This is a genomic window from Lysobacter capsici (genome assembly GCF_018732085.1).
In the GTDB taxonomy this organism is placed as follows: Bacteria; Pseudomonadota; Gammaproteobacteria; order Xanthomonadales; family Xanthomonadaceae; genus Lysobacter; species Lysobacter capsici_A.
In genome coordinates this window covers 5,391,650-5,448,568 of sequence record NZ_CP076103.1, presented here as the reverse complement: position 1 = coordinate 5,448,568, position 56,919 = coordinate 5,391,650, and the positions used below count along the sequence as shown (strand labels likewise).

The window sequence follows — 56,919 nt, the reverse complement described above, 5'->3', positions numbered from 1 at the left end:
TTCACTTTCGCCGCGATGGCGAGGTGACCACCTGCCAGTACAAGGTGATCTTCGACCAGCATTATCTCGCGCGCAGTTTCTACTGGCAGCCGCAGGATTGCGCCGACCTGCTGCGCGAACCGGTCGCGCCGGCACCGCCGCCGTCGGCGCCGAGCGCCGTCGCGCCGCGCCGTTACTCGCTGTCCGCGGACGCGCTGTTTGCGTTCGGCCGGGCCGATCGCGGCGATCTGCAATCGAGCGGTCGCGCCGAAATCGCGCGCATCGCGGCGGAACTGCGCGATGCCAAAGACCTGCGCAAGGTGCGGGTGACCGGGCATACCGACACGATCGGCAGCGAGCAGGCCAACCAGGCGCTGTCGCAAAGACGCGCGCAGACGGTGCGTGCGTTGTTGATCGACGAAGGCGTGCCGGCGCGATTGATCTCGGCCGAAGGGCGGGGCGAGTCGGAGCCGGTGATCGGCAGCTGCGACGCTTCGGCGGAACGAACCGCATTGATCGCCTGCCTGCAGCCCAATCGCCGGGTCGAGATCGTGGCCGAGGTGGAGCAGTGAATCGCCACGGGATCGGGCATCGCCGCGACGCAGGTTTGCTCATCGCTTCCATCCATCACCCAACGACCGAGGTACGGCCATGAAACGCATCACGACGACGGTGGCCATGGCGCTGTGCCTCCTGTCCGGCGCGGCGATCGCCCAGGGACAAGCTCAGGCTCCGCGGCCGGCCGCCACGCCGCAACAGGCTGCTGTGCGCGATATCGATCCCAATACGCTGGCAAATAGCGCGCTGCAGATATTGCAGGCGATCGATCGCGACCAGGCCGGCGTGCTCTGGGACAACTCGTCGAACGTGACCAAGCGTTCGGCCAAGCGCGCCGACTTCGTCGGCCATGTCGGCAAGACCCGCAAGCCGCTGGGGACCGCCGACGCGCGCAACTGGATCGCGGTGCGGCGCGAAGTGGTGGCCGAGGGCGGCCCGCTTCCGGCCGGCCTGTACGCCAGCATCGAATTCGCCAGTCAGTTCCAGGGCCGACGGCAGGCGAAAGAACTGGTCTCCCTGCGTCGGGACGAAGACGGCCTGTGGCGGTTTTCAGGTTACGTCGTCCAGTGACGAAGCCGCCGTCACCGATGCGATCCGCCTTGCTTCGCATCGGCTAAGGCTGAGTGACCGATCTCCCGAAATAACGAAGCCCGGGATTTCCGGGCTTTCGCTCGCGGCTCGCTGGAGCCGGACCGGTCGCCTTGTGGCGACTGGTTTTGCAAGGCCGGCCGAAGCCGGGGAGCTGCCGTGTTCGGCCGCCGGTGAACAAAGCATCGCAACCCACGTCGAGCGCCCACCGCGGGCCGATTAGCGCTTCAGCCATCGCGTGTTTTCTTGCGCGCGCTCACGTATCGGACGCGACGGCTCGCCGATATTGGCGTGAACGACCGATCGCGAGCGTGGCGGTGGATCGTCACCGGTGTTCCGCGCCAGCTGCGCGCCAATCGACTCGCGCGAACAAGCCGCGCATCCAGGCCGCGAGCAGAGTGCGGAACTGCGAAACCGACCTGCGTTTTCGCGCTTTCGGCAACGCCGCTTATCCATAGCGAGTCGCAACTTTCGCTTTGGCAGTCATGCAACATGACTTCCGCGCCCGACACAAAGCCCTTGTCGTCTCGCGCGCGGCGCCATGGCCCGGCGTCGCAGAGCGCGACGACGACGGCCGCCGTCGCGGCACCGAACGACCGACCGGTTCCTTGCACGGACTCGCTACGAGCGCGGGTTAGTGATCGACGCTGCCTCCCCCCAACCTACGACGACTCGAACGAGGATGCTTATGTCACGCATCAGCAAGCTCCCCACTGCGAAACTGCGTTTCACCGCGACGGCCCTGACCCTGCTGACCTGCTGGGCCGGTGCGAGTTACGCAGCCGATCACGACGGCGCGACTGCGATTGCTTCGGCGGACGATGCAGTCCCGCACGATCGCGCCGCGATCGGCTTCGCCAGCGCCGACCTCGCGGGCGACGCATCCGTCAAGGCAGTCCCGCCGTTCAAGCATCCCGGCCTGCTGGTCACCCAGGCCCGCCTCAACACTATCCGCGCGGCCGTGCAGTCCAGCGCGAACAGCGCCATCAAGACCGGTTACAACCGGCTGCTGCAGGACAATCGCGGCTCGCACACTTATGCGCATTCGGCGCTGGCGACGGTGGAAGTGGTGCGCGCCGCCGGCGGTCCGCAGGAAAGCCGCTGGAAGAACGACAGCATGGCCGCGTACTTGAACGCGCTGCGCTGGACCGTCAGCGGCGACACCCGCAACCGCGACAAGGCGATCCAGATCCTCGATGCGTGGTCGTCGAAGTTCACCGGATTCACCCTGGCGCCGGGCACCGATGCGCCGCAGGCGTGGCTGGAAGCGGCCTGGGGCTTGCCGGTGTGGGCGAGCGCGGCGGAGATCATCCGTCACCACAACGGCGGCGAGGCGGGCTGGACGCCGGCCCAGCAGGATCGCTTCAACGGCTACCTCAACAAGCTCTATGCGCAGGCCAACCAGGCGTCGAGCCGGACCAACAACTGGGGCGTGTCCGGCGCGCTGGCGATGATGGCCGCGGGCGTGTACCAGGACGACGCCAATCGCTACAACGCCGGTTTTAACCGGATGAAGCAGATGATTCCGCTGATCGTCTACAGCAGCGGCGAAGTGCAGGAACTGCAGGCGCGCGATTGCCATCACCCGCAATACTCGCTCGCCGGCATCGCGCAAGCCGCCGAAATCGCGACGATCCAGGGCGACACCGGCCTGTGGACGCTGACGATCGGCAGCGAGTCGCAGCCGCGCTTCGCGCGCGGGCTGGAGTACATGGCCAAGTCGATCCTGTACGGCGAAGGCGTGCGCGATTGCCGATCCAACGGCTTGTATTCCGGCTACAGCGATATCGCCGTCAACGGCTATCGCAATCGCGGCGTGGCGATCCCCAACTTCCAGAACGCGACCAAGCGCGGCCGTCCGGACGCAAGCGCGGCGGAGTTCCTGGGCTATTCCACCGCCACTCATGGCCGCGACGACTACTGAGCGCATCGGTCACGCGATGTAGCCGGCGGCTTTGCGGTTTCGATGATCGGCAAGCTCCAGGCCGCTGCAACGGCGGCCTGGAGGCCGCGCGGGCACGGCAGACCGAGCCGCGATGTATCGCGCCGCCTCGGCGCGTCGAGCTTGACCGCACTGCGTACGTACGACGCTTCAATATCGGGAAGAGACAGACGGTCGAGCGCGAGCCCGCGGTCCGCGACTGGGTCGCGCCGCGGTATGGGAGAATGGTTGCGGGAGTCATCGTCGGCGCCATCGCGAACTCCGACCTTCTTGATCCGCATCGGTGGTGAAGCCATATGGCGTGGTTACATGGACGTGGGCACGGTGCATGGTTCGCACTGATTCTGGGGCTGGCGAACGCGGGCGTGGCGCACGCATCGCAGGCCGATGCGACGTCCGAGCGTTGGGGGCGCTTCATGGGCGACGGCATCCATGCGGTCGATCGTGATCGATTGAAGCTTCGGGCCGACGGCCTGCTGGAATCGGCGTCGCGCTATCCGCGCACCTCCTCACAGGGCTGGACCGCCGAGCAGAACGCGCGCGGCCGTTACGAGTACCTGGAGCGACTGATCGACTGCCGCAGCGGTCTGTACGTGGATACCGCGTTGCTGCTGCTCGACCCGGACCACCGGCCGGTCGCGCGGCGCGATCAGACTTATGAGGATCAGCTGCAACAGATCGCCTTGCGCCAGGACGAAGTGGCAAGTCATCGCTGGCCGGACACCAGCGAAATCTGGCGGGCCTGCGCATTGGCGATGGCGCCGCGTGGACGGGACGATTCGGCGCAAGCACCCGAGCCGGGCCCGGAGCCCGCGGTGGCCTACGACTATGCGGCCATCGGCGATGCGCCGCCCGCCGACGCCCGGACGCTGTTCGAACGCTTGCGCGCGCAATACGACCAGGCCGTCGCGTGCTACGCGCCGCCGCTGCCGATACCGAAGACGGCGGCGACGGCATCGCGTCGGAGCGAGCGTCGGTCGCGCTCGGCGCCGGCGGAAGATTCGCTGTCCGCGTTCGACCTGGACTCGCTGCGCCATCGCGGCGACGGCGTCATCGAGGCGACGTCGCGCGCCTCGCGGACCGAAGTGGAACGCTGGCCGCAGGACGTCCCCGAGGACGCGCAGGTCGAGCAGGTGCTGGCGATCGATTGCCGCAACGGCCTCACCGTGCCGATCGAGCAGCGCTTCCGCGCCGCCGCAGGTGGCGCCGAACTGCTGCGTCGATCCGCGCCGGTGCTGGCCACGCTGACCCGACTGGCGCAGCAATCGTCGTACGGGCAAGGCGGTTGGGACGAATGGCTCGGCCCGCGATCGCCTTCGGCGTCGGCGAGCCTGTGCAAACTCGCCGCGCAGCGTTGCGGCGCGATGGCGCAAACGGCCGCGTTCGAAATCGATCCCGCGCGCCTGTCGAGCGAGCCCGGCGCGCCGCTGCTGCTGTCCGCGCGCGCGATCTGGCTCGACTACCGCGCCAGTTTCGTTCCTTCCTGTCCGATCGGAGAGCGCTGATGCGCGGCTCGCTGTTCAAATCCCTGCTGGCGCTGGTCTGCGCCGGATCGTTGTGCGCGCCGCTGTCGGCCGCCGAGGCGACCAAGTCCGCCGAGGGCGCGCTCGAAGTGTTCACCTTGAACAACGAGCTCACCCGCTGGGCCGGCCAGGGCCTGCGCGATGCGCAAGGCCGCGTGGTGGTGCCGGTCGATACCGTCGAGCTGATCCGTCTTCCCGGCGGCGGATGGTTGAGCCGCGCCGGCCTTGGCGGCGAATTGCTCGACGCGCGCGGCAAGCGCATCGCCGGTCCGTTCGAGTACGTCGAGCCGCCCGAGCCCTCGCTGGACGTGATGCTGATCGGCACCGAAGGCTCGCCGCTGCTGAGCGGCAAGGGCGGTCTGGTGCGTGAGGACGGCCGTGTGGTGGCCGAGCCGGCGTATGCCGAACTCGACGCCCTGGAGGGAACCGGCCTGTTCTCGTTCCAGCGCGCGCGCCGCACCGGTGCGATGAATGCGCAGGGACGGATCGTGCTGGAGCCGCTCAACGATTCGGTCAAGGCGGTTGCGTCCTTGCTGGCGGTAACCCGACGCGGCCAGTCGGCGTTGTTCGATCGCAGCGGCAAGGCGCTGACGCAATTCCGCGATGGCGTCGACTACCAGGCGCTGGAGGGCTCGCCGTGGATTCGCGAGTGCATTCGCCCGGTCGGCGAAGACGTCGTCGACGAGCCGCGCTGCCGCGTGCTGGACGAAACCTCGAAGCCCGCCCTTCCCGGCGAGTTCGCCCAGATCGACTATCTGCCCGAGGCGCAGCGCTGGGTTGCGATTCCATATGGCAAAGCGAAGGGCGGCGACGAATCCGCGCCGCGCTACGCGAACCGCACGGTCCTGCTGCTGGACAAGACGGGTCGCCGTGTCGCCGAGTTGCAGGCCCGCTCCATCCGCCAGACCCAGGCCGCTCGCCTGGTCGTCACCGTGGCCACGTCCGATGGCGCCGACGAACGCGAGGGCCTTGCCGACCGCGACGGTCGCTGGCTGGTCAAGCCGGACTACGACCGGATCGAAACCTTGCCGATCGCCTTCGCGGAGCGGGACGGCAACAAGGCGCCGCCGCAATTCTCCACCCTGCGCTGGGTTGAGGGCATCCGCTCCCACGCCGGCGTGGTCGACGCCGACGGACGCGTGATCCTGCCGATGGCCGAGAGGCAGGTGATCGCGCACTATCCGAGCCTGGCGCTGTACATCGTCAAGCTCGGCGACAAGACGGGCGTGATCGACAGCGACGGACGTTGGCGGATCCAGGCCAAGCATAGCGGCACCGCGCCGAACAGCGACCTGCCCGCGCCGTATGTGATGTTTTCGGACACCGATTATTCCGGCCAAGGCGAAGACCGCGATCGCTATACCTTGTACGACCTGCGCAGCGGCAAGCCGGTGTTCGCGCACGAGTATCAATACCTCGACCCGCAAGACAGCTACTGGCCGATGGGCTTGAAGGCGCCTTGGCCGGAGTTCGTGGTCGTCGACGCTCAACGCGGCGGCAAGCACGGCGTAATCGACATGGAGGGAAAAGTAGTAGTGCCGTTCGAGTACTACAACATCGACTCGCCGGATCGTTGGGGACGGGTGACCGTGTACCGCGACGAAAACGATGAGAACGGGCGCCAGGTCGACGGCCTGTCCCCGCAGAAGGCGGCCCGCCTGCGCGAGATGATCTCGCGCCAGATCCGCGAACAGCAGGCACCGGTATCCAGCGTGCATGCGCCTTACGCCGGCCGCTACGTGCCGGCGGACTACACCGACGCCGCGCAGGTCCAGGCCGCGGCGCAGCGCGGCGCGCTGTCGCGGCCGGTGGCGCCGATGATCCTGGTGGACGCTTCGACCGCGATTCTCGACCTGGGCATGATCCGCGACCGCAAGGGGCCGGAGCTCGACTATCTGGAGTACTACTGCGAGCGCGACAACGGTTTCGACATCCTGATGCCGGGCGCGGACGTGTCCGACAAGGCCTGCGTCGATCCCGAGGCGCCGCGCCTGATCCTGCAGGCCGCGAGCGAACAGGCGTGGACCTGCAGCACCTGCAAGGACTACGGCCTGCCCGAGCGTTGGCGCCGCACCGATCCCGCGCCGAATCCGAATCTGCCGTGAACCTCGCCTTCGCCTGTGTGTAGCATCGAATGCGCAGCGCCGACCGATTGGGTCGGCGCTATCCCAGCGCGGTATCCAGCACCATCATCAGCACGAACCCGATCATCAACCCGGCCGTGGCGAAACTCTCATGGCCCTTGCGATGCGATTCGGGAATGATCTCGTGGCTGATCACGAACAGCATCGCGCCCGCCGCGAAGCCCAGCCCCCACGGCAGCAACGCATGCGAATGGCTGGTCACGGCCGCGCCGAGCACCGCGCCGACCGGTTCGATCAACCCGCTCGCCGCGCCGATGAACACCGACCATAACCGGCCGTAGCCCGCGGCCAACAACGCGACCGCCACCACCAGCCCTTCGGGCACGTCCTGGATCGCGATGCCGATCGCCAATGCATTGGCCCGCACCGCGCCCTCGTTGCCGGCATAACCCACGCCGATCGCCAGGCCTTCGGGCAGGTTGTGCAGCGCGATGGCGAACACGAACAGCCAGGTGCGGCGCAGTTTTCCCGGCGACTGTCCTTCGCGTCCCTTGATGAAGTGCTCGTGCGGCACGACGCGATCGATCAGCATGATCGTCGCGCCGCCGAGCAGCACGGCCAGGCCGATCACCAGGCTGGCGCCGCGTTCGCCGCCGCCGAACTGGGCGGTCGCCTGCGCCGCCGCGAGGCCCGGAATGATCAGCGAGAACGCGCAGGCCGCGAGCATCACGCCGGCGCCGAATCCGAACAGGGTGTCCTGGATGCGATCGGACAGGCGCTGCGAAAACAACACCGGCAGCGCGCCCAGCGCGGTGGCCAGCGCCGCGACCGAGCCGCCGACGAAGGCGGCGCGCACCGCCGGCACGCTGTCGATGAAGCGCCAGGCGTCGGCGATCATCGCCATCGCGCCCAGCGCGAGGATCGCCAGCCCGAACCATTGCGCCACGCTCAGCCTGCGGCCGAGCCGCGTCGCGCGCGCGTCGCTCATCGCACCCTCGTCGCCGGAATCAGTTCTGCGCCTGGGCATATCGCCTCGCCACTTCCGGCCAATTCACCACGTTGTAGAACGCGGCGATGTAGTCCGGGCGCCGGTTCTGGTACTTCAGGTAATACGCGTGCTCCCACACGTCCAGGCCGAGGATGGGCACGCCGCCCGAGCCGATCCCAACCATCAACGGGCTGTCCTGGTTGCCGCTGCTCTCCACATTGAGCCGCCCGTCCGCGCCCACCACCAGCCAGGCCCAGCCGCTGCCGAAGCGAGTAAGCGCGGCCTTGGTGAAGGCGTCCTTGAATGCATCGAAACCGCCCAGATCGGATTCGATCGCTTGCACCAAGGCGCCGTCGGGCCGGCCGCCGCCGCCTTGGCCGGCCGGCGCCATCACCGTCCAGAACAGGCTGTGATTGGCGTGGCCGCCGCCGTTGTTGCGCACCGGCGCGCGCAGGTTTTCGGGCAGGTGGTCGATCGTGGTGATCAGCGTTTCCACCGCGATGCCTTCGTGTTCGCTGCCTTGCAGCGCGGCGTTGAGATTGTTGACGTAGGTCTGATGATGCTTGCTTTGGTGGATCTCCATCGTCTTGGCATCGATGTGCGGCTCGAGTGCATCGAAGGCGTAGGGCAGGGCGGGAAGTTCGTAGGTCATGTTCGATTGTCCGAAGGCGGGAGAAAGGACTCAGCGGATCAGTGCAACGCGACATCGCCCAGCGACGACAACGCCGACAGGCCGTCGCGCAATAACGCTTGGGTTTTCGCGCAGGCGCCGTGGCGGGTCTGCCAGTCGAGCAGGGCGAGCCGGGTCCGGCTCATGTGACGCACGGCGCAGCGGCGCGCGTCGTCGGGTACGTGCGGATCGGCGGCGATCCGGGTCAGGGCTTCGTGCGGCAGGCACAAGTGTTCGAGCGTGCCGGCCGGATCGCGGCGCTGGCGATGGGTTTCGGACACGTTGTGATGGGCCACGACCAGGGCGGCGAGGCAGTCGTCAGGGCAGGCGGCGAACGCGGGACTTGCGATCAGCGCGAGCGCTGTCTGCAACGCGTGTCGATACAGGCGTTGCGCATGCGCGAATTGGCGTCGGTCGAAGGCCGCGTTGGCCTGGCGGGTCAGTTCGCGCCATTGCGCGAGGCCGGTTTGCGCATCCGGGTGCGGGATCGATTCAAGGCTGGACAGCGCACGCATGGGCGGCTCCTTGGTTGCAAGGGGCCCTTTGCGTGAGGATCTGCGTGCGTATTCAGGCGCTGGGATGATAGCCACGCGCCGTTCGATCCGTCCAGTCGCATCGACGGCATCGGCCGGCCGATCAGGCGTTCACGACTCGACCTGGATCACGCTTCCATGGCGACGTTCATGGATCGGGCCGGGTGGTGATCGGCGCGTGCTGCGCCATCAGTTCGGCGATCCAGTCCATGAATACCCGCAATTTGCGGCTGACATGCCGGTTGGGCGGGAACGCGACGTACAACGGCATCGGCTCCAGCCGCCAGTCCTGGAACAAAGGGATCAGTTCGCCGAGCGCCGCGTGCGGCATGGCCATGTAATCGGGCAGCCACAGCACGCCCATGCCGGCCAGGCCCGCGGCGAGATAGGCATTGCCGTCGTCGACCGCGAGCACGTAGCGGCCTTGCACGTCGATGCTTTCCACGCCGCGATGCATGGCGTAACGAAAGACCTTGCCGCTGCGCGCCCAATGGAAGCCGACGATGCGGTGATGGCTGTCCTCCAGTTCTTGCGGATGCGAGGGCGTGCCCGCGCGCTGCAGATAACTCGGCGCCGCGTACACGCGCAATTGCAGGTCGCCGACATGCCGCGCCATCAACGACTGATCGGTGAGCGCGCCGCCGCGCACCACGCAGTCGACGTGCTCGCCGATCAGGTCGACGATGCGATCGCTCACGCCCATGTCGAACTGGATGTCGGGGTATTGCGCATGAAACGCGGGCAGGGCCGGCATAAGGATCATGCGTGCGAGCGGGCTCGGCACGTCCACCCGCAATCGGCCCTTGGGCGCGGACGAGGCGCTGGACAGACTGGTCTCGGCATCGTCCATGTCGGCCAGCAGGCGCACCGCGCGCTCGTAGTAAGCGGCGCCGTCGGCGGTGACGGCGAGCTTGCGCGTGGTGCGGTTGAGCAGGCGCACGCGCAGCCGCGCCTCCAACTGCTGGACCAGCTGGGTCACGCTGGTCTTGCTCATGTGCAGGGTCTGCGCCGCCTTGGTGAAGCTGCCGGCTTCGACCACGCGGACAAAGGCCTGCATCGCATCGAAACGGTCCATCTGCGCTCCGGCCGGGTCGGGGATTGTTTGGATTCTACGGACAGTGATGACCGCGTAGGCCTGTTTATCCGCAAAACCCGCTGTCCTAGAGTCCCCGCATCGTCGCAGCGATCGGCCGCGACGCCTCAATGGAGATAACTCAGTGACAAAACGCGACGTGGTCTTTCCCGCCGGACGCCAGGCGCTCTACGAACGCAATCGCTACTCGCCGGCGATCCGCTCCGACGGTTTCCTGTTCGTCTCCGGCCAGGTCGGCAGCCGCGAGGACGGCTCGCCCGAGCCCGAACTGAGCGCGCAGGTGCGGCGCGCGTTCGACAACCTCAACGCGATCCTGCACGCCGCGGGCTGCACGTTCGACGACGTGATCGACGTGACCGTGTTCATCGTCGATCCCGAAACCAACTTCGACACGGTCTGGAGCGTGCTGCCCGATTACTGGGGCAGCGCACCGTATCCGACCCTGACCGGCATCGGCGTGACCTGGCTGTACGGCTTCCAATTCGAGATCAAGGTGATCGCGAAGTTGCCGCAGGCCGGCGCGCAGGTCGGGTGACGAAGAACCAGGCGCTCGTCACAGGCCCAGTTGCCGTTCCAGTTCGCGGCGCCGGGCCTGCAGTCGGGCGAGGTTGCGGTAGGCGCGCACCAGAACGGCCACGGCGACAGCGAGCATCACCGCACCCATCGCGGCCGCGGCCTGCAAGCTCGGGCCGCCCGCGCCGATCGCCATCGCCGATGCACCGGCGAAAAACAACGCGGTGAACACCACCGCCATCCAGCCCGCGACGACCCGATGATTGGCCAGCAGAGGCCTGCGATGCCGCAGCACCCACACCGCATACGCGACCCAACTGGCACCGATGCCGAGCATGACCGCGAACGCGACCCGGGTGCGGCCTGGAAGCGCCGGCTCGGTCGCCAGCAATGCGCCGAGCAACACGCACATGATCAGCGCCGCCAGCAGCAGGGCGACATGGCCATAGCGCGAACGGGTGGACAGCGCACCGGCGGTCAGATGCCGAAGTTCCTCATCCAAGGAGCGTGGCGACGATTGAGCGATCATGGGCGAGATTCCTGCGGGACTATGTAGTGGCGCAACAGCGCTCTTGCGCGGAACAACCGCGATTTGACCGTGCCGACCGGAATGCCGAGCGCGGTGGCGATATCGGCCATGGACAGTTCCTCCAGATAGAACAGCGTCAACACTTCGCGTTCGACGATCGGCAGCGATGCCATGCCGATGGCGAGCGCCCGATCGAGATCTTCGTCGTCACCGATGGCGTCAGTCGCCGCCAGTTCCTCCAGATCGATGCCGGTGTCGACGGGCATCGCATAGCGACTTCGCAGCCGATCCATGAAAGTGCGGTGCGCGATCCCGAACAGCCAGGCGCGGAACTGCGCGGCGTCGCGCAGTTTTCCAAGGCCTTGCAACGCGCGCAGCCAGACCTCCTGGGTGAGGTCGTCGGCGAGTTCGGGATCGTCGGTCAGCTTCAACGCATACCGATGCAGCGAGCCGGACCAGCGCCGGATCAGGTCGTCGAAGGCCGCGCGTTCGCCCAATTGGCAACGCACGACCAGCAACTGGTCGGCGCGCGCTTGATCGGCGCGCGCTGGGTCGGCGCGTTCGCGGTCGGATGCATTTTCGTCCAATGGCGGACTCTCCTTCACTCGTCGCTAAGGTAGTCGGCGAAGGGGGAAAAAGGTTCATGCGGTGTCGCCGAGGCCGCCAGGACGCCTCGGTCGACGGTCGCCGCGTGCTTGCGCCGCCCTGGCCGCGCGCTGGAGAACCGGCGCCGGATCGGCCAAGATTCGGCCACGCGCCGCGCCGGGTTCGGCAACGCCGGCGCGAGCGCGTCGTGCCAGGCTTGAGCGTCTTGCGCCGCGCCGATGTACTGTCGCCCCCAACGGAATCCGCTTTCGATGAACGCTTTCGCACGTCTCCTGTCGGCATGCCTGCTGTCGACGCTCGCGGCGGGCGGCGCCGCCCTCGCGCAGGAGCGCAGCCAGGAATCCGCCGAAGCCGAAATGGTTGCGGCGACGTCGATCGACGACGGCCCCTACTTGAGCTACGACGGCGCGCAGGTGCAGGCGCAGTGGATCTGCGCCGGCAAGGTGATCCGCAAGACGTTCAAGGCGCAGCGATGGCCGGTGCGGATACCGCTGCGCTGTGGCTATCCCGACCCCATCGAGGTCAGGGCGAAAGCGGCCGCCGAATCGACATCGTCGGTCAGCGGCGTCGACCGCATCGTCGCCCTGTCCGACATCCATGGCCAGTTCGATCTGGCCGTGCGGTTGCTGCAAGCCAATCGTGTCATCGACAAGCGGCTTCGCTGGCACTACGGCACCGGCCATCTGGTCGTGGTCGGCGACGTCTTCGATCGCGGTCCTCGCGTCACCGAGACGTTCTGGCTGCTGTATCAGTTGCAGCAGCAGGCGCGCGATGCCGGCGGCGACGTGCATGTATTGCTCGGCAATCACGAAACGATGGTGCTGTACGACGACCTGCGTTACGTCAACCCGAAGTACCTGCGCGGCGCCGAGTTGCTGGGCAAGCCGTATCCGCAGCTGTACGACGCCGACAGCGTGCTGGGCGCGTGGCTGCGCACATTGCCGACGATGCTGAAGATCGACGACCTTTTGTTCGTCCATGGCGGCATCGAGCCGGGCCATTTCGATCTGCATCTGGATCGCGACACGGTCAACGCGCGTTATCGGCAGTCGCTCGGCCTGGCCAAGGCCACGGTGAAACACGACCCGCTGTTCGCGCCGCTGTACGACGGCAAGACCAGTCCGATCTGGTATCGCGGCTACTTCAAGCAAGGCGAGCTCGGCCAGAACGAGGTGCAGACGATTCTCGACCGCCTCGGCGTGAGCCGCATCGTTGTCGGTCATACCTCGATGGAGCACGTCGGCAGTTACTTCGACGGCCGCGTCATAGCCGTCGACAGCAGCATCAAGGAAGGCCGCTCCGGCGAACTGCTGTTCGTCGAGAACGGACGCCTGGAGCGCGGCACGCTGGACGGGACGCGCCTGCCGCTTTGAGCGGATCGCGGGACTTGGGTCGATCGCAGTGCAGGACGTCTACCTGGACGTGGCGGAATTGAGCGGAGGTGACTTCGACGTTTCGGGCGGCTTGCTTTATCGGCGACTTCCCACCCGGCGTTGCCGCTGAATTTTTTTACGGCATCAGGTGGTGGCGATAACTGCTGTTTTTATATGCGCTCTGCCGACTATTGTGTGTGCCAAAAAAAACAAGCCGAAGGCATCGGCGGCCACGGCAGGCCCGGTCTACACTGACTGCACTGGCAGAAGGAGACTCGCCTTGAAATTTCGCCCTCTCGTGGCCTTGCTTCTGCTGGTCTGCTGCGCGCTGACAAGCTGCAGAATCATCGAGCCAACCAATAGCATGCTCAAAGACTTACAGGAGTGGGCGACACCTGAGCCGTACGACAGCGTGTCGCCTGAGCACGAGCAGCGACGCGCCAAAGCGGCGATGGTGGAGTGGGTCGAGCAATATCTTAAACACGAATATCGGGTGGTGGGTCGACGTTTTGTCTTGACCGCGCCCGGGTCTACCGACTTTGCGGCGATCGGCTCCAAGGCGCATCAATATGTCACCCAGACCTTGGGCGCAACGATGCGCGCCGATGGCTGGTTTGACGATGACAGCTACATGATGTTTCTTTGGGCATTCGGCGCTAGCTCGCCGCGCTATATAGATTTTGTGATAACCAATGATTTCTTGCCCGGCACGCGCGAGCGCGGTTTAGTGGTTTATTTTGAACTCGTATCTTCCGCCAAGCGTTGACACAAGCACATCTAAAGGGGCATTGGACATGGCCAGGCAAGAACAGCAATACGCGACAGCGGGCTCCCACAGCTTTAAGCCACGCCACCTGCTGGTTGTCTTTCTACTCTTGGCAGGATGTCTGTTGGGCGGGTGTCAGACGGTAAAGTCACGCGATAGCGTGCTCGACGGTTTGCAAGAGTCGGCGACACCCGCGCCGCGGGACAGCCCGTCTCCGCCACACGAGCAGCGTCGTGCGAAAGCCGCGATGGTGCAATGGCTGGAACAGTATTTAAATGAAAAATACAGGGTTGTCGTCGTTGATCAGCGCTTTGTATTGACTGAGCCTGGGTTTACGGACAGCGCCCGGATAGGGTCAAAGGCAAGCCGGTATGTCGGACAGGTATTGGGCGGTGTGCCGCAGCCGGTCGTTTGGTATGAAGATGAGTATTTTTTTTCTCATCACGATGATGAAAAAGGGTATCAAATTTTTTTGTGGAAGCTTAATGATGGCGCGCCGCGTTATATCTCCATGGTTATGAGTAGCGATTTCTTGCCTGGTACGCGCGAGCGCAGTTTAGTCGGCTATTTTGAACTCGTGCCCTCTGCGAAACATTGATGCAAACGGTCCGAGCAGGAGATAAATATGTCAAAGGAAAGGCAATACACGGCGACTGATTTGTATGGGGCTGACGGCCGTCCGCGGGGTTCGGATATCGACCAGGATCGCCTTTACAACTGCTACTTCCTCGCGCCGATAGGCTCGCTCGGCGAGCGGCAACCCGATCGCATTCGCGATGCCATCGGTTTCAATGCCGAGGCCGGTGAGTTCACGGTTATGTTGTACCGCCCGCCGAGCATGCAGGAGCGTGGCCAGGGACAGACCGATCCGATCCGGGAATCGATCGTTGTGTCGCAAGAGGATATTCGTCGAAATATTCGCAAGGGAGGTGGCGGAACGGCCGACAACAATCGCGAGCATGATGGTGCTCTATGGCCCACCGTCATCGAAGCGGGTTTCGCCGAACTGTATGGCCGCGATACACAAGGGAGGGTCAACCTCAACCGAGGCTACGACCTCATTGGTGATCAGACGCGCGGCGGTTCACTGGCCGATGGCATGTATGCCTTGACTGGGGAATCAGGCCGCAGCCTGCGCATCCTCAATCCCGAAGCCCCGCCAATGCGATCCACCGGTCCCGACCATGTCCACCGCCCCGAGCCGCCGCCGTTTCGGGCGCCCGTGCATGGTGCCAGGTTGGAGTTGGACGCGGTCTATGCAGAAGTGGAACAAGCACTGGCGACGCAGCGGCCAGTGTCGATGGCGACGCAAGGTCGGGACGTTCAAGATGGCCTCGAGGAAAGCCATGCCTATATGGTGGTGGGCGTGTCGCGCGATCCGCGAACCAACGAAGCCCAGGTCACGCTGCGCAATCCCTACGGGAACAACGAGCGCGCAGACGAAGGCAACCACAACATCGGGCCAGGCTGGAACGCAAACAACCCGGAGATCACGGTCAACCTCAATCGACTTGTGCGCGACGGCAGTTTCGCCGAGTTCAACATCGGCCCGGCGGCGCGCGTGCAGACGCAGCAGCAAAGCGCGCCCGAGGCCGGCGCGCCATCGACGCAATCGATGCCAACACAACCCGCTCAAGCCGAGCCACAGCCGCCGGCCTCTTTGCCTCCGGGCGCAACCAGCATCACAGACCGCCATCACCCCGGCCACGAACGTTTCCAGCAAGCGATCGACGCGATCGAGCGCTCACCCAACATCCCCGCCGGCACCTTCTCGGGTGAACGCCTGCAGCAAGCCGCCGCCAATCTGGCTTACGCCAGCCTCGCCGGCGCGCAGCGGCCGCAGGGCGGTCAGAACGAGCGGCTGGATCGGATCGATTTCGTCGTGTTCAACAACGACCGCAGCGGCCTGATCGCCGGTCAGGGTGAACTGGGCAATCCGACCGCGAAACTGGCCCTGCTGCCCGCCGCGCAGGACAACGCCACCAGCCTGTCCCAGGCCTCGCAGCAGGTTCGCGACACGCTGGCCCAGCAGTCACAAGCGCAGAGCGTGGCGCAACAAGCGCCCGCGCAGGCTCAGGACGACCCGGCGATGAAAGGCCCGAGGGTTTAGCCCCGCTGTTCCGTCCGGCCAATCCCGAAATGGCGCTGCATGCTGCAATGCACAATAATGGCGTCATGACCGCCGCCGCCCCCGTCCGCCCGGACACCCCCGCATCCGCCCCTGTCCTGTCGCCACGCCAGGTCGGCCTGATCCTGTTCGCCCTGACCATGGGCGGGTTCGCCATCGGCACCAGCGAATTCGTGGTGATGGGACTGATCACCGACATCGCCCGCGCGATGGGCGTGAACGAGCCGCAGGTGGGCCACGTCATCAGCGCCTACGCGCTCGGCGTGGTGATCGGCGCGCCGACGTTGGCGATCCTCGGCGCGCGCATGTCGCGGCGCAGCCTGCTGCTGGCCTTGATGGGCTTCTACGCGTTCGGCAATCTCGCCAGCGCGCTGGCGCCGGGCTACTACAGCCTGATGCTCGCGCGCTTCGTCGCCGGGCTGCCGCACGGCGCGTATTTCGGCATCGCGGCGTTGGTCGCCGCGCGGATCAGTCCACCGGAACAGCGCGGCGCCGCGGTCGGACGGGTGATGCTGGGTTTGTCGGTCGCGCTGCTCGTCGGCAATCCGCTGGCGACGTGGCTGGGGCAGAGCTTCGGTTGGCGTTGGGCGTTCGCGCTGGTGTCGCTGATCGCCTTGGCGACGGTGGCGATGACGATGCGGGTGTTGCCGCGCGGCATGAACGCGCCGCGTCCGGACGCGATGCGCGAGCTGCGCGATTTCAATCGCAAGCCGGTATGGCTGGCGCTGGGCATCGGCGCGATTGGCTTCGCCGGCATGTTCTGTGTTTTCAGTTATCTGGCGCCGACCTTGGTGCATGTCACCGGCGTGCGCGAGTCGTTCATTCCGTTCGGCCTGATCGCGTTCGGCATCGGCGGCATTCTCGGCACGCTCGGCGGCGGCTGGTTGTTCGATCGCCTGCAGTTCCGCGCGGCGGCGTGGATATTGGTGTGGTCGGCGATGATCCTGCTGCTGTTCCCGCTGGCCGCACGCTCGGTATGGACGGTGCTGCCGGCGGTGCTGGCGGTCGGCACGATGGGCGCGCTGGCGACGGTGTTGCAGGCGCATCTGATGGACGTCGCCCGATCGGCGCAGACATTGGCGGCGGCGTCCAACCACTCCGCGTTCAACATGGCCAATGCGCTCGGGCCGTGGCTGGGCGGCATGGCGATCACCGCCGGTTACGGTTGGACCTCCACCGGCGTGGTCGGCGCGATCACCGCGCTGGCCGGTTTGCTGATCTATGCTTGGGCGCGCGCCGATGCACGTCGTGCGACGCCGTCGACGGTGGCGTGCGAAGCCGATTGACAAGCCATTCGACACGAATCAATCGCACGACGGCAGCGCCGGGGCCAAGGCCACTCCCAACAGGACCATCGAGCATGAATATCCGCGGTTACAGCGACGATGGGCAGTCCGGAGAAGAAAGTCGGCACAAGGAACTGGCGGAGATAAACCTGTTCGCGACGCCGGCCGAACTTCGCCGGATCGCCAGCTTTCTCAACAAGGCCGCCGACACCATGCAGCGCATGGGCGCGAACTACGGCCATGAGCACTTGTCGGACCGGCAGCCGGGTTTCGACGACTCGCCGCATTTCGTGGTGATCGCCAGCGGGCGCGCCGACGATTAGCCGACACGCCGTCGCCTCGAGGCGAGTGAGGTCGATCGTTGCCTTGTCCCGCGCCCTGGCATAGGCTCGGGACCGGCTGGGGACGGTCGTGTGCGCAATGATGCCGGCTCATCGGCGAGCGCCGCGCCCCGCGCGATCATTGGCTACGACGATCTCAAGGAGGGGACCATGCAGCAAGACGAATTGATGGCCTTGATCAGCAAGACCGCGGTGCTGATGGAGCAGTTCGAGCGGCGCTGCGACGAGATCAGCGCCAGCCAGCGCGCGGTGTTCCAGCAATTGCAGCAACTCGCCCAGCAGGTGCCCGGCGTGGTCCGGCAATCGGCCGACGAAAGCCTGCGCAGCTTGCCCGGGGCGGTGATGGGGCGGCTGGAGAGCGGCCTGGATCAGCCGGTCGGCGCCTACGAAAAACGCCTGCAGAGCGCCGGCGGATTGCTGCAGGAAGGCTCGCAGACGCTGGCCGCGCAGCTCAAGCGCATGGAATCGCTGCACAAGCATCTGGTCTGGAAAGTGGTCGGCGCCGCGTTCGGCAGCGTGCTGTTGCTGCTGGTCGGCGGCGGCTGGCTGTTGTGGCAGTACCGCGCCGACATCAACGAAAACCGGGTCGCGGCCGATCTGCTGCGCGCCTACAACCAGGCCGACGTGACCCTGTGCGAGGGCCGGCTGTGCGCCAACGTCGAGCCGCAGGGCAAGAGCTACGGCGACCAGAAGCAATATCGCGTGGTGCAGCCGCGGCGCTGAGCGCGGCGCGGATTGTCCGGGCACGCTGGAGCGCCGGACTCACCTCACCCAGCGCGTATCGACGAATTGCCGCGATGCCTCCGCGCGCAGGGTCGACAACGCGCGCTGATTGTCGCGCGCTACCGCATCGTTGAGCCGCAATTGCCTGGCGAGGCGTTCGAACGCCTGGAAGTCGGCGGCATTGTTGAACAACAAGGTGTCGTCGCGATAGACCATGCGGCCCGATCGCGACTGGGCGAAATCCAGGATCGCGTTGACCGTGCGCATGGTGCTTCGGTAATTGTCGTAGGCGTTGCGCTCGTTGACGTCGAGGCGGCCGCGCATGTTTTCGTAGTCGCGCAGGAAGCCCGACGCCAGCGCCGAATCGCCGCACAACACCCGCACCCTGCGGTTGATTTCCGTCCTGGTCGCTTCCGCGGCGCTGCGCGCCTGCTCGACCAGTTCGCCGTATTGACGCAAGGCCTCGCGGCTTTCGCGAATGCCCTTGGCGCTGGCGAGCTTGGACGAACTGAGCACTTGTTCGAGCTTGAGCGCATCGATCCGCGACTCCAGCGCGCTTTGTTCGCGGTCGCCCTTCTGCAGCACGTCGATGAAGATCTGCTGGATGCCGCGTTGCAGTTCGTCCTGCGAACGCGCCTGTCCGACCACCGGCGCGCCGGTGCCGTTGGTCGACACGCGCACGACCGGCTCGGCATCGTGTTTCGACGAATACCACAGGTAGGCGCCGACGCCGAGCGCGACCAGCAGCACGCCGGCGATGCCGGCCATCGGCAACCACGAGCCGTCGTCGCGCGAACCGCGGCCGTCGCCGTCGCGGCGCGCGCCGAACTGCAGCTGCGCCAGCGCCGGTTCGCCGCAGTTCGGGCACCGGCGTGTACCCGCATCGATCCCGGCCTTGCAGGCCGCGCAAACGGTCGTGGACATCGTGCCTCCCCCAGGCGATCGGTCCGTGGGCGTCGTGCGCCCACGCCGGGATTATCGAGGGGCGCCGGAGGCAACGCCAGCGCGTTCGCGGCGCCCGGGCCCGCACCGGCACGCGGGTTGCCGGCCGCGCTACGCGGGCGCCGCGCGCGACACGATCAGAACATCCGGTCCGGGTCCTTGATGTAGCTGCCGGAAAACTCCAGGCGGATGCCGGCGATCGCCGATTTGAGCTGGGTCAGGTCGACGGTCTCGCTGTCGCCGGCGGAGACTTTCGGCGAGGAGATGATCCAGTCGGTCGACAGCGTCGGCTCGGAGTACGAGGTGCGGAAATCCTCGGCGATCGCGGCGCGCGCGCGGATGCTGCCGGGCTGGTCGTGCGGCATGGCGGCGAGGTCGTAGCGGAAGCTCAGGTCGACCGGCGCGCCCTGGAAGTGGAACAGTTTCGACTGCGCGCCGATCAGGCGGGTGTCGTCGTACACGCCGCTGGTGCGCACGGTGAATTCGACCGCGCCGCTTTTCGGGCGCTTGCCTTCGACCCATTCGATCCAGACGAAGATTTCGCCGACGCGGGCGCGGCTGACCCGGCCCCAGCCCGACAACGGCCCGTTGCTGGCCGTCAACGCGATCGCGACCCGCTCGCCCTTGAGCAGGGCCTCGCGCGCGGCGGGCGCCACGAGGTGCTTGGCCTGCACGAACGGCTGCGGCGGCGGACGGAAGCTGTCGAGCGCGCGGCCCTGCATTTTCTTGAGGTCGGCGATCTCGGCCAGATCGCCGGCGAGATCGGCGATGCCGCGCAGGTTCTCGCGCGGCGCGCGTTCCTCGCTCAAGGCCCAGTAGCGGTAGGCGGCATCGAACTGCTGCAGCGCCACCAGCATCGAGCGCTGCATCTTGCGGTAGTTGCCCCACAGCACCACCATCGCCTGGCCGGACAAGGCCTTCTGCGCGGTCAGCGCATTGACTTCGGCCAGCACCGCATCGTGCTGGCGACGCGCGATTTCGGCCTGCAGTTTCGCCCGCGCCATTTCCTGGATCAGCGGCGGCAGCGCAATCTGCGCGGCAGTCAGCGCGCGGCCGTAGATCACCAGGATCTTGAGTTCCTTCAGATACTCGTTCGCGCCGTCGATCTTCTGATCGATCGCGGGCGCCAGCTGGGTTTCGACCTCCACCCACAACTGGTCCCAATAGGCATTGGCCGAGGGGGCGCCCTTGGCGTCGTCGGACAGCGTGCCGCGGGTGATCGCGGCCATCGAGTCGGCGAAGTTCTTGGCGTTGTCGAACTTGTCGGTCGCCGCGACGATGTCCAGGCACAGGCGCACGATCTTCTCGATCGCCTTGCCGACCTGGACCAGCTTGCTCATGATTTCGGCCAGCTTGGCCGCGGTGCTCGCCACATCGGCCGCGGCCTTGGCTGCGCCGGCCGCGCCCGAGGCGTTGCCGGAAAACATCGAGGCCACGCCGGACACGAACGAGAACACGCTGCCGACGATGGCCATCGCCATCTCGCGCTTCTTGGCTTCTTCCCAGGCGGCCAGGCCGGCCTTGAATCCGGCTTCGGCGCGCTTGACCTGATCGCTCTGCGGTCCGATCGAATTCTGCGCGCGGGTGACGTTGGCAGTGGCGATGCGGAAGTTCTCCGCCAGCTGCTCGGCGACCAGTTTCTGGAACGCGCCCTGGTCGTCCTTTTCGCCCAGCACGAGGCGCGCGGCTTTCTTGCGCGCATCCAGGTCGTAAGCGCGGTCGCTCAAACGGGCGAAGGTGCCGGCGTAGGCCTGCAAGGTGGGAATGTGCTCCTTGGCCAATTCACCGTAGAACGCCGCGCTCAGGTATGGCACCTGGCCCGGGTCGAAACGCACCGGTCGCAGCAGTTCCTGGGCGGCGCGGCAGCCCAGCGCCACGGTCTGCCACGCGGGACGGTCGGGCGAGCGATCCAGCAATTGCTCCAAGCGCGCGAGCAGTTCCACCGCCAGCTCGCCCTTGCCTTCGGCGGCCAGTTGCTGCGCGGCGAACAGCATGCGTTCGAGCAGCGGTGTGCACGCCTCCAGCGGCAGCAGCAACACGAACAGCGGGTGTTCGGTGAACGGCAACGGGTCGTGCAGCCCCATCGTGGTGACCATCAACTGGGTGCGGGTCAACGGATCGGGCAGGGCGTGGGTGGTGCGGATGTCTTGGCGGCCCCGGTTGGGATCGGTCCAGAACATCCAGCGCAGCAAGGTCTTGGTCTTCAATACCGGACTGAAGCCGCACACGTAGAAACCCAGATAGAACTCGACGTCCCAGCCGCGTTTTTCCAGTTGCAGCTTTTCGTTGGTTTCCAGATGACGGGCGATCACGATCACCCGGCTGAAATCGCCGCACAGGATCGGCACCTCGGGCGTGTGGCGGACGTCGACGGTGTCGGCGAAGACCAGCAGCTTGTTGACCTCGAACGCTTCCTCGGCGCGGCCGCGATTCTGCGCGCGGGTCACCGCTTCGCCGAGGTCGACCCGCATTCCGGTCACCACCCACCAGCGGTCCGCGCGCACCAGGCGCTCGAGCCGCCCGATATCGTAAGGGTTGTCGATCAGCGCGTCCCAGTCGGGCTCGGCGCCGGACGCGGTGGCGTCGGACGAAAGGATGTTCATGCGTGCAGCGTCCCCTGTGATCACCCGCGAGATGCATCCTTGCTGCAGCGGTAAGCAAGGGGGATTACGCAATTTGGCGCGCGGACCGGCCGCGGCGACGGCGATGCGCGTGGTTGCGCGAGGCCGTGGTCAGTAGCGAAATTCCCGGGTCACCCAGGTCAGGTCCACGCCGCCGCGCGCCAGTTCGCTCAATACCTGTTCGGTATAGCGTCGGGGCGGGCAGTAGTGGCTGCTGTGATCGGTGATCGCGGTCAGCACGCCGTCGCGCGCTTCCAGTTCGCCCGCGCCGGCGACCGGCTTGCCCTGGCCGAGGCTGGAATGATGAAAGCGGCCCACCAGGTGTTGCTTGGCCGAATAAATCGCGCCGTCGCCGTGCATGACGAAGATCGCGCGTCCCTGGCCGCTCCAGTGGGTATGCGAGTCGGCGGTGTCGAACGCGCTGCCGTCGGCGCGGTACAGCAGGCCGTCGCGGACGCTCACCCGATACGACGGCAGTTCGGCGTCGCTGAGGTAATGCACGTGGCTGGACCGCCACACGTTGTTGCCGGGCAGGTGTTCGCCTTCGAACTGGGCGAGTCGGGGCGTGACGGCGTAAGCGGGCATGGCGTCGGCCTCGTCGGAGGTTGCATTACAGTCCGCGGCGCGAGGCCGGGTCAATTCATCGGATCACTGCCAGGCTGGGCCGTGTGGGCCGTGCGGGCCGTCGCTGGCGTGCCGGGGGTTGCCGCTTCCGGCCGGCGGCCTTGCGTACTAGACTCGTGAGCATGCGAAATCCCCTGCAAGATCAATTGCTCAAAGCCGGCCTGGTGAAAAAGTCCCAGGTCGCCCAGGTCGCGCGCGAGCAGGCCAAGCAGCGCCACGGCAAGGCGCCGGCCGCGCCCAGCGCCGAGCAGGTCGAGGCCGAGCGCGCGCGGGCGGAACGGGCCGAGCGCGATCGCGCCCTGGCCGCCGAACGCAATGCGCAGGCACGCGCGCACGAGTTGCGCGCGCAGATCCGCCAGATCGTCGAGGCCAACAAGGTCAAGCGCGAAGGCGAGATCAGTTACCGTTTCACCGACGGCGCGGCGATCAAGAGCGTGTGGATCAATCCGGCATTACGCGCGCAGCTGGCGAGCGGCGCCCTGGTGATCGTGCGCCATGATGACGGCTACGAGCTGTTGCCGCGCGCCGCGGCGGAAAAAGTCAATGCGCGCGATTCGTCGATGATCGTGCTCGACCATGCCGCGTCCGCGCCGGCGGCGCCGGCCAGCGACGACGATGCGTTCTACGCCAAGTTCCAGGTGCCGGACGATCTGATCTGGTGATCGATCCTCAGCGCCGGATGTCCTGTCCGGCCTGATCGAGCATCCACTGGGTAAACGCCTGGATGCGCGGATCCTCGCCGCGGCTCGCCGGATAGACCAGGTGGTAGGCGTAGTCCGGCGCCACCTCGATGCCGATATCGAACAAACGCACAAGACGGCCCTGGGCGAGGTCGTTGCCGATCAGCGCCAGGTCGACCAGGCCGACCGCGCCGCTGTCGATCACCGTCTGCACCACATACCCCGCATCGGCGAAGGCGACGCAGCGGCCGTCGTCGAAATCGGCGATGCCGGCCGCGGCCATCCACATGCGCCAGTTCGGCCAGACCATGCGCTCGGTCTTCCAGTCGACGTAGCACAAGGTGTGCTGCAACAGATCGCGTGGTGCTTTCAGTGCGGGCGCGTTCGCCAACAGGGCCGGGCTGCACACCGCGACCACCACCGTATCGAACAATCGATGCGATCGCGCCTGCGGGTAGTCGCCGGTGCCGAAGCGGATCGCCACGTCGATATCGTCGGCGTCGAAGTCGCGCAGCTCATCGCTGATATCGAAGCCCAGCTGCAACTGCGGATGGGCGGCATTGAAGCGGGCCATGCGCGGCAACAGCCAGTTGCTGGCGAATCCGGCGCTGAGCGAGACGCGCAACTGGGTCGAGCCGCGTTCCAGCCGGCGCGCGCGGCCGACGGCGCGTTGCAAAAGGCCCAAGGCATCGATCGTCGCTTCCAGCAGCACCGCGCCGGCCGCGGTCAGCTGGATGCTGCGGCTGCTGCGGATGAACAGCACGACGCCCAGTTGCTCTTCGATTTCCTTGATCTGGTAGCTGACCGCCGCCGGGGTCAGGCCGACTTCATCGGCGGCGCGGGTGAAGTTCAGATGGCGCGCGGCCGCTTCGAAGGTCCTGAGCGCCCGGGTGCCGGGCAGCATGCGATTCATCGATCTTCAAGCCACGTTTGACGATGCGCTGAGAATTACTCGTTTTTGCGCGTGCGTACAAGCGGCGATGATCGTCGCAACGAAACAGTGGAGTGAACCCATGTCGGTTGGCTTGAACCCGGGCGAAACGCCGCGGGACGGCGTTGCTTTGCCTGCGGCCGCCTCTGCGTCGCGCGACGATCGCGTGCTCTGGCCCGCGCGCTCGTGGATCGCGTTGCTGATCTTCAGCGGGGTGATCCTGCTCGACGGTCTGGACATCTCGATGATCGCGGTGGCGATCCCGGAGATCCAGCGCGAGTTCGCGATCAGCGCGGCCACCGCGCAATGGTTCGTCAGCGCCTACATCCTGGCCTTCGGCGGTTTCCTGTTGCTGGGCGGGCGCTGCGCCGACCTGTTCGGACGCCGGCGGGTGCTGGTGATCGGCCTGGCGGTGTTCGCACTGGTGTCGGTGCTCGGCGCCTTCGCCAGCGATGCGGGGTTGTTGATCGTCTCGCGCTTCGTCAAGGGCATGGCCGCGGGCTTCACCGGGCCGGCGGCGATGTCGCTGTTGACCACGACCTTCGCCGAAGGCCCGCATCGCAACAAGGCGTTCGGCATCTTCAATCTGTTCGAAGCCTCCGGTTATTCCAGCGGCCTGCTGATCGGCGGCCTGCTCGCGGCGCTGGACTGGCGCTACATCTTCATCCTGCCGATTCCGGTCGCGGTGTTGCTGCTGTTGGCCGCGTTGCGCTTCCTGCCGCCGGACCCGCCGCGCAGCGAACCGGTGCGGCTCGACCTCGGCGGCGCGCTGACCCTGGTCGGCGGCATGTTGCTGCTGGTGTTCACCCTGGTGTCGGCCGAACAAGTGGGTTGGCTCGCGACGCGCACGATCGTCGGCTTCGTGGTGTCGGCGCTGTTGCTGCTCGGCTTCTATCTGATCGAGCGCACGTCCAGGCATCCGCTGATCCGGCTCGGCATCTTCCGCAATCGCGGCCTGGTCGCCGCCAACCTCAGCGCCGCGTTGTTGTACGGCGGCGCGATGGGCTTTCAGTTCCTGATCGCCTTGTACCTGCAGAACCTGCACGGCTGGCAGCCGTGGCAGATGGCGCTGGTGCTGCTGCCGGCGGGGCTGATGGTGGTGATCCTCGGGCCGAAGCTCGGCGCGGCGATCAGCCGCTTCGGGGTCGACAAGGTACTGCTGGTCGGCTTGCTCGCGTTCGTGCCGTGTTATCTGCTGATGCTGCGCATCGGTCCGCGGCCGGACCTGTGGACGGTGCTGCTGCCCGCATCGGTGTTGTGGGGCGTGGGTTTCGCGCTGAGCATTTCGGCGTTGATGGTCGCCGGCACCAACGGCGTCGACGACGAGGAGCAGGGGCTCGCAGCCGGGTTGCTCAACAGTTCGCTGCAGGTCGGCGGCGCTTGCGGGCTGGCGGTGGTGACCGCGGCGATCGCGCCGGCGACGCAATTGTCGATGCTGTACCCGGGCGTGGTCGTGATCCTGGTGTTCGCGGTGTTGACCTTGCTCGCGCAACTGCTGCGCAAACGAGCTTGAAGGCGAGCGCCGCAGTCGCCGGCCGGAACCGTCGCTGACTGGATGGGAAATGCAGGGTGAACGCGGGCCGGCGGCGCCGACATTTTTCGGAGCGTCCCGGACGTAGGGTCGATGCGAAGGTCGATGCCGCGCCTGGTGTCGCGCGATGACGCTGCATCAAGCGCGCGTGGTTTCCGGCATCGGCCGTTCGTCCTGCGTCCCTCCGACACATACGCCGTGATGCAATGAACCCCAATCAAGAAAATCCGATCAGCAAGGTCCCGCAGGTCACCCTGGTGTTCTGGCTGATCAAGATCGCCGCCACCACCCTGGGCGAGACCGGCGGCGACGCGGTCTCGATGTCGATGGACCTGGGCTATCTGGTCGGCACCGGCATCTTCGCGGTGCTGTTCGTGGCCGCGGTGTCCGCGCAGATTTTCGCCAGGCGATTCATCGCGCCCTTGTACTGGGCGACGATCGTGGCGAGCACCACGGTCGGCACCACCCTGGCCGATTTCGCCGATCGCTCGCTCGGCATCGGCTACACCGGCGGCTCCAGCGTGCTGCTGCTGTTGTTGGCCGGTTCGCTGTTCGCATGGCATCGGACGCTGGGTTCGATCGCGGTGGAAAGCGTGGCCGGGCCGAAGGCGGAAATCTTCTACTGGGTGACGATCATGTTCTCGCAGACCCTGGGCACGGCGCTGGGCGATTGGGTCGCCGACACCGCGGGGCTGGGTTATCTCGGCGGGATGGCGATCTTCGGCGGGCTGTTGGCGGTGGTCGCCGGCTTGTACCTGTGGACGGCGGTGTCGCGCACCGCGCTGTTCTGGGCGGCCTTCATCCTGACCCGGCCGCTGGGCGCGGTGGTCGGCGATTTCCTCGACAAGCCCTTGGCGAAAGGTGGCCTGGAGCTGAGCCGCTACAGCGCTTCGTTGGCGCTGGTGGCGATCATGCTGGTGATGATCTTCGCGTTCGCGCAGCGGCCGGCGGCCAAGCCGCATTGATCGATCGCGAGCGTCGCGCGATCGGTCTTCGCACCGCCCGCATCGGCGCAACGCAACGGGACGGGTGTTGGGGACCCGTCCCGCGACGCCATGGCCTTAGTCGTGGATCACAGCCCGCCGCCCGGAGGCGGCAGGGCGAAACACATGCTCTGCTGCGAGGTGTACAGGCCGATGGCCCGGCCCCAGCCCGCCGGTTGCGGGTCGGCGCAGCCGTGGCTGATGTAGCGCACGCCTTGCACCGTGCCGCCGGTGTCGCGGTAGGTTCGTATCTCGACATAGGCGCCCGGTTGAGCCGAGAGGTTGAACGCGATACCCGCCGACAACGCCGTCGCCGCGATCGCAAGAACCAAGGTTCTGTAGGGTTTTTTCATAGTGTTGTCTCCATGAAGTGGCGGCGAACGGATGTGCGCCGGTGAACGTCCTGGGGTGCGGCCCGGTGACCGGCCCGGGTCCGGCCTTCGCCGACGCTGACTGCGCCGGCTCTGCCTTCGCTGCTGATGCCCGGGCGAGCGACCGGCCGCGGTCCGACACGCCTGTGCGTTACGCGATCACCGCGTCGACGCACACGACCCAGTTCGTACCGCGCGGACGAAACCCGACACGGCGTCGTGTGTGGACGCGATCGGCCGACCTGGCCGAGCGAGGCGGACTGTTAAACTCCGGTTCCCTACGCAGCGACGACCCGCATGGCCGATGCCGCTCCTTCCACGCCCGTCGCCGGCCGCTACGTCCTGGCCGACCTGATCGTCGACACGATCGGTCAGCGGGTGGAGCGCGACGGCGTGGCGCTCAAGGTCTCGGGGCTGAGTTTCCAGTTGCTGGCGTATCTGATCGCGCAGGGCGATCGCGTGGTGGGGTTCGACGAACTGATCGAACAAGTCTGGGCGCCGGCGGTGGTCAACGAGGAAACCGTGACCCAGCGGGTCAAGCTGCTGCGCCAGGCGATGGGCGACGATGGCCGCGATCCGCGCTATCTGCGTTCGGTGCGCGGACGCGGTTATCAGTTGTGCGTGCGGCCCGAGCGGCTGCGCGATGCGGACGAAGCGATGCCCGCGCCGCTGCCTGTGAGCACGCTTGCGGAATCGTCGCCGTCGCCGTCGCCGTCGCGGCGGCTCGCACCGTGGATCGCGGCGGTCGCGCTGTTGGCGATCGCGGGTCTCGGCATCGTCGTATGGCGCGGCCGTTCCAGCACGGCGCCCACGGCCGCACCTGTCGCCGCCGCGCCGCAGAGCCTGACCCAGCGCGCCGAGTACTACGCCAGCCTCGGCCAGCGCGACAACAACGAACGCGCGATCGCGCTGTATCAGCAGGCCTTGAAGGAAACGCCCCGCGACCGCGCCGCCCGGGTCGGACTGAGCCGCGCCTATAGTGCGCGCGTGTGCCTGTTCAATTTCGCGCCCGATTGGGCGGTGCGTGCGCAGGCCCTGGCCCAGGCCGCGATCGACGCCGACCCGGACGATGCCGCCGGCTACGCCGCGCTGGGGTATTCGCACGATTGCCGCGGACGCCTCAACGAGGCCCTGGCCGGCTACGAGCATGCCGTGCGCCTGGACCCGACCGCCGATGGCACGCGCGCCTCGGCCGCGTATCTGTACGACCGCAAGGGCCGGCTGGCCGATGCGCTGATCGCCAACACCTCGCTGCGCGGCGATCCGGCGCGGGTGCGTTTTCTGCAATTGCAGATCGCCAGCAACCTGGACCTGCTCGGCTATCCGCAGGCGGCCGAGGCGCGTTATCGCGAGAGCTTCCGGCTGTACCCGGACAACGTGTTTTCCAATATCGCCTGGCCGCGGTTCCTGTTTCGCCACGGCCGCCTGAGCGAGGCGCGGCGCGCGCTGGATCAAGCGCTGGAGCGCGGCACCGAACACGCCGACCTGCATCTGCTGGCCGGCGAGTTGGCGTTGGCGCGCGGCAATCGCACGGACGCGGCCGCGGCCTTCGCGCGCGCCGCCGCGTTGCGGCCGCAGGCGAGCCTGCCGCGGACCCTGGTCGATCTGTACGGTTCGCCAGCGCCGCCGCAGGTGCTGCGCGATCGCGCCGACGAGTCGAGCCGGTACCTGCAGCAAGGCGCGGGCTATCCCTCCGACTGGCTGGAAGTGGCCCTGCTGCACGCCGGCAGCGGCGACTCCGCCGCCGCGCTGCTCGACGTGCAGCGCGCGGTCGACGAAGGCTATCGCGACGCCGATTACCTGAGCGCCTCGCCGTTGTTCCGATCCCTGGCCGGTCATCCCGAATTCGCCCGTTCGCTCGACCTCATCCACCAGCACGTGGCCGATCAGCGCCGGCAAGTGCCGCGCGAGTTGCTGGCGCGGCTTACGGCATCGCCTTGAGCAGGTAGTCGGCGAACAACTGCTGCGATTGCGGATGGGCGTTGCGCTGATTGAACGCGGTCCGCGTCAGCACCGCGACCAGCCGTTGCTCGGGCAGGATGAACACGTAGTTGCCGCCGTTGCCCGACATCGCCCAGACCCCGACCTGCTGGCCCTGCAACGGGAAGCGGAAGCGCCAGAACTGATAGCCGTAGTCGGCGTCGTCGCGCGCCTGCGCATGCACGCTCAGCGCGGCGTCGATCCAGGCTTTCGATATCACCGTCTTGCCCTGCCAGCGTCCGCCGTCGGCGACCATCTGCCCGAGCTTGGCCAGGTCGCGGCTGCGATAGCGCGTGCCGCCGCCGCCCATGCCGACGCCTTCGGGCGCGCGGTTCCACTGCGAACGGGTGATGCCCAGCGGCTGTTCCAGGGTTTGCGCGGCGAATTTTTCCAGCGGCTGCCCGCTCGCGCGTTCGACCACCGCGCCGAGCAGGAAGCTGCCGGCGGTGCAGTACGAGAACGAACGTCCGTGCGGGCTGTTTTCCGGACGCGTCATCCACGGCGCGAAGCCCTTGATCGGCAGGCCCAGGACGAAGCCGGTCCAGTCCTCGCGCACGTACATGCGCTCTTCGTTGCCGTCGGAAAACGGGTTGTCGTCGTCGCAGTCCCACAGCGAACTCATGGTCAGCAGGTCTTCGAGGGTGAACTTGGCCTTGCGCGGGTCGGGGTTGGACCACGGACGCTTGTCGGCGAAGTAGCCGTACACGCCGGCCTGGGTGCTGGGGATCAGGCCGCGGTCGATGGCCGCGCCGACCAGCAGCGCGGTGACGCTCTTGGTCGCCGAGCGCACGTCGTTGAGGACCTCGGGGCCGCCCTTGTTGAAGTAGGCCTCGTAGACCAGCTTGCCGTCCTTGGCGACGACGATGCTGGTGACGTCGGGGAAGGTGCCCTTGGCGATCGCCGCTTCGAGTTCGCCGAAGCGTTCGACCTGCCAGCCCTGGCGGGCGGCGTCGGCGACCGCCCAGCCGTCGTCGCGCGCTTGCGGCGGTTGGTAGGCGCCGGCGAAGGCGGGTGCGGCGGCGAGCAGGGCGAGCAGCGGGAGGGTCAGGCAGCTGAAGCGTGGACGCATGATCGGGGTTCCGAGCGATGAGGAAACGCGATTGCGGACGAGCGCCGGATGAAGTGCCTGAAACCTGGGTGAAGAATTATGAAGGCCTTGCGCGGCATGGGTTTGCGGGGTGCGCGTGCGCGGCGGTCGGGCTGGATCGGTGAGCGCGACGCCCAGTGCGCGCTAGGGAGGATGGCGCCGCGGGAAGCGTCGTCGGCCGAGCGCGAGCGGTTTCGAGATCGAGCGGGCGGACGATGTCGGTGCCGTTGCCGTTGCCGTTGCCGTTGCCGGTGCCGGTGTCGGTGGCTCGGGCGATGGCGTCCGATCGGCTCCGCGCCGCGGCCGCGATCGCGTAGGGGGAGGCGCGGTCGCGCGCGTTAGCTGCGGGGAAGGGCGCGGTCTGGATTCGGGATGAGCCGTTCCTCACGCTGATTACGTGTTTATCGTCACAGGACGCTCGTCGTCGTCGAGCCATCCGGGTCGACCCGGTTGGCGACCACGCCGGCGAGCGGGCCGGTCGGGTCCGCTGCCGCGTCGTTGCTCCTGAAAGGCAACGGCGGGGACGCGCCTCGGCCCGATCGAAGCGTGCTCCGGTCGGCGGTCGCGGCGGATGAGGTGCAAGGCGGCAAGTGCGTTCAAGCCCGAGCCGAGCGGGCGGAGTGGTTTCCGGTTGCGTACCGCGAGGTCGAAGGATCGCCGTCGCGGTGCGTGGCTCTCTCAACTATTCATTCAACATGACAAGTAGGCTCCCATGAACAAGATGCTAGGACTGCTCGCCATTGCCGTGTCGCTGGCGGTCGGACCCGCCTGGGCGGGCGACGAATTTTGCGACGACCGCGGCGGCGACCCGGACCCGCCGGGGGGCGAGGCCGCGGGCACCGATCCGGGCGGCGGCTCGTGCGAGGTCAATGTCGCGTACGTAAACGCGGCGATCAATCCGCTTCCGAACGCGAGCCCGCAAGCGGGCGTCGAGCGGGTGCGCGATATCGGCTTCAGCGACACCTTGTTGCAGCGCTTGACCACCGCGCCGGGCAAAGTGCGGATCGACTGGTCCATCCTGATGGCGTATCTGGGCGCGGATTCCGCCACCGCTTCGGAGGCGCGTCTGATCGAATGGTCGTTCCGGCCGACCGACAAGAACACAGTCGAGCGCACCCTCGTGTTGTCGCTGCGGCGCGAGCACGGGCAGGTCGCGCTGATGGCCGACTGGGTGGCGCCGCCGAGAGTGGGCTGGTCGTATGCCACCGTGTCCGGGCTCGAGCCGATCTGGCTCGATCACGGCAGCATCGTCCTGGGCACCAGCGCTCAGGAGAGCTTCTCGAATCTGCACCTGACCTGGACCCCAGGCGCGGTGATCGTCAGCAGGTCGGGTGACGGCAAGGGGCAGGAACTGCGTTTCGCGCTTCCGGCGGCGAACTGGAAGCCGATGCGCTTGCGCAACACCATCCTGCACGGCACGGCGCTGCAGGATGGAACCAAAGTGAAGTTCGACTGGCCAGTGCAGTTCCGCCTCCACTGGACCGCGCCGCCCGACATCCCGCAGCCGCTGACCCCACCGCAGGATCCCGGCCTGCCGCCGGTGCCGGAATCTTCGCAATCGTGATCGCAACCGCGCGGCGGTCGCCCGGCCGCGCGGTTCGCCGGACGCAGCGAGCGCTTGCACGATGCGCATCGCGGCGTCGCAAGGATCGCCGTCGCGGAGCGTCGTTCTTTCTCACGTTATTCAACATGACAAACAGGCTCCCATGAAGAAGATGCTAGGACTGCTCGCCCTTGCCGTATCGCTGGCGGCCGGACCCGCCTGGGCGGGCGAAGAATTCTGCGACGACCGCGGCGGCGGCCCCAGGCCGCCGGACGACACCGAATCGGGTAGCGGCCCGGGCACCGGTTCGTGCGAAGTCAATCTGGTCTACGACCTCAGCACGGCCAATGCGCGGCCGATCGAAAACCGCGGGCGCATTCGCGAAACCGGCTTCAACGAAGCGTTGCTGGGCAGCCTGCGCAATAGCCTCAACGAAGTGGAAATCGCCTGGCACCTGGGCAAATTGAAGCTGGGCCCGGACCTCACCAGGGCCTCCGAGGCGCGGGTGATCGAGTGGTCGTTCCGGCCGATCAACCAGTCCGGGACCGAACGCATGCTGGTGATCTCGGTGCGGCGCAAGGAGGGCGAATTGGCGCTGATGGCCGACTGGCTGCAGGCGCCCTTGCTGGACTGGTCGTATGCCACCGCGTCGCCGGCCGAGCCGGTCTGGCTCGATCACAGAAGCGTCGTCCTGGATGCCGATCCGATAGGAAAGCCGCTGTATCTGAAATGGACGCCGACCGCGGTCGTCGTCAGCGTGTGGACGCACGAGCAGTGGCAGGAACTGCGGTTCCCGTTGCCCTCGACGAGCTGGAAACCGGTGCGGTTGCGCAACGCGGTGCTGCTCGGTGTGCCGACGCAGAACGGCACCCAGATCAGCATCGGGTGGCCGCGGGAGTTTCGTGACCATTGGTCGAAACCGCTGCCGGCGGTCGGGATGGGACTGCCGGACGAACCGGTCGCGCCTACGGATCCGACTACGCCCGAGTCGCAGTACTGAGCGCATGTACGCCGATGCGATCGGTCTGGACCGGTGTCGATCGGTCCAGATCGATCGCGCGAACCGCGTGCGCTCAGCGCTTGGCGAGCGCGTCCAGGCGCGCCTGGCAGGCCTGCAGGCGCAGCACTCTGGGATTGTCGGCGGCGAAATCGGTGCGTACGACGGTCAGCGCATCGGCCATGTCGCGCCGCGCGTTCGCCGGCGTCGGCAGATCGCCCAGGCACAGCGTTTCGGCTTCCGCGAGCGCCAGGTTCGCGGCATGCCCGGGCATCAGCTTGAAGCGTTCCATCGCCGGGACCAGTGCTTCGCGCGCCTGCGCGTCGCGACCCAGATCGTGCAGGGCCATCGCCCAGGCCAGCCGGTACATCGCCAGATTCATGTGTTCCGGCGTGGCGACGGTGGCGATGTCCACCGCCTTGTGCAGATGCTTTTCGCCGCCGGCCGGATCGCGCAGGTACATGTGCTGCAGCAGGCCGAGGTTGTACTCGGCCGCGGCCACGTGGGGATGCTGGTCGCCCTTGAGTTCGCGCTTGATCTGCAGCGAGCGCTCGAAATACGCCGCGGTCGTGCGGTAGTCGCCGCGCGCCTGCGCAATCGTGCCGAGCAGGTTGAGCGCGGCGGCGGTGTGGCTGTGGCGTTCGCCGTACAGCTTCAGATTGACCCGCAGCGCTTCCTGGGCGAGACGTTCGGCGGCCGGGTAGTCGTCTTGCTCGCGTTTTTGCCGCGCCTGGTTGTAAAGCGATTCGGCCGCCGCCGGCGTGTCGGGGTGTTCGCCCGCATCCAGCGCCGGCAACTGCGCCAGCAGCAGCGCCGCGCGCGGTTGCTGGCCCGATGCGCGCAAGGCGCTCACCCAGCCATGACGGGTTTCGATGCTGCGCAGGTCGCGGTTGCCGTAACGGCGCTGATGTTCGCCGTCCACCGATTCCCACAGCCGCAGGGCGATATCCAGATGCCCTTGCGCCTGTTCCAGTTCGGCCTGCAGGCGCCGCAGCAACAGGCGCTCGTCGGCGATCGCGGCGGTGTCGCCGCCGGCGCCGGCGGGCAGGGCGCGCAGGGCCTGCTCGAGATAGCCGCGCGCGCGCGGGTAGTCGGCGCGGGCCAGGGCCACGCGCGCGCGCAGGCGATAGACCGTGCGCAAGCCGGTCGGGTCCGCCTGCGGCAGGCCCTGCAACAACCGCAGCGCTTCGGCCGAATGGCGCTCGGCGCCGTCGTAGTCGCCCAGCGACAGGTCGATGTCGGCGATCGTCGCGGCCAGTGCGGCATGAGTTTCCGGATCGTTGATCGCCTGCAGCCGCTGCGAGCCGCGCGCCAGCAACTCGCGCGCGCCCGGATCGCGGCCGCGTGCCTGGGCCGGGTCGGAGGCGCGGAACAGGTCGATCATGAATTGAGTGACGTCCTCGGCCTGGGCGCGCCGCGCTTCGGCGCGATCGCGGGCGATCGCGAGTTGCCGCGACTGCAGCACGGTGCTGGTGACGAAGCCGATGGTGAGCGCGCAGGCGATCGCGGCCAGGGCGATCGCGGCGGCGTGACGGCGCGCGAACTTGCCCAGCCGGTACAGCGACTCGGTGCGGCGCGCGGCGATCGGCCGCGATTCCAGCACCGCGCGCAGGTCGGCGGCGAGGCGCTCGACGCTGGCGTAGCGCTGTTCGGGTTCCTTGCGCAGGCAGCGCGCCACGATCGCATCCAGGTCGCCCTGCAACTGCCGCACCAGCGCCCGCGCGTTGGCGCAGCGGCGGTGGCGCGCGATCGGCGCGGCGCGTTCGGGCGACTGCTTGTCGAGCCGCGCCACCGCGCGGCTGGGCAGGGCCGGCACGGTATGCACGATCGCGTGCGCCATCAGCGCCGGGTTGGCGTCCTCCAGGGTCAGCGGCAGTTCGCCGGCGAACAGTTCGTACATCAACGCGCCCAGCGCGTAGACGTCGGTGGCGACATCGGTGGCGGCGCCGAGCACTTGCTCGGGCGCGGCGCTGGCCGGCGAGAAGAACGCCTGCGCGTCGGCGGTGGCCAGGCTGACCGGCGCATCGACCCCGGTCAGCGCCTTGGCGATGCCGAAGTCGAGCAGCTTGGGCCGGCCGTCGCGGTCGACCAGCACGTTGCCGGCCTTGATATCGCGATGCAGCACCAGCCGTTGATGCGCGTACTCCACCGCCGACAGCACCTGCACGACCAGTTCGATGCGCGCGCGCAGCGGCAGTTCGAGACGATCGCAATGCTGCACGATCGGTTCGCCGTCGACGTACTCCATGGCGAAGTAGGGCCGGTCCGGCGGCAGTTCGCCGGCATCGATCAGCCGCGCGATGTTGGGATGCTCCAGCGTCGCCAGCAGTTGCCGCTCGCGGCGCAGGCGCTGGCGCACCTGCGGCGCCAGGCGATGGAACGCGGCGACCTTGAGCGCCACGCGTTGTTCGCCCTGGTCGATCTCGCGCCGCGCCAGGTAGACCCGGCCCATGCCGCCGACGCCGAGCTCGCGTTCGATCACGAACGGCCCGGCGCGGCTGCCCGGTTCGAGCCGCTCGGCGTCGTGCTCGATCCATTGCGCGGCGGCCGCGGAGGCGGCGTCCTGCCAGGCATCGGGCGCATCCGCGCCGGAGCTTTCGTCCAGGCTCTGGTGCGCGTCGATCAGGCGTTGCACCGCCTCGCGCAGCGCGGCCGGGTCGGTCTGGCCGGCGCATTGTTCGTCGATGAAAGCCTCGCGCTGCGCCGGATCGAGGTCGAGCGCGCGCACGAACACATCGGCGGCCTGCGACCAGATCGAAGTGGAAGTGTGCATGGCGAACGGCCTGGGATCAGGGAGTCGGCGGGGACAGTTGGCCGTGCAGCCAGGCGCGGGCGAATTGCCAGTCGCGCTTGGCGGTCGGCAGCGACACGCCGATGGCTTCGGCGGTTTCTTCGATGGTCAGGCCGCCGAAGAACCGCAGTTCCACGCCCTTGGCGGCGCGCGCGTTGATGCGTTCCAGGCGTTCGAGCAGGCGATCGAGATCGAGCGCGTCGGCCAGATCGGGCGTGACCGCGGCGACGTCCTGCCCGGCCTGCAGGGTGACGCGCAGGACATCGCCGCCGCGCTTGAGCGCGGAGCGTTCGCGCAGGTGGTCGACCAGCAGCCGGCGGATCACGTGCGCGGCGATCGCGAAGAAATGCACGCGGTTGTGGAACGCCGCGTCGCGCTGCTCGACCAACTTGAAATAGGCATCGTTCGCCAGTTCGGTGGCGACCAGGGTCAGCTGCCCGCTGCGGCTCAGGCGCTGTTGGGCCAGGCGGCGCAGCACCGGATAGATCTGTTCGAGCAATTGCGTTTCGGCGTCGGAATCGCCCGTGCGCCAACTTTGCAGCAGCTGAGTGATATCGGGCGGAACAGCGGCGGTCATCGAGGGGGGGCCGGACGGGAGGGGCGCAGCATAGCGCTTCGGTTTCGCGTGAGCCATTTATCCCGCGTGTGCCGAGTTGCACACCGCCGATGGCCGCCGCGGCCGCGTTCGGACGTTGTGCGCCGGCCGTATCTTGCGGGCGTGGCCGCGCGCGGTGTTGCCCGCGGCTAGCCGGTCGAGGCCAGCGGCACCAGTGCGTCGGGCCGCGTGCGCAGCCGCTGTATCCAGCGCCTGCCCAGGCGGATGCCCGGCTCCTCGATCCAGACGTAGAGCGCCAATGCGCCGGTCACCAGCACCAGTGCGCAGACGGTGTTGACCAGCCAGAACGCCAGCGTGCCGCTCATCGCGTAGTCCTTGACCCCGGGGATCGCGAACACCGCGACCAGCGCCAGGCCCTGGCCCAGGTAGATGCCGTAGCTCAGGCTGCTCAGGCGCCGCGACGCCGGCCACGCCAATACGCCGAACAGACGGTTGCCCGAACACACGATCCACAGGAAGGTGCCGGCCAGCGGGCACAGCGCGAACAACGCGAGCATCCCCAGGTTGCGCATGTCGAGCATCGCGACGAACACCAGCGCCAGGCACAGCAGCGCGAGCACCGCCCAGCGCCGCCGCTGCAGGCCCAGGCGTTCGCCGATGCCGGCATGCAACAGCGAGGCGACGAACATGCCCGAGGCGAACAGCAGGATCAGTTCGGCCAGCACCGCCAGCATCAGCGCCGGACGCGGTTTGACCCCGGCCTGGAAACCGCCGTTCCAGGTCGCCGCGACGATGGTCAGCAGGCAGGCCGCGACCAGCGCGCCGGTGAACGCCAGATGCCGGCCGCGGCGCACGAACACCGCCAGCAGCGGCAGCGAGAAATAGAACAGCCATTCGAAGAACAAGGTCCAGGTCACCCCGGCGAGGATGGTGCCGGTGTCGGCATAGCCGTTGAGCGTCGGCGGAGGCGGCACGATGCCGAGCGCGAGCCACGCCAGCGTCGAGGCGATCGCCTGCGGCAGCGGCACCTGCAACTGCAAGCCGGTGCGATAGGCGACCACGCCGATCATCGTCAGCACCACCGCCAGATACACCGGTCCCAGCCGGAACACCCGGCCGATGTACAGCGCCTTCCAGCCCGGACGGCCGCCGGCCTTGAGCAGTTTGGTCCAGAACAAAAAACCGGTGACCATGAAGAACAGGCACACGCCCAGCAGTCCGGCGACGGTGTAGAACTGCGCGCTCGACGGTTTCCACACACCGCTGCGCAGGTATTCGTAATGCACGACCGTATGCGCCGCGAACACGCTCAGGGCGAGGAAGCCGCGCAGGCCGTCGAGGGTGTCGGTGCGCTGGTCCGGCCGCGGTCCGGCGAGGTCGGCGCCGCGGAACAGCGGCAGCGAGGCGAAGGCGAAGGTCGCCAGCATGATCGCGAAGTACGGCCCTGGGTGATGGATGTCGACCATGTCGGGTGCCGTAAGCGCGGGGGAATCCGGCCGAGACTAGCGGCGCGACCGAGCGGTGTTTGCCGGGTGGATCACGGTTCGCTATCGGTGCCTGCGGCGCGTTTCCGGCCCGCTGGCGCGGTCACTTCCCGGATCGGACGCAGCGCATGGTTTGCGCGATCGCGCAGACGATCCGGGCGGGCTGCGCGCGGTCGGCGTCGGCGTGCGGCCGGCCTCGTGCGCCGGCAATCGATGGCGGGTTCGCTGCTTGCTGTGGGGCGGATCGGCCGACAACGGCCGGACGCGAAGTCCGGCCGTTGTCGCCGCCGATTGCGATCGGATCGGTGCGATCGGATCGGTGCAAATCAATCAGCGCGAACCGATCAGTGCGAACGGATCTGGACGCGGTTGGTACCCAGCAGATCGGCCACGAAGCCCGGACCGGCGCAGCTCATGTTGACCAGCGAAGCCAGGTCCTGCTGACGGTGATGGAGTTCGCCGAACTGGCGCTGCACCCCGGAGACCGGATCGACGACGGTGTAGGTGCCGGGATTTTCCAGGCTGCCGTTGCCGACCATGAAGCGCGACAGATCGGCCGACTGGTCGACATCGCGCGGGAGGATGTGCAGGAAACTGGTCTGGGTTTCGCTGCCATGGCAGGCGTTGCAGGTGTTCAACGAGAACAGATGGCGCGCCTGGTTGCTGGCGATGTTGGGCGCTTTCCACACGCCGTTGGGATGGGTGTGCGGGTTGTGCGAGGTCAAGGCCTGGAACGGCTGGCCGTTGAGCAGGGCCGGCACCGAGTAGGTGTTGTTGAGGATGGCGTTGGTGTTGTCGTTGATGAACTGGGCCAGCGTCGCGGTGTTGTTGAAGTTGTGGCCGACGTGCCGGTCCGGGGTCAGCGCCACGTTGACCTTCTTCAGGCCGAGCGTGGTCGGGTCGAGGTGATACTCGCGCAGCTCCCAGGGCTTGTTGTCTTCCGGATCGGGCTCGATCGACGGAAAGGCGTCGAGCGGATGCAGCAGCGATATTTCGTCGGAGCGCACCTGGTTGATCGCGCTGCCGTTGATCTTCAGCGGCGCGGCATGGCGGGCCGTGACCACGTTGGTGACGTTCTGCAGCGCCTGGTTGTAACCCGCGCCCCAGGCCAGATTGCCCAGCGATTTCCACTGTTGCGCATAGGCCTGGATGTTGGCGCAGCCGTGCTGCGGAATGCCGTACTCCAGGATCACGGTGAACGCGAGCTGGCGGCAACTGCGGATGCCCGCCACCGAGTCGGTGTTGCCGTCGTTGCCGAGCACGCCGAACACGAAACGCACTTCGCCGGCGTTGCGGCCGCCGTAGCTCGCGTTGTTGCGGATGTCCATGCGGTTGACGATCGCCAGCAGCCGCATCGGCGACTTGTCCAGGTCGAGGGTGTTGGTGCCGGCAATCCGCGGCCAATGGTTGATGACCCGCTGCGCGGCGTAGGTGCGGTCGCTGTAGGTATTGAGCCAGTCCTGCACGAAGTTGGCCGCGCCGACGCTGTCGGTGGCGTGGCTGGACATGTTGGTCATCAGGGTCTTGAACGACCACGCGCCGTTCGGATTGCCGGTGCCGTTCGGGCCGCCGCTCTTGTCGCAGTAATCGAAGGTGCGGGTCGGGTCCTGCACCACGGTCGGGTCGGTGATCAGCAGCGACTTCTCCGCATGGATCTGGCCGGGCACGTCGAAGATGGTTTCCCACGGGATCCGCACCGGCAGATGGCTGCGCACGCGGGCCTGCACGTCGCTGGGCTCCAGGAAGCTCAGGCCGATGTTGGCGACCAGTTCGCGGCCGTCGAACACCGGCACCGAACGGATCGTCTGCGCCAGTTGCTGGCGTCGCTGCTGTTCCTGGATCAGTTCGTCGAAATCGAAGTCGATGTAAGCGGCGTAGAGCATCGGGTCGTGTTCGCTGGCGCGCAGCTCGACTTTGCGTTCGTCCTTGGTCAGTTCGATCGTGGCCGGCAGCACCTGGCCCTGGACGTAGCGCACTTCCAGCAAGGCATTGCCTTCGCTGGAGCTGCCTTCGGGCAGCGCGGTGAGGTCCAGCGACTGCACCGCCGGGGGCGCGTTCTCGAACCCGTACGGGTCGGGTTTGTCGGCGGCCACCGCGTCGGACGCGGCGCCCGACAAGGACAGCGTCGCGACGAAAACCAGGCAGGCGGTCGCGCCCGCCGTCAGCATCAACATGCGCAATTTCATGGCGACCGGCCTCCGTGACGATGGGCTGCCGCGGCAGCCGGCGTGAGTGTCTTTGCGTTCCTGTGCATGGCCCTTTCCCCTGGCGTGAGTCGCCGGTCGTCGCCCATGTCGCAGCCACGCCCGGCCGTTCGGAAAGCTGCGGATGCAGTTCCCCGTCCTGGCAGTTCGTGGTTCGGGGGGCAAACCCGACATCGCCGATGCCATCGCCGATGGAGGCGGGCCATGGGCCGATCGCAGGCCGCGACCTGACCGGACAGCGTCGGGCTTGAAAGGCCCTCGCACAACAGTCCCTCAGCCGCCACGAGGTCTTTGTGGAAGGGCTTCGAGGCCTTTGTGGGAGGGTCTTTCAAGCCCGACGCTGTTCGATCAGATCGCCCTCATTTCCTGCTTGCGGTTCAACCGCGAACGATCGGACCCGGACAACCCGGGCCCGATCGCCGTCGCCGCAAACCTCAGCGCAGCGCCGCCGCCACCGACTGCGCCACGGCATTGGCCACCGCCGCTTCGAGCTTGTTTTCGGTCGCCATCATGAAACCGACGACGAAGCCCGCCGCATCGGCCGCGGCGACCTCGATCGGCCCGGCCGTGACCACGCTGGAATTGCCCCACAGCTCGAGCGAATGCCGCAGCGTGCTCAGCCCACCGAGCACGGCCCGGTCGGTGTCGCCGCGGGCCAGGTGATTGACCGCGGCGTTTTCCAGATCGACCAGTTTCCTGCTCGCTTCGGCGGCATCGCGCGAGGTGGCCAGGATGCGCTCGGCGTTTTCGAAGTAGGCGTATTGCGCGGCGCTGAAGTGCTTGCGATACGGCGCGAGGTTGGCGGTCAGCGACAGCGCGCGGTCGGTATGCGCCTGTTCGACGAACGCGGTGTAGTAGGCGATGGCTTCGTCGCGCGGGCGCTGAGTCTGATAGCCGCACTCGTTGATCATGACCTCGACCGGGTTGCGCTGGCTGCGCGGATCCTGGGCGACGACGCAGCCGGCGTAGCTGTTGTGGGCGACGCCGACGCCGTCCATCGGGTTGTTGGACGGGGCTTGGGCGAACGCGGACGTGCAGGTCAAAACCAAGGCGGAAGCCAGAGCGACGGCGGCGAACGGTGCCGGATACTTCATTGCGCATCTCCGTGGAACGACAGTGAAAAGGAACGACTCCCTCGGGAGCCGGACCCGGCGCGCGCGGCATGGGAGCCGCCGCGGACGGCATCCCCGGGTAGTTCGCAACCCGGGCAAGGAACCCGACATCGCGATGGCATCGGGGCTGCGACCGACGATGCGAACCTCGCGATGCGATACGAGCGAGGGGTGCGAGCATTTACGAGCGGTGCCCGCCCGGCGCCCGCCGAGACGCAACTGCGACCGCATGCACGATCGCGATATGTGACCGCCGGCACGTGCCTCGGCGCTGGCTGCGGCATAGTCCTGGCTCAGGCGCGGCGCTGGGGACACGGCGGCCGCGTGCGGCGCGGGGGCGCCATCTGCCAAGGAGGGTCGCGTTGACCAGGTTCGTGTATCGCGGACCCGATCGTGCATCGGGTGCCGCGGGTTTATCGGCTTCATCGAATTTCTTCGCGCGCACGCGGTGTCGCGCGATCGCCTCGTGCGTCGCGCATGCGCCACATCCGGGCGGTGGCCTCGGCGCGCGGCGGGCGGGGTCATGAGTTCGCCACCTTCCGGACCGCGGCAAATTCCCGCGGTGGTTCGCCGTGCCAGCGCCGACTCGGCGACTGCGTCCAGGCCCGCGCGCGGTGTGTCGCTCGTATTGACCCTGGGCCTGGTGCTGGCCTGCGCGCTGGTGATGGTGCTCGCCTGGCAGTTGCGCGAGCTGCGCCAGGAGCGGCGCGGACTGGTCGAGCGGGTCAACGATCCCTTCGTCGGCATGTACGTGCCGAAGGTGGCGCTGACCGCGCTGGACGGCGGTGCGGTCGTGCTCGGCGAGCCGCGCGCGGATTACCAGGTGTTGTACTTCTTCAGCACCACCTGCCCGCATTGCCTGGCTTCGCTGCCGATGGTCAAGGCGATCGCCGCGCAGGTGCCGGCGGCGTCGAAGGGCCGTGCGCAGATGATCGGCGTGGCCAGCGCGAGCGCCGCCGATGCGGGCGCCTACGCACGCGCGCATGCGCTGGATTTTCCGATCATCGCCAACACCGAGGTGCGCACCGCGATGCTGTTCCGCGCACACAGCGTGCCGCTGCTGCTGGTGATCGGCGCGGACGGGCGCGTGCGCTACGCGCGCATGGGCGTGATCGACGAAGCGGCGGATCTGCGCGCGGTGCTGGCGGCGCTAGACGAGCCCGAACGATCCGGCGGCGCCGCCGCGCGGGTCGCGAACAAGGAGTCGCCCTGAAAGGCAGGGCGCTTCACGGGTCGGGACGACCCGTTGCCGGACACAGGCGGTCGCGCCGCTCCGGATTGCAGGGCCGCCACCGGCCCGAACCATCGCGTTCGCGTCGGTCCTGGAAGGGCGGAGCGGAACATCAGGGAGAAAGACGATGAAGCGCAATACCCGTATTCGTAACGTACTGATCGCCACGCTGTTCTCGACCGCCATGGGATTCGGATGTTTCCAGGTGTTCGCCAACGATCTGTCCAGCGGCGACGGCCTCAAGGCGCGCTGCCAGACGATCGCCTGCCGCTCGCGCTGCGGCATCCCGGGCGGCGATCTGACCCCGGACGGCAAGAACTGCCTGTGCTGCGCGGCGCCGTGAAACGCTGAACATGCCGCGGCCGAATCGCCCGGGTTGCGGCGATCGGTCGCCGGCATGGGGTGATGCATCGCGGGTGTCGTTGTGCGATGCAAGCCCGACGGCCGCCGGTCCTCGCGGGCCGGCGGCAGGTCGGTCGTGCAATCGCTTCGCGAAGCGAGCCTGGGTCTGGGCGCGGATCCACATGGCATCATCCACAGGTGTTGCGGGCGCCGAGCCCGTGGTCAGGCCGAACGACACCTGGGAGACTGGAAACATGGCGCTCAAGCGGATGGACAACGTAGGCATCGTCGTCGAGGACCTCGAGGCGACGATCGATTTCTTTCGCGAACTCGGCCTGGAGCTCGAAGGGCGGGGCTCGATCGAAGGCGAATGGGCCGGGCGTGTGACCGGGCTGGGCGATCAGCATGTCGAGGTCGCGATGATGCGCACGCCGGACGGTCACAGCCGGCTCGAGCTGTCGCGCTTTCTGCGGCCGACGGTGGTGGAAGACCATCGCAACGCGCCGGTCAACGCGTTGGGCTACCTGCGCGTGATGTTCGCCGTGGACGATCTGGACCAGACGCTCGAAAAGCTCCGCGCGCGGGGCGCGCAGCTCGTCGGCGAGGTGGTCGACTATAAAAACGTGTATCGGCTGTGCTACATCCGCGGGCCGGAAGGACTGCTGATCGGACTCGCCCAGGAACTCGGCTGAGCGCGCCGGCAAGACGAGTCGGACGCCATGATCCCTGTCGCGATGAGCCCTCTTCCGCCCCGACGTATCGGCCGTTGAGGTTTCGCGAGCCGATGCGAGGCGGCGCTCGCCCGTAAGCGGCCGATCGAGCGCCCGATCGGCTCATTGGGCAACGGCCGCTCGATACCCCGCCTATCGTCACTGTTTCGGGCCTCGCGCGCCGGTCTATGCTCCGGCCGACTCAGGGAACGGAGCATCGATCGCATGAATCCAGCGCGTCCTTCGCGAACCTTCGCCGCCAGCCTCGTCGCCGTCGTGGCGCTGGTGGTCGCCCTGCAGTTCCGCGACATCGCCGCCGCGCTGGGATTGAAGATTCCGGGCCTGCCGTTCGCCTACGGCGGCTCGATCCTCGACAACGTGCTGGCGGTGGCGATCGTGGTGGCCGCGGCGATGGGGTTGAGTCGTCGCCGGGCCGAACTGCCGCGCGACCTGGGGCTGCGCTGGAACGGATGGAAAGGCCCGGCGCTGACCGCGCTGGCGACCTTGCCGTGCTGGATCGGCCTGGCCTGGATGGGCCATGTGTCGAGCGAATGGTCGCCGCTGGATCTGTTGATGCTCGCGGTGTTGTTTCCGTTGCTCGAAGAAATCGTGTTCCGCGGTTTCGGTTTCGTGTTTGTGCGCCGCGCGTTGGCGTGGCGGCGGCCGGCGGCGTATCTGGTCCAGGCGCTGGTGTTCGGGCTGGTGCATGGGTGGTCGGCCGGCGCCGACGGCGGCATGGCCTTGCAGATTTTTCGCGATCACCTTCGTCGGTGCGCTGGTGTTCGCCGCGCTCGATGCGCTCGACGGCGAGACGATCTGGAGCGGCTGGGTGCTGCACGTATCGTTGAACGCGGCGTGGACCGTGTTCGCGGTGTCCGACACCGCGGCGACCGGCTGGATCGGCAACTCGCTGCGGTTTCTGAGTGCGGGGCTGGCGCTGGCGGCGCTGTGGATGCTGCGGCGTCGCGCGAGTCGGTAACGGCGACAACGCCGGGCGATAAAGCCAACTGCTACGATCGCGGCTCCTTCAACGGCGGCACGCGTGCCACGATCCAGGCACGAGCGGGAGACGGCCATCAAGGTTCTAGTTCTGGGCAGCGGCGTGATCGGAACCACCGCCGCGTACTACCTGGCCAGGGCCGGCCATCGGGTCACCGTCGTCGATCGCCAGGCGGCGCCGGCGATGGAAACCAGTTTCGCCAACGCCGGCGAGGTGTCGCCGGGCTACGCCGCACCGTGGGCCGGGCCGGGCGTGCCGCTGAAGGCGATCAAATGGCTGGCGATGCGGCACCGCCCGCTGGTGATCGGCAACCTGCTCGACCCGGCGATGCTGGGCTGGTGCATGGCCATGCTGCGCAACTGCACCCAAGCGCGTTACCGCGTCAACAAGGCGCGCATGGTGCGGCTGGCCGAGTACAGCCGCGATTGCCTGCGCGAGCTGCGCGCCGACACCGGCATCGGCTACGACGATCGCCAGCAGGGCACGCTGCAATTGTTCCGCACCCACAAGCAGCTCGACGACAGCGGCAAGGACATCGAGATCCTGCGCGAGCACGGCGTCGCCTTCGAACTGCTCGGGCGCGACGACTACGTCCGCTACGAGCCGGCGCTGGCGCAGGTCAGGCACAAGTTCGTCGGCGCGCTGCGGCTGCCCTTTGACGAGACCGGCGACTGCTTCAAGTTCACCCAGACTCTGGCGCGCATGGCGCAAGCGCTGGGCGTGGAGTTTCGTTTCGGCGTGAACATCCAGGCGTTGCAGACTCAGGGCGAGAAGATGACCGGCGTGCAGACCGATGCCGGCGTGCTGCAGGCCGATGCCTGCCTGCTGGCCTTGGGCAGTTATTCGCCGTTGCTGCTCGCGCCGATCGGCATCCGCATCCCGGTGTATCCGGTCAAGGGTTATTCGATCACCGTGCCGATCGCCGATCCGGCGCACGCGCCCGAATCGACGATCATGGACGAAACCCACAAGGTGGCGGTGACCCGCCTGGGCGATCGCATCCGGGTCGGCGGCACCGCCGAACTGGCCGGTTACGACGGCCGCCTGCACGACGCGCGGCGCAACACCCTGCTGCATGTGTTGACCGATCTGTTCCCGCACGGCGGCGATACTTGCCGCGTCGAATTCTGGAGCGGGCTGCGGCCGATGACGCCCGACGGCACGCCGGTGCTCGGCGAGACGCCGTATTCGAATCTGTACCTCGCCACCGGTCACGGCACCCTGGGCTGGACGATGGCGGCCGGCACCGGGCGGGTGATGGCCGACCTGATTTCCGGCCGCGCGCCGCAGATCAGCCTGGACGGGCTGACCGCGGCGCGCTACCGCCGCTGAGCGGCCGCGAACCGGCGCGACCGGTGCCCGCGATTGCAATCCCGGTCGCAGTCCTGGCTCCGAGCCGGGCCGTGGCGCAAGGTCTGGGCGAGGGTGCCTGGGCTATGCTCGGCGGGGTTTAGGGGGAAGTGTTCGCAAGGCAATGCACCGGTTCTGGCGCTCCATCTGGCAGCTCGCGCTGATCCTGCTCGGTCTGACGGCCGCGGCGGTGGCATCGGCGCAGCCGTTCGCCCTGTCGCGCCTGGAGCCGTCGACCGATCCGCCGCCCGCGCGCGTGCTGGCCGGCGACTACGACGCGCGCTTCGTGCCGGTGCAGGGCAACGAGATCGCCGTGCTCGATCGCAACTGGCATTGGTGGCGGCTGGTCTCCACCCAGGACGTGCCCGGCGACAACGCGCCGCAACTGGTGCTGACCCAGCCCTACCGCAAGTTCGTCGGCATCTGGCGCGTGGGCGCGACCTCGCCGGTGCGCCGCTCGATCCACGGCAAGGCCGCGGACTTCCGTCACTCCTCGCGGTTCCTGGTGTTTCCGCTCGAAGGCGGCCTGCACAAGGGCGAGGTGATCTACCTGCGCGCCGCGGCCGCCGACGTCACCGCCTCGACCCTGCTGGTGATGCCGCTGGACGCGGTGCATCGCCAGGACATGAGCCACATCGCCCTGCGCAGCGTGGTGCTGACCGCGCTCGGGGTGATCGCGCTGCTCGCGTTCGGTTTCTGGATCGGCCTGAAGGAGCGCGGCTACGCCTACCTGTGCCTAACCCTGGTGGTGCAGACCCTGAACCTGGCGGTGGAGGGCGGCGAGACGCGGATGATTCCGTGGCTCGGCGACATCATGCCGGACCGGCGCACCAACGTCGTGCTGAACACCGCCGCGGTACTGGCCAGCGTGCGCTTCCTGATGTTCTTCCTCGACCTGCGCGCGACCCAGGCGCCGGTGGCGAAGCTGCTCAACCTGTGCAGCTGGCTGCTCGGCGGCCTGTTGCTGGTGTCGATGATCCACACCTGGCGGGCCAGCGCCTCGTTCGGCAACGTGGTGCTGCTGGTGGTGATCGGCGCGATCGTCTACGCCAGCGCGGTGGCGATCGGCCGGCGCCAGCGCGAAGCCTACTTCCTGATGCTGGCGTGGACGCCGCTGATGGCGGTGTTGATCGTGCTGGTCGGCGCGTATCAGCGCTGGTGGCCGTCGTACGGCTGGCTCGAATACGCCTACCCGGTCGGGCTGGTGCTCGGCGGCCTGGGCCTGCTGCTCGGCCTGGCGGCGAAGCTGCAGCAGCTGCGCCGCGATCACGACAGCGCCAAGCACCGCGCCACCTACGACCGCCTGACCAGCGTGATGACCCGCGCGGCGATCGAGGAAGGCATGCGCCAGGCGATCATCGAAGCGCATCGCGCCTCGCGGCCGTTGACCGTGGTGTTCTTCGACATCGACCACTTCAAGCGCATCAACGACGAACACGGCCACAGCGCCGGCGACGAAGCGCTGCGCACGGTCGCCGAACGCACCCGCAACCGGCTGCGCGCGACCGACCTGTGCGGCCGCTACGGCGGCGACGAAATCCTGGTCGGCCTGCCGGGCACGCGCCTGGAGCAGGGCCTGGTGGTGGCCGAGCATCTGCGCCGCACCATCAGCGCCAATCCGCCGAGCATCAACGGCCGGGTTCTGCCGCTGAGCCTGAGCCTGGGCGTGGCCGAGCTGCGCCCGGGCGAAAGTTTCGATCAGTTGCTCGAACGCGCCGACGCCGCGCTGTATGCGAGCAAGGCCGGCGGCCGCGATCGGGTGACGGTGCAGCAGGCGTCGGCGCACGACATCGCGATCTGATCGCGCGTTCCTCGGCTCAGGCGCGGGCCGCGTCGATCGCGCGCCGCACTGTCTGCAGTCCCGAACGCGTCCGCGCCGGCGTCGCGCCGGCGAAGCCGAACACCAGTCCGCCGTGTGGGTGCGGCGGCTGTTCGCAGCGGCCGTATTTCGACAGCGGATGCACCACGATGCCTTCGCGCGCGCAGGCCTCGGCGACGGCGCGGTCGTCAATTTGCATCGCACCCTTGAACCACGCCGCAACGTGCATGCCGGCGATGGCCGGCCCGAAGGCCAGCACGTCGTCCAGCGCGCGCGCCTGTTGGAGAAACGCTAGGCGTCGCTCGTCGTAGATCGTCCGGGTCTTGCGCAGATGACGGGCGAGATGGCCTTCGTGGATGAACGCGGCGAGCACGCCCTGCGTCAGCAGCGCGGTGTGGCCGTCGGCGGTGTGCTTGGCGTCGACGAAGGCGGCGACCAGGGGTTCGGGCACGATCGCATAAGCGATGCGCAGCCCCGGAAACAGGATCTTGTTGAAGCTGCCGACATAGATCACCCGGCCGGCATCGTCCAGGCCCTGCAGCGAGGCGATCGGGCGGCCTTGATAGCGGTAGTCGCCGTCGTAGTCGTCCTCGATCACATAGGCGTCGTACTGCCGCGCCCACGCGAGCAAGGCCTCGCGCCGCGGCAGCGACATCTCGCAGCCCAGCGGGTACTGATGCGCGGGCGTGACATAGGCCAGGCGCGCATCGGGCGCGCGCGCCACGCCGACCGCGACATCCAGTCCGTGTTCGTCGACCGGCACCGTCACCACCTCCACGCCGACCGCGCGCAGGCAGTGCTGCACCGGCTGATACCCCGGCGTTTCGCACCAGGCGCGATCGCCCGGATCGGCGACCACCTTGCCGGCCAGTTCCACCGCCTGCTGGGTGCTGGTGACCACGATCACCTGCTCGGGCGAACAACGCACCGCGCGCATCGCCGACGCGTGCGCGGCGATCGCGCTGCGCAGCGCCGGCAGGCCGTTGCTCGCGCCGTATTCCCAGTACTCGCCGCCAGCCTTGCCGGCTTCGCGCAGCAGCAGGCGATTCCATACGTCGCGCGGAAACAGATCGATCGGTGGCAGCGACGGCGTGAACGCCTGCGCCGACGCGGAGGCGTAGTGGCCCGGATACGCGCGCAACGCGTTCGCGCGTTGCGACAGGCGGCGCGGCGTGGCGTCGGCCTGCGTTTTCATCGCGCGCGCGAGCGGCATCACGTCGCGTTCGGGCAGCTGCGCGGCGACGAAACTGCCGGCGCCGCGGCGGCGCACGATGTAGCCGTCGGCCACCAGTTGATCCAGCGCCCAGTCGACGGTGTTGCGGGCCACGCCGAGGTCCTGGGCGAGGGTGCGGCTCGACGGCAGGCGCGCGTTCGGCGGCAGCGCGCCGCTGACGATCGCGCCGCGGATGCGTTCGCAGATCCGCGCGTACGCCGGCTGCCCGGCCTGCGCCTGCAGACCGGTCACATCGACGGAAAACACCGAACCGGCATGTTTGACCATGCCTCCATGCTACTCGCCCGGCGTAGCGACGTATTTGCCGCGGCGCTCAACCGCGCCGCGGCCGGTGCCGGTCGCGCTGCATCTGCTGGTGATGCGATTGCGCGCAGGCCGGGCCGCAATACAGCCGCTCGGGTTCGCCGTCGAACGGCTCCAGGCAGGTCTGGCTGAGGCAGTAGCCGGCCGGCGCCGGCCGCACCAGCGTGTCCGCGGCCTGCCGGCGCGCCTGCAGGGACTGGGCCAGGTTGATGGCCTCGAACAACTGGGCCTGGTCGATCAGATCGCTCATGACGCTCGCATCCTTGTGCGCAACGCGGCGCCACCTGCGCCGCCGGGTCTGCAGACTCCCATTGCGCGTTCGCAGGCGATGACACGCAGCGCCGCCGCGATCATGGATCGGCCCCGATGCGCGTTTTCGTGCGTACCGGCACAGCCAGTCGCAGGATCTGATCTGGCGTGCGGTTAGTCTGTACTCCGCGACTTCAGCGGCCACCCAGGAGCGCAAGATGAGCCTCGACCCCACCCCCGCGGGCAGTCCGCAGACCCGCCGCGCCATCCACGCGCTGCACGCGGCGACCTGGTTCGCGCTGACCCAGGGCGACCGCTACAGCGCCTTGGGGCGCAAGTCGGTCGCCAATTCGTTCTACAACATCCTGCCGATGCTCGCCGAGGTGCGCAAAGCGATGCTCGAGGAGGGCGAGTCGGTGGTTGATGCGGCGGCAGTGGAGGTTTTGCCCGCGGCCGGCATGACGGCGTTGCCGGGCGTCGACGGACCGCGTGTGATCAGCGACGACGTTGCCCGCAACGATGCGAGCGTGGTATCCACCCAGAGCGGGCGGGAACCGACGCGTTGATGCATGTGGGAATGCGCCTGCATCGCAGCGGAGGCAGGCATGTCCTTCGCATCCGTTTCTTCGTTGCCCATCGTGATCCGGCGGCTTTCGCTTCAATTGCGAAGATGTCCGTCATCCCATCGAACGATCTGGCAGTTCGCATCGTTTTTCCAATCGGCCGCCTGTAGGAGCGGCGCAAGCCGCGTCCGCGCCATGACGACAACCTCGTAACCTGCGCCGTAGCCGCATTCCCGCGGTCGCGGCTTGCGCCGCTCCTACAGGTAGGCCATGTAGCCCCGGCTTGGGCTTGAAGCCGCGCAGTCCATCCAGCGCTGCGACGCTTGTAACTCGCGAGAACAACAGCACACCCGGAGGGCGACGCGCATGGATGCGCGTCGCGCGCCACCGGGACATGGATGTCCCGTGTGGCGCGTGCCCGCGTCGGCTCCGCACTTGCGGGCACTTGATTCACAACAAAGCATTTTTCTTTGGTTACCTTTCTTTTGTTGCTTTAGACAAAAGAAAGTGACCCGCCGCTTCAGCGGCGGAAGCTTTTGATCCTGCTGGAAGCTTCTAAAGATTTTAGAGCTTTGAAGCTCTAGAGCTTTTTAAGCCAGAGGCAAGATCAAAGGCTTTCGTCCGCAAGCGGCCGAGTTACTTTCTTTTGTCAAAAGCGACAAAAGAAAGGTAACCAAAGAAAAACGCTTTGTTGTGAATCAAGAGCCCGCAAGTGCGGAGCAGACGCGGGCATGCGCCACACGGGACATCCTGTCCCGGTGGCGCACGGCGCACATCCCTGTGCGCCGCCCTCCGGGTGTGCTGTTGCTAACGCGAGTTGGTGGCTTCGCAGCGCTGGATGAACTGCGCGGCTTCAATCATCGAGCCAACGCCAAGGCCAAGCCAAAGCCAAGCCAAGGTCCAGCCCAAGAAAGTGACCTGTCACGTGGTGTCGAATGGCACAGGCGCGCGCCTCGCGCCGGCCGTAAGGTGCGCCGATCCACCACCCGAGATCCCGTGATGAACCGACTCGTTCCAGCCGCGGCCCTGACCGCGATGCTCTGCGCCGGCATCGCCGGTTCCGCGCTCGCCGCGCCGCCGGCAAAGGCGGTCGCCAGCCCCACGGCCTCGGTCGAAACGGCCAAGTCCGCCGCGCCCGATAGCGAGGCCACCAAAGGCGACCCCGCAAAAGGCGGCGCCCTGTACGACACCGTCGCCGCGCTGGACACGCAGATGTTCGATTCGTTCAATCACTGCGACGATCCGGCCCAGTTCGAGCGCCATCGCGCGCTGTACGACGAGAAGGTCGAGTTCTATCACGACAACGGCGGCGTCACCTGGACGCGCGAGGAAATGCTGGTCAACGTGCGCAAGAACGTATGCGGAAAATTCCGCCGCGAGTTGATTCCGGGGACCTTGCGGGTGTACCCGATCAAGGATTTCGGCGCGATGGAAATCGGCGAACACCGCTTCTGCGCGACCGGCGAAACCACCTGCGCCGGGCGCGGCGAATTCATCCTGGTCTGGCATCGCGTCGGCGAGCGCTGGCAAGTCACTCGCGCGATCAGCTACGCGCACCGACCCAACGACTGAGGCGGTCGGGCCGCGCCTCGTGTAACGACAGGCCGCCCATGCAACGCACACCTCATCGATGCGCAGGCTCGCGCCGCTGCGCATCGCGAGGATGCCGCCTCAGCGGCGAGCCGGTGTGAGCACGTCGGGCGCGGTCTGGTAGACCCGATCGGTCGATGCCGTTTCGCCGATCTTGCATTCGGATGAACGCAGGCCGGCGAGTGCGTCGCCGATCACCGCGATACGGTCGTCGGACACGGCACGTTGTTGTTCAGAACAACGTATTGATCGCCCCGGTGACGCGATAACCGTCGTCGGTCAGCAGCATCAGCGGCCACTTGTCGAAGGTGGTGCATGGATGCGAGATGCCGGTGCCGACCAGGTCGCCGACCTGCAGCGGATGCTCGGCCGGCAGTTCCAGATAGGCGTGTTGGTCGTTCATCTTGACGATGCGCGCATCGCGCATCGGACGTGGCGCCGCGTGCCCGGGGCGATGCCAGCTCAGCGGACGCGGCAGGTCGATGTCGTAGGACGCGTCGCGCTTGCCCAGGGTCAGCAGCGCCAGCCCGGGTTCGGGGCGCGACTGCACCATCGCCCATACCTCCAGCGCAGGTTGCAGGCCGTGGCGGAAACTGGCGTCGTGGCGGGTGCGCATTTCCTGCTGCAAGCCATGGTAGAAACCGTGGTCCGAGGTCAGATAGCAGCCCGAGCGCAGTACCCGGCGCAGCGGACGCGAGGTATCGCCCACGGTGTTGAACGCATCGGCGACGAAATCGAAATAGGCCGAGCCGCCGGCACTGATCAGGATCTCGTCGCCGTCGAACAAGTGTTCGGCATCGCAGCGTCGGGTCAGTGCGACCATCCGGCTCAACAACGATTGCACGCGTTGCAGGTCGGCATCGCGATCGCCGCCGACCCATAGGCCTTCGTAGCCTTCGATCCCGGCCAGCGACAGATGCGAAGCCGCATGCACCTCGCGCGCGAGCTGCGTCGCGGCATCGAGGCCACGCACACCGGCGCGTCCGCCCTCGGCGCCGAGTTCGATCAGCACCGGCAGGCGCCGCTGCGGCGCGACGTGCTGCATCACCTGATTCAAGCGCTGCACGCCGGGGCTGGAATCGACCAGCACCCAGGCCTGGAAATCGGCCTCGTCGCGCAGCAGCGCGGCCAGGCTTTCGATGTCGGCGATCGCCACCGGCTGGTTGGCTAGCAGCACCCGCTTGACGCCGAAGCGATGGGCCACGCGCAGTTGCGGGATCGTCGCCAGGGTGATCGCCCAGGCGCCGGCGTCGAGTTGGGCCTGGAACAACTGCGGGCTCATCGTGGTCTTGCCGTGCGGCGCGAGCAACGCATCGGCGCGTTCGGCGAAGTCGCGCATCCAGGCGATGTTGTGATCCAGCGTGGATTGCCGCAGCACCGCGACCGGATAGGACAGCAGTCCGTCGAGCACGTTGAGGCCCAATTCGCCGAGCGTGTCTTGGCGTAGCGGCCGCTGCAGGGCCAGGCCCTTGGTGCCGGGGTGCAGCCACTGTTGCGCGAGCTCGCGCAGCGCGTCGTTCATCGGACTGCTCCATTCATCGCGGTGCTCCAGGGTAAGTTCGGCCGCCAGCAACCGCATCGGCCATCAGTCAGGCGTCGATCCGGGGCGCTGATCGTGCGCGCCCGGCTTGAGCACACAAGCCGGGCGGCGTCACATCTTTCGTTTCGGCGAAGCCAAAAAAATCATCTTTCGTATTGCGATCAAAGACTAGCAAACAGGCTTGTATTTATGCATTGTGCGGCCTGAGGCTAATTCGGAAACCGGGTAAATACATTCGACAGTAAACGCGCGCGGACGAGGGCAGATCGAAAGATCCGGATCGAAGCCATCGTCCGCCAGACACTTCGCCTCGCCCACCGTACTTGAATCCTCCGGCCTTCACTCCACCGCACCGATCGAGGCATCTGCATGAACCGACGCGATTTTCTCGCCACCTCCGCGACCGCGAGCACGCTGCTGGCCAGCAGCGCGTTCACTCCGGCGTTCGCGCGCACCCGTTCGAAGCTGCGGATCGGCCTGATCGGCGTGGGCATGCGCGGCCAGGTCCATCTGACCGAGCTGCTGCGCCGCGAGGACGTGGAAGTGACTGCGTTGTGCGATGTCGAGCCGATCATGCTCGATCGTTCGCTGGCGATGATCGCCAAGGCCGGCAAGGCCAAGCCCGCGACCTACGGCGCCGACGGCGACCTCGACGCTTACCGCGCGATGCTGGCCAAGGGCGGGCTGGACGCGGTGATCATCGCCACGCCGTGGGAATTCCACGCCGCGCAGGCGATCGCGGCGATGCAGGCGAAGGTCGCGGTGGGTTGCGAGGTGGTCGCCGGCCTCACCCTCGACGATCATTGGCAGGTGCTGCGCGCCCAGCAGAGCACCGGCACGCCGTACATGCTCCTGGAAAACGTGTGCTATCGCCGCGACGTGCTGGCCGCGCTCAACATGGTGCGGCAAGGCCTGTTCGGCGAGATCGTGCATCTGCAGGGCGGCTACCAGCACGATCTGCGCGGGGTCAAGTTCAACAGCGGCAATCCCGACCAGCCCTACGGCAGCGGCGTGGAGTTCGGCCCGAAGGCGTGGTCGGAAGCGCGTTGGCGCACCGAGCATTCGGTCAAGCGCGACGGCGATCTGTATCCGAGCCATGGCATCGGCCCGTGCGCGATGGCGATCGACATCCATCGCGGCAACCGTTTCACCCATCTGAGCGCGTTCTCGAGCAAGCCGCGCGGCCTGCACGATTACATCGTCAAGAAGGCCGGGCCGGAGCATCCGAACGCGAAGGTCAAGTTCAAACTCGGCGATATGGTCACCACTCAGCTGCTGTGCGAAAACGGCGAGACCATCGTGCTGCAGCACGACACCTCGCTGCCGCGGCCGTATTCGCTGGGGTTCCGCGTGCAGGGCACCGACGGCCTGTGGATGGACGTCAACGATTCGATCCATATCGAAGGCAAGAGCCAGCCGCACAAGTGGGACAAGGCCGACGACTGGTTCGCCAAGTACGATCACCCGCTGTGGCAGCGCTTCGCCAGCGCCGCCGCCGATGCCGGTCACGGCGGCATGGACTTCTTCGTCATCCATGCCTTCGTCGAGGCGCTCAAGGCCGATGCACCGATGCCGATCGACATCTATGACGCGATCGCCTGGAGCGCGATCACGCCGCTGTCGGAACAGTCGATCGCCGAACACAAGACCCTGGAGTTCCCGGACTTCACCAACGGCAAGTGGAAGGACCGCAAGCCGATCTTCGCCTTGAACGATCGTTACTGAGGTCAGTCGCTCGACATCGTTGCGAGGGGATTTTGGGTGGAGCGAGGTCTCGTGGGAGGGGCTTTAGCCCCGACGCTGTCCGCTCAGACATTGCGACCTGAGCGAAAGGCATCGGGCCTGAAGGCCCTCCCACAAAGGCGGTTACCATTCAGGGCTTGAGGTCGAACCCGATCACCGCATTGTCCAGCGGCATCTGCGCCTGCCGCGCTTGCGGCCTAGCGTCGAACGCCGAGGTCGAATCGAGCACCTGATCGATCGACCGCGTACCGGAGTAGCTGAAAGCGTCGAACACGAACGGCAGGCCTTCGGACTGCTCGAAGGTCGGCGCATTCGACACGTGCAGATGCAGATGCGGCCCGCCGGTATTGCCGGACTGGCCGAGCCGGCCCAGGCTCTGGCCGCGGCGCACGCGTTCGCCGGTCTTCACCGCCACGCTGCCGCGTTGCAGGTGCGCGTAATGCACGTAGGTCTGCGGCGCGATCTCCAGGATTACGTAGTTGCCGTACAGCGTGTCGGCGCTCAGCGCGGACGGTTCGGATTGCGGCGACAGCGGCGCATGTTCGCCCTCGCCGTCGCGCGCGACGCGCACGATACCGTCGGCGACGGCCAGCACGTCGGCACCGTAACCGATCCAGTCGGCATGCTTGGTCTTGCGCGGCTCGCCGGCGCCCTCGCGAATGGCATGGCCGTGCGCATCCAGGCCGATCAGATCGAGCGCATAGCGCTGCGGGATGGTGACCTCGCCATTGGCCGCGACCAGGCTGCCCCAGTGATGCGATTGCGAATTCGACGGGCCTTCGTAGGCGAGCCATTGGCCGCCGCGCAAGGGCGGGCCGAGGACGACCGGCGCGGCGGTGGCGAGCGCGACCCGCGCGCCGTCGACCCACAGTTTCGCACCTTTCGTGGTTTCGAATTCGATGCGGTGGCGCAGGCTCGTCGGCGCAGGGCGTCCGGCCGGCAGGGTCAGCCAGACGAACGCCTCGCCGCGCAGGCCGCCGCCGATCGCGACGCCGTCCTCGGGCTTGGCGCCCTCGGGCGCGCGCGGAATAGCGATGCGCTGCAGGGCTTCGCCCTGAAAATCCGCGAGCGGGGTGTCGCCGTCGTCGGCGTACACGGTCAGACGCTTGAGCCGCAGCACGCCGGTGTCGCGGTAGAAGTTGCTCAGGTGCAGTTCGTAGGCGAGGTGGCCGGCGCCGTCGGTGGCCGCGACCGCGGCCGGCGCCCACGGCACGCGCGCTTCGACCGGCGCCTGCAGCACCGGTTCGAGCGCTGCGCTGTGCGCCGGTATCAGCGCGGCGGCGGCCACGAGCAGACCCAACCCAGCCAGCGCCGGTCCGAGCCGTGGCGCGGCGCGCCGATTCAGTGCGATTGCCATCGATCTTCCTGGGTGGCGCCGGGCGGCGCGGATCGGCGGAAATGCTACCGCACTGCGCCGGCTTTGCCGGTGGCGCGCGGCAGCCGGATCGCCGCGACCGTCGGTCGGTAACTGTCAAAAACGAATTGACAGGTTTTGGTTCGAATCAATAACCTTTGAAAAACCATTTAAAGGTTATCGGCATGCGCTCCATCCGCGAACGGTCGCTGTTCGGTGCCTGGCTGTTATGCGCGGCGCTCGCCGCCTGTGCTTGCGCAGCCTTGGATGCGCCCGTGGACGCATCTACCGGGCCTGCTCGACCCGAACCCGAGACCCCCATGCCGACCCCATCGACCCTCGTGCTTATCGATGCGCCGAGCAATCTCGGCCTGCGCCCGCCTCGGCCCGGCGCGGAGCCCGGTGTGCGGCGCATGCCCGACGCGCTGCGCGCAACCGGTCTGCTGCCGCGTCTGCGCGCGCACGATGGCGGCCGGGTCGCGGCGCCGGCGTATTCGCCCGAGCCCGATCACGCGACCGGTTTCCGCAACGGTGCGGCGATCGCCGAATACAGTCAGACCCTCGCCGATCGTCTTTCGCCTTGGTTGCAGCGCGGGCAGTTCGTGCTGGTGCTCGGCGGCGATTGCAGCGTGCTGCTGGGCAGCGGTCTGGCCTTGAAGCAACGCGGCCGCTACGGATTGGCCTTCGTCGATGCGCACGACGATTTCTCGTTCGTGCGCGATCGTCGACGTTATCAGGGCTATTTCACCGCGGCCGGACTCGACCTGGGATTGGCCACCGGCCACGGACCGATGGCGCTGTCGGACATGCGCGGGCAATCGCCGTATTTCCGCGGCGAGAATGTGGTGCATCTGGGCTTGGTCGTCACCGACGAGGATCGGCGCGATTACGAATTCGAAAGCTTCGAGCGCTCGGGGATTCACAGCATCGACGCCGACACGATCCGTCGCGACGGCGCGCGCCAGGCCGGCCAGCGCGCGCGGACCCGCCTGGAAGCGATGCCGACGCAGGGCTACTGGATCCATGTCGATGCCGACGTACTCGCCGAGCGGGTGATGCCGGCGGTGGATTCGCCTAACCCCGATGGGCTCGACTTCGAACAACTGCGCGCGCTGCTGGCCTCGTTGCTGGCCAGCCCCAAGGCGATCGGCATGGAACTGACGATCTTCGATCCGGACCTGGACCCGGATGGAACGCTCGCGCGGCGCTTGAGCGATGCGGTGGTGGGTGC

The 56,919-nt window shown here is 67.4% G+C and carries 51 protein-coding genes and 1 pseudogene (2 of these 52 only partly in view); 30 read left to right on the top strand and 22 right to left on the bottom strand.

Going from position 1 to position 56,919, the window contains the following annotated elements; all coding sequences use genetic code 11:
• From KME82_RS22710 to KME82_RS22690, 5 genes are all read left to right on the top strand, one after another.
• A protein-coding gene (locus KME82_RS22710) for an OmpA family protein (protein ID WP_215496030.1) crosses the window boundary here: on the top strand, nt 1-551 show its 3' portion. The gene continues 289 nt to the left of window position 1, outside the view; 551 of the gene's 840 nt are visible here — the last part of the coding sequence; its start codon lies beyond the left edge, outside the window; it ends in the stop codon at nt 549-551.
• 79 nt (nt 552-630) lie between these two features.
• Nucleotides 631-1,107, top strand: coding sequence for a DUF4019 domain-containing protein (locus tag KME82_RS22705; RefSeq protein ID WP_215496029.1), 477 nt, complete (start codon nt 631-633; stop codon nt 1,105-1,107).
• A 706-nt stretch (nt 1,108-1,813) separates the two neighbouring features.
• Complete coding sequence (locus KME82_RS22700) at nt 1,814-3,049, top strand: alginate lyase family protein (RefSeq protein WP_215496028.1); 1,236 nt, start codon at nt 1,814-1,816, stop codon at nt 3,047-3,049.
• 383 nt (nt 3,050-3,432) lie between these two features.
• Nucleotides 3,433-4,572: a hypothetical protein gene (locus KME82_RS22695; protein WP_215496027.1), complete on the top strand. Its 1,140-nt coding sequence runs from the start codon at nt 3,433-3,435 to the stop codon at nt 4,570-4,572.
• Entirely contained in the window at nt 4,572-6,695 is a 2,124-nt protein-coding gene (locus KME82_RS22690) for a WG repeat-containing protein (protein ID WP_215496026.1), read from the top strand. The genes KME82_RS22695 and KME82_RS22690 overlap by 1 nt, the downstream gene beginning before the upstream one ends.
• Nucleotides 6,696-6,753: 58 nt before the next feature.
• Here KME82_RS22690 and KME82_RS22685 read toward each other — a convergent pair whose 3' ends face one another.
• From KME82_RS22685 to KME82_RS22670, 4 genes are all read right to left on the bottom strand, one after another.
• Nucleotides 6,754-7,662, bottom strand: coding sequence for a ZIP family metal transporter (locus KME82_RS22685; protein WP_252255479.1), 909 nt, complete (start codon nt 7,660-7,662; stop codon nt 6,754-6,756).
• Nucleotides 7,663-7,681: 19 nt separating this feature from the next.
• Nucleotides 7,682-8,314, bottom strand: a complete 633-nt coding sequence (locus KME82_RS22680; RefSeq protein WP_215496025.1) for a superoxide dismutase — start codon at nt 8,312-8,314, stop codon at nt 7,682-7,684.
• A 38-nt stretch (nt 8,315-8,352) separates the two neighbouring features.
• Entirely contained in the window at nt 8,353-8,847 is a 495-nt protein-coding gene (locus tag KME82_RS22675; RefSeq protein WP_215496024.1) for a hypothetical protein, read from the bottom strand.
• Nucleotides 8,848-9,013: 166 nt separating this feature from the next.
• Nucleotides 9,014-9,940 carry a LysR family transcriptional regulator gene (locus tag KME82_RS22670; protein ID WP_215496023.1) on the bottom strand — a complete coding sequence of 309 codons (927 nt, stop codon included), beginning with the start codon at nt 9,938-9,940 and terminating at the stop codon, nt 9,014-9,016.
• A gap of 142 nt (nt 9,941-10,082) precedes the next feature.
• On the opposite strand from KME82_RS22670, the gene KME82_RS22665 reads away from it, so the two are divergent.
• Complete coding sequence (locus KME82_RS22665) at nt 10,083-10,493, top strand: RidA family protein (RefSeq protein WP_215496022.1); 411 nt, start codon at nt 10,083-10,085, stop codon at nt 10,491-10,493.
• A gap of 18 nt (nt 10,494-10,511) precedes the next feature.
• On the opposite strand, the gene KME82_RS22660 is transcribed toward KME82_RS22665, so the two are convergent.
• Together KME82_RS22660 and KME82_RS22655 are read right to left on the bottom strand one after the other, a co-directional pair.
• Nucleotides 10,512-11,000, bottom strand: coding sequence for a hypothetical protein (locus KME82_RS22660; protein WP_215496021.1), 489 nt, complete (start codon nt 10,998-11,000; stop codon nt 10,512-10,514).
• Nucleotides 10,997-11,509: an RNA polymerase sigma factor gene (locus tag KME82_RS22655; RefSeq protein ID WP_286673223.1), complete on the bottom strand. Its 513-nt coding sequence runs from the start codon at nt 11,507-11,509 to the stop codon at nt 10,997-10,999. Before KME82_RS22655 ends, KME82_RS22660 begins: the two co-directional genes overlap by 4 nt.
• A 348-nt stretch (nt 11,510-11,857) precedes the next feature.
• Here KME82_RS22655 and KME82_RS22650 point away from each other — a divergent pair, with 348 nt between their 5' ends.
• From KME82_RS22650 to KME82_RS22620, 7 genes are all read left to right on the top strand, one after another.
• On the top strand, nt 11,858-12,979 hold the full coding sequence (locus KME82_RS22650; RefSeq protein ID WP_215496019.1) for a metallophosphoesterase: 1,122 nt from the start codon (nt 11,858-11,860) through the stop codon (nt 12,977-12,979).
• Nucleotides 12,980-13,259: 280 nt separating this feature from the next.
• Nucleotides 13,260-13,745, top strand: a complete 486-nt coding sequence (locus KME82_RS22645; protein ID WP_215496018.1) for a hypothetical protein — start codon at nt 13,260-13,262, stop codon at nt 13,743-13,745.
• Nucleotides 13,746-13,773: 28 nt separating this feature from the next.
• Nucleotides 13,774-14,343: a hypothetical protein gene (locus tag KME82_RS22640; protein WP_215496017.1), complete on the top strand. Its 570-nt coding sequence runs from the start codon at nt 13,774-13,776 to the stop codon at nt 14,341-14,343.
• Between the two features lie 27 nt (nt 14,344-14,370).
• On the top strand, nt 14,371-15,855 hold the full coding sequence (locus KME82_RS22635) for an XVIPCD domain-containing protein (RefSeq protein WP_215496016.1): 1,485 nt from the start codon (nt 14,371-14,373) through the stop codon (nt 15,853-15,855).
• 65 nt (nt 15,856-15,920) lie between these two features.
• The gene (locus KME82_RS22630) at nt 15,921-17,159 is read left to right on the top strand and encodes an MFS transporter (protein ID WP_215496015.1); all 1,239 of its coding nucleotides are present in this window, start codon (nt 15,921-15,923) and stop codon (nt 17,157-17,159) included.
• 74 nt (nt 17,160-17,233) lie between these two features.
• A complete protein-coding gene (locus KME82_RS22625) occupies nt 17,234-17,482 on the top strand; it encodes an Imm32 family immunity protein (RefSeq protein WP_215496014.1) in 249 nt (82 codons plus the stop codon).
• Nucleotides 17,483-17,650: 168 nt separating this feature from the next.
• Entirely contained in the window at nt 17,651-18,223 is a 573-nt protein-coding gene (locus KME82_RS22620) for a relaxation protein (RefSeq protein WP_215496013.1), read from the top strand.
• A gap of 39 nt (nt 18,224-18,262) precedes the next feature.
• On the opposite strand, the gene KME82_RS22615 is transcribed toward KME82_RS22620, so the two are convergent.
• The 3 genes from KME82_RS22615 to KME82_RS22605 all read right to left on the bottom strand — a co-directional run bounded on the left by KME82_RS22615 (nt 18,263) and on the right by KME82_RS22605 (nt 22,371).
• Nucleotides 18,263-19,147, bottom strand: a complete 885-nt coding sequence (locus tag KME82_RS22615; RefSeq protein WP_215496012.1) for a hypothetical protein — start codon at nt 19,145-19,147, stop codon at nt 18,263-18,265.
• Nucleotides 19,148-19,302: 155 nt separating this feature from the next.
• Nucleotides 19,303-21,768: a hypothetical protein gene (locus tag KME82_RS22610; RefSeq protein ID WP_215496011.1), complete on the bottom strand. Its 2,466-nt coding sequence runs from the start codon at nt 21,766-21,768 to the stop codon at nt 19,303-19,305.
• Nucleotides 21,769-21,897: 129 nt separating this feature from the next.
• The gene (locus KME82_RS22605; RefSeq protein WP_215496010.1) at nt 21,898-22,371 is read right to left on the bottom strand and encodes a hypothetical protein; all 474 of its coding nucleotides are present in this window, start codon (nt 22,369-22,371) and stop codon (nt 21,898-21,900) included.
• Between the two features lie 161 nt (nt 22,372-22,532).
• Between KME82_RS22605 and KME82_RS22600 the strand changes: the two genes are divergently transcribed.
• Nucleotides 22,533-23,072: a DUF2058 domain-containing protein gene (locus KME82_RS22600; protein ID WP_215496009.1), complete on the top strand. Its 540-nt coding sequence runs from the start codon at nt 22,533-22,535 to the stop codon at nt 23,070-23,072.
• A gap of 7 nt (nt 23,073-23,079) precedes the next feature.
• Here KME82_RS22600 and KME82_RS22595 read toward each other — a convergent pair whose 3' ends face one another.
• Nucleotides 23,080-24,003 (bottom strand): LysR substrate-binding domain-containing protein, encoded by a 924-nt coding sequence (locus KME82_RS22595; RefSeq protein ID WP_215496008.1) that lies wholly within the window; start codon nt 24,001-24,003, stop codon nt 23,080-23,082.
• A 184-nt stretch (nt 24,004-24,187) separates the two neighbouring features.
• Between KME82_RS22595 and KME82_RS22590 the strand changes: the two genes are divergently transcribed.
• Together KME82_RS22590 and KME82_RS22585 are read left to right on the top strand one after the other, a co-directional pair.
• On the top strand, nt 24,188-25,534 hold the full coding sequence (locus KME82_RS22590) for an MFS transporter (protein ID WP_215496007.1): 1,347 nt from the start codon (nt 24,188-24,190) through the stop codon (nt 25,532-25,534).
• A gap of 224 nt (nt 25,535-25,758) precedes the next feature.
• The gene (locus KME82_RS22585; RefSeq protein WP_215496006.1) at nt 25,759-26,517 is read left to right on the top strand and encodes a COG4705 family protein; all 759 of its coding nucleotides are present in this window, start codon (nt 25,759-25,761) and stop codon (nt 26,515-26,517) included.
• 107 nt (nt 26,518-26,624) lie between these two features.
• On the opposite strand, the gene KME82_RS22580 is transcribed toward KME82_RS22585, so the two are convergent.
• Nucleotides 26,625-26,888: a hypothetical protein gene (locus KME82_RS22580; protein ID WP_215496005.1), complete on the bottom strand. Its 264-nt coding sequence runs from the start codon at nt 26,886-26,888 to the stop codon at nt 26,625-26,627.
• A gap of 315 nt (nt 26,889-27,203) precedes the next feature.
• On the opposite strand from KME82_RS22580, the gene KME82_RS22575 reads away from it, so the two are divergent.
• The gene (locus KME82_RS22575; RefSeq protein ID WP_215496004.1) at nt 27,204-28,847 is read left to right on the top strand and encodes a winged helix-turn-helix transcriptional regulator; all 1,644 of its coding nucleotides are present in this window, start codon (nt 27,204-27,206) and stop codon (nt 28,845-28,847) included.
• Here KME82_RS22575 and KME82_RS22570 read toward each other — a convergent pair.
• Nucleotides 28,831-29,955 carry a serine hydrolase domain-containing protein gene (locus KME82_RS22570; RefSeq protein WP_215496003.1) on the bottom strand — a complete coding sequence of 375 codons (1,125 nt, stop codon included), beginning with the start codon at nt 29,953-29,955 and terminating at the stop codon, nt 28,831-28,833. The two genes, KME82_RS22575 and KME82_RS22570, sit on opposite strands and share 17 nt — an antisense overlap.
• 730 nt (nt 29,956-30,685) lie before the next feature.
• Between KME82_RS22570 and KME82_RS22565 the strand changes: the two genes are divergently transcribed.
• Nucleotides 30,686-31,537 (top strand): hypothetical protein, encoded by an 852-nt coding sequence (locus KME82_RS22565; RefSeq protein ID WP_215496002.1) that lies wholly within the window; start codon nt 30,686-30,688, stop codon nt 31,535-31,537.
• Between the two features lie 61 nt (nt 31,538-31,598).
• Entirely contained in the window at nt 31,599-32,516 is a 918-nt protein-coding gene (locus tag KME82_RS22560; RefSeq protein WP_215496001.1) for a hypothetical protein, read from the top strand.
• A gap of 73 nt (nt 32,517-32,589) precedes the next feature.
• Here KME82_RS22560 and KME82_RS22555 read toward each other — a convergent pair whose 3' ends face one another.
• The 5 genes from KME82_RS22555 to KME82_RS22535 form a co-directional block, all read right to left on the bottom strand.
• The gene (locus tag KME82_RS22555; RefSeq protein ID WP_215496000.1) at nt 32,590-35,286 is read right to left on the bottom strand and encodes a serine/threonine-protein kinase; all 2,697 of its coding nucleotides are present in this window, start codon (nt 35,284-35,286) and stop codon (nt 32,590-32,592) included.
• 16 nt (nt 35,287-35,302) lie between these two features.
• Nucleotides 35,303-35,881: an ECF-type sigma factor gene (locus KME82_RS22550; protein WP_215495999.1), complete on the bottom strand. Its 579-nt coding sequence runs from the start codon at nt 35,879-35,881 to the stop codon at nt 35,303-35,305.
• 167 nt (nt 35,882-36,048) lie between these two features.
• Entirely contained in the window at nt 36,049-37,326 is a 1,278-nt protein-coding gene (locus KME82_RS22545; RefSeq protein WP_215495998.1) for an acyltransferase family protein, read from the bottom strand.
• A 362-nt stretch (nt 37,327-37,688) separates the two neighbouring features.
• Nucleotides 37,689-39,530, bottom strand: coding sequence for a hypothetical protein (locus tag KME82_RS22540; protein WP_215495997.1), 1,842 nt, complete (start codon nt 39,528-39,530; stop codon nt 37,689-37,691).
• Nucleotides 39,531-39,982: 452 nt separating this feature from the next.
• Nucleotides 39,983-40,642, bottom strand: coding sequence for a hypothetical protein (locus KME82_RS22535; RefSeq protein WP_215495996.1), 660 nt, complete (start codon nt 40,640-40,642; stop codon nt 39,983-39,985).
• A 634-nt stretch (nt 40,643-41,276) separates the two neighbouring features.
• Between KME82_RS22535 and KME82_RS22530 the strand changes: the two genes are divergently transcribed.
• The 7 genes and pseudogenes from KME82_RS22530 (at nt 41,277) to KME82_RS22505 (ending at nt 47,094) form a co-directional block, all read left to right on the top strand.
• Nucleotides 41,277-41,873, top strand: coding sequence for a TlpA family protein disulfide reductase (locus tag KME82_RS22530; protein ID WP_215495995.1), 597 nt, complete (start codon nt 41,277-41,279; stop codon nt 41,871-41,873).
• Nucleotides 41,874-42,018: 145 nt separating this feature from the next.
• Nucleotides 42,019-42,234 carry a hypothetical protein gene (locus tag KME82_RS22525; protein WP_215495994.1) on the top strand — a complete coding sequence of 72 codons (216 nt, stop codon included), beginning with the start codon at nt 42,019-42,021 and terminating at the stop codon, nt 42,232-42,234.
• Nucleotides 42,235-42,487: 253 nt separating this feature from the next.
• Nucleotides 42,488-42,925, top strand: a complete 438-nt coding sequence (locus tag KME82_RS22520; RefSeq protein WP_215495993.1) for a VOC family protein — start codon at nt 42,488-42,490, stop codon at nt 42,923-42,925.
• 243 nt (nt 42,926-43,168) lie between these two features.
• A pseudogene (locus tag KME82_RS26885) lies at nt 43,169-43,600 on the top strand (CPBP family intramembrane glutamate endopeptidase); the annotation flags it as partial.
• A 49-nt stretch (nt 43,601-43,649) separates the two neighbouring features.
• The gene (locus KME82_RS26710; protein WP_252255475.1) at nt 43,650-43,922 is read left to right on the top strand and encodes a hypothetical protein; all 273 of its coding nucleotides are present in this window, start codon (nt 43,650-43,652) and stop codon (nt 43,920-43,922) included.
• A 96-nt stretch (nt 43,923-44,018) separates the two neighbouring features.
• Nucleotides 44,019-45,275 (top strand): D-amino acid dehydrogenase, encoded by a 1,257-nt coding sequence (locus KME82_RS22510; RefSeq protein ID WP_215499176.1) that lies wholly within the window; start codon nt 44,019-44,021, stop codon nt 45,273-45,275.
• Nucleotides 45,276-45,417: 142 nt separating this feature from the next.
• Nucleotides 45,418-47,094: a sensor domain-containing diguanylate cyclase gene (locus KME82_RS22505; RefSeq protein ID WP_215495992.1), complete on the top strand. Its 1,677-nt coding sequence runs from the start codon at nt 45,418-45,420 to the stop codon at nt 47,092-47,094.
• Between the two features lie 16 nt (nt 47,095-47,110).
• On the opposite strand, the gene KME82_RS22500 is transcribed toward KME82_RS22505, so the two are convergent.
• The gene (locus KME82_RS22500) at nt 47,111-48,613 is read right to left on the bottom strand and encodes a PLP-dependent aminotransferase family protein (RefSeq protein WP_215495991.1); all 1,503 of its coding nucleotides are present in this window, start codon (nt 48,611-48,613) and stop codon (nt 47,111-47,113) included.
• Between the two features lie 46 nt (nt 48,614-48,659).
• The gene (locus tag KME82_RS22495) at nt 48,660-48,899 is read right to left on the bottom strand and encodes a hypothetical protein (protein ID WP_215495990.1); all 240 of its coding nucleotides are present in this window, start codon (nt 48,897-48,899) and stop codon (nt 48,660-48,662) included.
• Nucleotides 48,900-49,116: 217 nt separating this feature from the next.
• On the opposite strand from KME82_RS22495, the gene KME82_RS22490 reads away from it, so the two are divergent.
• Together KME82_RS22490 and KME82_RS22485 are read left to right on the top strand one after the other, a co-directional pair.
• Nucleotides 49,117-49,464 carry a hypothetical protein gene (locus KME82_RS22490; protein ID WP_215495989.1) on the top strand — a complete coding sequence of 116 codons (348 nt, stop codon included), beginning with the start codon at nt 49,117-49,119 and terminating at the stop codon, nt 49,462-49,464.
• A gap of 996 nt (nt 49,465-50,460) precedes the next feature.
• The gene (locus KME82_RS22485) at nt 50,461-51,033 is read left to right on the top strand and encodes a nuclear transport factor 2 family protein (RefSeq protein ID WP_252255473.1); all 573 of its coding nucleotides are present in this window, start codon (nt 50,461-50,463) and stop codon (nt 51,031-51,033) included.
• A gap of 99 nt (nt 51,034-51,132) precedes the next feature.
• Here KME82_RS22485 and KME82_RS22480 read toward each other — a convergent pair whose 3' ends face one another.
• Together KME82_RS22480 and KME82_RS22475 are read right to left on the bottom strand one after the other, a co-directional pair.
• The gene (locus KME82_RS22480; RefSeq protein ID WP_215495988.1) at nt 51,133-51,270 is read right to left on the bottom strand and encodes a hypothetical protein; all 138 of its coding nucleotides are present in this window, start codon (nt 51,268-51,270) and stop codon (nt 51,133-51,135) included.
• A gap of 13 nt (nt 51,271-51,283) precedes the next feature.
• Nucleotides 51,284-52,573 carry an amino acid deaminase gene (locus tag KME82_RS22475; protein WP_215495987.1) on the bottom strand — a complete coding sequence of 430 codons (1,290 nt, stop codon included), beginning with the start codon at nt 52,571-52,573 and terminating at the stop codon, nt 51,284-51,286.
• A gap of 387 nt (nt 52,574-52,960) precedes the next feature.
• Between KME82_RS22475 and KME82_RS22470 the strand changes: the two genes are divergently transcribed.
• Nucleotides 52,961-54,316 carry a Gfo/Idh/MocA family protein gene (locus KME82_RS22470; RefSeq protein WP_215495986.1) on the top strand — a complete coding sequence of 452 codons (1,356 nt, stop codon included), beginning with the start codon at nt 52,961-52,963 and terminating at the stop codon, nt 54,314-54,316.
• 148 nt (nt 54,317-54,464) lie between these two features.
• Here KME82_RS22470 and KME82_RS22465 read toward each other — a convergent pair whose 3' ends face one another.
• Nucleotides 54,465-55,691 carry a M23 family metallopeptidase gene (locus KME82_RS22465; protein WP_215495985.1) on the bottom strand — a complete coding sequence of 409 codons (1,227 nt, stop codon included), beginning with the start codon at nt 55,689-55,691 and terminating at the stop codon, nt 54,465-54,467.
• Nucleotides 55,692-56,008: 317 nt separating this feature from the next.
• Between KME82_RS22465 and KME82_RS22460 the strand changes: the two genes are divergently transcribed.
• Nucleotides 56,009-56,919: the 5' portion of an arginase family protein gene (locus tag KME82_RS22460; protein ID WP_215495984.1), read on the top strand. 31 nt of this gene lie beyond the right edge of the window; 911 of the gene's 942 nt are visible here — the first part of the coding sequence; it begins with the start codon at nt 56,009-56,011; the stop codon falls past the right edge of the window.

Coding starts and splice junctions, on each gene's coding strand:
- KME82_RS22580 (WP_215496005.1), bottom strand. CDS start 26,888: ATGAAAAAACCCTACAGAACCTTGGTTCTTGCGATCGCGGCGACGGCG.
- KME82_RS22600 (WP_215496009.1), top strand. CDS start 22,533: ATGCGAAATCCCCTGCAAGATCAATTGCTCAAAGCCGGCCTGGTGAAA.
- KME82_RS22615 (WP_215496012.1), bottom strand. CDS start 19,147: ATGTCCACGACCGTTTGCGCGGCCTGCAAGGCCGGGATCGATGCGGGT.
- KME82_RS26710 (WP_252255475.1), top strand. CDS start 43,650: ATGGGTGGTCGGCCGGCGCCGACGGCGGCATGGCCTTGCAGATTTTTC.
- KME82_RS22555 (WP_215496000.1), bottom strand. CDS start 35,286: ATGCACACTTCCACTTCGATCTGGTCGCAGGCCGCCGATGTGTTCGTG.
- KME82_RS22620 (WP_215496013.1), top strand. CDS start 17,651: ATGCAGCAAGACGAATTGATGGCCTTGATCAGCAAGACCGCGGTGCTG.
- KME82_RS22680 (WP_215496025.1), bottom strand. CDS start 8,314: ATGACCTACGAACTTCCCGCCCTGCCCTACGCCTTCGATGCACTCGAG.
- KME82_RS22545 (WP_215495998.1), bottom strand. CDS start 37,326: ATGGTCGACATCCATCACCCAGGGCCGTACTTCGCGATCATGCTGGCG.
- KME82_RS22630 (WP_215496015.1), top strand. CDS start 15,921: ATGACCGCCGCCGCCCCCGTCCGCCCGGACACCCCCGCATCCGCCCCT.
- KME82_RS22635 (WP_215496016.1), top strand. CDS start 14,371: ATGTCAAAGGAAAGGCAATACACGGCGACTGATTTGTATGGGGCTGAC.
- KME82_RS22485 (WP_252255473.1), top strand. CDS start 50,461: ATGAACCGACTCGTTCCAGCCGCGGCCCTGACCGCGATGCTCTGCGCC.
- KME82_RS22525 (WP_215495994.1), top strand. CDS start 42,019: ATGAAGCGCAATACCCGTATTCGTAACGTACTGATCGCCACGCTGTTC.
- KME82_RS22475 (WP_215495987.1), bottom strand. CDS start 52,573: ATGAACGACGCGCTGCGCGAGCTCGCGCAACAGTGGCTGCACCCCGGC.
- KME82_RS22575 (WP_215496004.1), top strand. CDS start 27,204: ATGGCCGATGCCGCTCCTTCCACGCCCGTCGCCGGCCGCTACGTCCTG.
- KME82_RS22595 (WP_215496008.1), bottom strand. CDS start 24,003: ATGAATCGCATGCTGCCCGGCACCCGGGCGCTCAGGACCTTCGAAGCG.
- KME82_RS22465 (WP_215495985.1), bottom strand. CDS start 55,691: ATGGCAATCGCACTGAATCGGCGCGCCGCGCCACGGCTCGGACCGGCG.
- KME82_RS22565 (WP_215496002.1), top strand. CDS start 30,686: ATGAACAAGATGCTAGGACTGCTCGCCATTGCCGTGTCGCTGGCGGTC.
- KME82_RS22670 (WP_215496023.1), bottom strand. CDS start 9,940: ATGGACCGTTTCGATGCGATGCAGGCCTTTGTCCGCGTGGTCGAAGCC.
- KME82_RS22540 (WP_215495997.1), bottom strand. CDS start 39,530: ATGAAATTGCGCATGTTGATGCTGACGGCGGGCGCGACCGCCTGCCTG.
- KME82_RS22605 (WP_215496010.1), bottom strand. CDS start 22,371: ATGCCCGCTTACGCCGTCACGCCCCGACTCGCCCAGTTCGAAGGCGAA.
- KME82_RS22685 (WP_252255479.1), bottom strand. CDS start 7,662: ATGAGCGACGCGCGCGCGACGCGGCTCGGCCGCAGGCTGAGCGTGGCG.
- KME82_RS22660 (WP_215496021.1), bottom strand. CDS start 11,000: ATGATCGCTCAATCGTCGCCACGCTCCTTGGATGAGGAACTTCGGCAT.
- KME82_RS22550 (WP_215495999.1), bottom strand. CDS start 35,881: ATGACCGCCGCTGTTCCGCCCGATATCACTCAGCTGCTGCAAAGTTGG.
- KME82_RS22610 (WP_215496011.1), bottom strand. CDS start 21,768: ATGAACATCCTTTCGTCCGACGCCACCGCGTCCGGCGCCGAGCCCGAC.
- KME82_RS22495 (WP_215495990.1), bottom strand. CDS start 48,899: ATGAGCGATCTGATCGACCAGGCCCAGTTGTTCGAGGCCATCAACCTG.
- KME82_RS22570 (WP_215496003.1), bottom strand. CDS start 29,955: ATGCGTCCACGCTTCAGCTGCCTGACCCTCCCGCTGCTCGCCCTGCTC.
- KME82_RS22675 (WP_215496024.1), bottom strand. CDS start 8,847: ATGCGTGCGCTGTCCAGCCTTGAATCGATCCCGCACCCGGATGCGCAA.
- KME82_RS22500 (WP_215495991.1), bottom strand. CDS start 48,613: ATGGTCAAACATGCCGGTTCGGTGTTTTCCGTCGATGTGACCGGTCTG.
- KME82_RS22470 (WP_215495986.1), top strand. CDS start 52,961: ATGAACCGACGCGATTTTCTCGCCACCTCCGCGACCGCGAGCACGCTG.
- KME82_RS22625 (WP_215496014.1), top strand. CDS start 17,234: ATGAATATCCGCGGTTACAGCGACGATGGGCAGTCCGGAGAAGAAAGT.
- KME82_RS22535 (WP_215495996.1), bottom strand. CDS start 40,642: ATGAAGTATCCGGCACCGTTCGCCGCCGTCGCTCTGGCTTCCGCCTTG.
- KME82_RS22640 (WP_215496017.1), top strand. CDS start 13,774: ATGGCCAGGCAAGAACAGCAATACGCGACAGCGGGCTCCCACAGCTTT.
- KME82_RS22560 (WP_215496001.1), top strand. CDS start 31,599: ATGCGCATCGCGGCGTCGCAAGGATCGCCGTCGCGGAGCGTCGTTCTT.
- KME82_RS22585 (WP_215496006.1), top strand. CDS start 25,759: ATGAACCCCAATCAAGAAAATCCGATCAGCAAGGTCCCGCAGGTCACC.
- KME82_RS22490 (WP_215495989.1), top strand. CDS start 49,117: ATGAGCCTCGACCCCACCCCCGCGGGCAGTCCGCAGACCCGCCGCGCC.
- KME82_RS22520 (WP_215495993.1), top strand. CDS start 42,488: ATGGCGCTCAAGCGGATGGACAACGTAGGCATCGTCGTCGAGGACCTC.
- KME82_RS22650 (WP_215496019.1), top strand. CDS start 11,858: ATGAACGCTTTCGCACGTCTCCTGTCGGCATGCCTGCTGTCGACGCTC.
- KME82_RS22690 (WP_215496026.1), top strand. CDS start 4,572: ATGCGCGGCTCGCTGTTCAAATCCCTGCTGGCGCTGGTCTGCGCCGGA.
- KME82_RS22505 (WP_215495992.1), top strand. CDS start 45,418: ATGCACCGGTTCTGGCGCTCCATCTGGCAGCTCGCGCTGATCCTGCTC.
- KME82_RS22700 (WP_215496028.1), top strand. CDS start 1,814: ATGTCACGCATCAGCAAGCTCCCCACTGCGAAACTGCGTTTCACCGCG.
- KME82_RS22705 (WP_215496029.1), top strand. CDS start 631: ATGAAACGCATCACGACGACGGTGGCCATGGCGCTGTGCCTCCTGTCC.